General features: G+C 49.6%; 44 protein-coding genes, 1 tRNA gene and 1 pseudogene (2 of these 46 cut by a window edge). 18 read left to right on the forward strand and 28 right to left on the reverse strand.

All coding sequences use genetic code 11. The annotated features are described in order from the left end of the window. Nucleotides 1-259, reverse strand: partial view of a PAS domain-containing protein gene (locus tag CFK45_RS12560; RefSeq protein WP_096086796.1) — the 5' end (the start) only. 1763 nt of this gene lie to the left of the window's left edge; the window shows 259 of its 2022 coding nt (coding positions 1-259); it begins with the start codon at nucleotides 257-259; its stop codon lies beyond the left edge, outside the window. 106 nt (nucleotides 260-365) lie between these two features. Between CFK45_RS12560 and CFK45_RS18485 the strand changes: the two genes are divergently transcribed. Further along, nucleotides 366-518, forward strand: coding sequence for a hypothetical protein (locus CFK45_RS18485; RefSeq protein WP_158224691.1), 153 nt, complete (start codon nucleotides 366-368; stop codon nucleotides 516-518). 197 nt (nucleotides 519-715) lie between these two features. Here the strand turns inward: CFK45_RS18485 and secF are convergent, their stop codons facing one another. The 10 genes from secF to CFK45_RS12610 form a co-directional block, all read right to left on the reverse strand. After that, a complete protein-coding gene (secF, locus tag CFK45_RS12565) occupies nucleotides 716-1639 on the reverse strand; it encodes a protein translocase subunit SecF (protein ID WP_096086797.1) in 924 nt (307 codons plus the stop codon). Nucleotides 1640-1653: 14 nt separating this feature from the next. Continuing rightward, nucleotides 1654-3519, reverse strand: a complete 1866-nt coding sequence (gene secD / locus CFK45_RS12570; protein WP_096086798.1) for a protein translocase subunit SecD — start codon at nucleotides 3517-3519, stop codon at nucleotides 1654-1656. A gap of 426 nt (nucleotides 3520-3945) precedes the next feature. Beyond that, nucleotides 3946-5079, reverse strand: a complete 1134-nt coding sequence (gene tgt / locus CFK45_RS12575; protein ID WP_096086799.1) for a tRNA guanosine(34) transglycosylase Tgt — start codon at nucleotides 5077-5079, stop codon at nucleotides 3946-3948. Further along, nucleotides 5079-6143: a tRNA preQ1(34) S-adenosylmethionine ribosyltransferase-isomerase QueA gene (gene queA / locus CFK45_RS12580; protein WP_096086800.1), complete on the reverse strand. Its 1065-nt coding sequence runs from the start codon at nucleotides 6141-6143 to the stop codon at nucleotides 5079-5081. The genes tgt and queA overlap by 1 nt, the downstream gene beginning before the upstream one ends. A 153-nt stretch (nucleotides 6144-6296) precedes the next feature. Then, entirely contained in the window at nucleotides 6297-6845 is a 549-nt protein-coding gene (locus CFK45_RS12585) for a GNAT family N-acetyltransferase (protein WP_096086801.1), read from the reverse strand. A 218-nt stretch (nucleotides 6846-7063) separates the two neighbouring features. Beyond that, a complete protein-coding gene (locus tag CFK45_RS12590; protein WP_143247577.1) occupies nucleotides 7064-7627 on the reverse strand; it encodes a hypothetical protein in 564 nt (187 codons plus the stop codon). A 261-nt stretch (nucleotides 7628-7888) separates the two neighbouring features. Beyond that, entirely contained in the window at nucleotides 7889-8350 is a 462-nt protein-coding gene (locus tag CFK45_RS12595) for a GNAT family N-acetyltransferase (RefSeq protein WP_096086803.1), read from the reverse strand. A gap of 177 nt (nucleotides 8351-8527) precedes the next feature. Further along, nucleotides 8528-8911 carry a nuclear transport factor 2 family protein gene (locus CFK45_RS12600; RefSeq protein ID WP_096086804.1) on the reverse strand — a complete coding sequence of 128 codons (384 nt, stop codon included), beginning with the start codon at nucleotides 8909-8911 and terminating at the stop codon, nucleotides 8528-8530. Between the two features lie 143 nt (nucleotides 8912-9054). Beyond that, nucleotides 9055-10338: a beta-ketoacyl-ACP synthase II gene (gene fabF, locus CFK45_RS12605; protein ID WP_096086805.1), complete on the reverse strand. Its 1284-nt coding sequence runs from the start codon at nucleotides 10336-10338 to the stop codon at nucleotides 9055-9057. Between the two features lie 176 nt (nucleotides 10339-10514). Further along, nucleotides 10515-10922, reverse strand: coding sequence for a GFA family protein (locus tag CFK45_RS12610; RefSeq protein WP_204378473.1), 408 nt, complete (start codon nucleotides 10920-10922; stop codon nucleotides 10515-10517). Between the two features lie 247 nt (nucleotides 10923-11169). Between CFK45_RS12610 and CFK45_RS12615 the strand changes: the two genes are divergently transcribed. Further along, nucleotides 11170-11745 carry a TetR/AcrR family transcriptional regulator gene (locus tag CFK45_RS12615; protein WP_096086806.1) on the forward strand — a complete coding sequence of 192 codons (576 nt, stop codon included), beginning with the start codon at nucleotides 11170-11172 and terminating at the stop codon, nucleotides 11743-11745. Between the two features lie 81 nt (nucleotides 11746-11826). On the opposite strand, the pseudogene CFK45_RS18910 reads toward CFK45_RS12615, so the two are convergent. Both CFK45_RS18910 and CFK45_RS12630 read right to left on the reverse strand, forming a co-directional pair. Continuing rightward, nucleotides 11827-11961 (reverse strand): annotated as a pseudogene (locus tag CFK45_RS18910) (isochorismatase family protein); the annotation flags it as partial. Between the two features lie 357 nt (nucleotides 11962-12318). Then, nucleotides 12319-12405: transfer RNA gene (locus tag CFK45_RS12630), tRNA-Leu, on the reverse strand. 421 nt (nucleotides 12406-12826) lie between these two features. Between CFK45_RS12630 and CFK45_RS12635 the strand changes: the two genes are divergently transcribed. The 3 genes from CFK45_RS12635 (at nucleotide 12827) to CFK45_RS12645 (ending at nucleotide 15026) form a co-directional block, all read left to right on the forward strand. Further along, entirely contained in the window at nucleotides 12827-13759 is a 933-nt protein-coding gene (locus CFK45_RS12635; RefSeq protein ID WP_143247578.1) for an amino acid ABC transporter substrate-binding protein, read from the forward strand. Between the two features lie 226 nt (nucleotides 13760-13985). After that, complete coding sequence (locus CFK45_RS12640; protein ID WP_143247579.1) at nucleotides 13986-14378, forward strand: hypothetical protein; 393 nt, start codon at nucleotides 13986-13988, stop codon at nucleotides 14376-14378. A gap of 240 nt (nucleotides 14379-14618) precedes the next feature. Beyond that, nucleotides 14619-15026, forward strand: a complete 408-nt coding sequence (locus tag CFK45_RS12645) for a hypothetical protein (protein WP_096086811.1) — start codon at nucleotides 14619-14621, stop codon at nucleotides 15024-15026. Nucleotides 15027-15072: 46 nt separating this feature from the next. Here the strand turns inward: CFK45_RS12645 and CFK45_RS12650 are convergent, their stop codons facing one another. Then, entirely contained in the window at nucleotides 15073-15933 is an 861-nt protein-coding gene (locus CFK45_RS12650) for a substrate-binding periplasmic protein (RefSeq protein ID WP_096086812.1), read from the reverse strand. 301 nt (nucleotides 15934-16234) lie between these two features. Then, complete coding sequence (locus CFK45_RS12655) at nucleotides 16235-17068, reverse strand: substrate-binding periplasmic protein (RefSeq protein WP_096086813.1); 834 nt, start codon at nucleotides 17066-17068, stop codon at nucleotides 16235-16237. 428 nt (nucleotides 17069-17496) lie between these two features. Here CFK45_RS12655 and CFK45_RS12660 point away from each other — a divergent pair, with 428 nt between their 5' ends. Continuing rightward, nucleotides 17497-18618 (forward strand): CAP domain-containing protein, encoded by a 1122-nt coding sequence (locus tag CFK45_RS12660; protein WP_096086814.1) that lies wholly within the window; start codon nucleotides 17497-17499, stop codon nucleotides 18616-18618. A 58-nt stretch (nucleotides 18619-18676) separates the two neighbouring features. On the opposite strand, the gene CFK45_RS12665 is transcribed toward CFK45_RS12660, so the two are convergent. From CFK45_RS12665 to CFK45_RS12675, 3 genes are all read right to left on the reverse strand, one after another. Then, on the reverse strand, nucleotides 18677-20359 hold the full coding sequence (locus CFK45_RS12665) for an alkaline phosphatase D family protein (RefSeq protein WP_096086815.1): 1683 nt from the start codon (nucleotides 20357-20359) through the stop codon (nucleotides 18677-18679). A 190-nt stretch (nucleotides 20360-20549) separates the two neighbouring features. Continuing rightward, on the reverse strand, nucleotides 20550-21236 hold the full coding sequence (locus CFK45_RS12670; RefSeq protein ID WP_096086816.1) for a peroxiredoxin-like family protein: 687 nt from the start codon (nucleotides 21234-21236) through the stop codon (nucleotides 20550-20552). A gap of 123 nt (nucleotides 21237-21359) precedes the next feature. Next, entirely contained in the window at nucleotides 21360-22034 is a 675-nt protein-coding gene (locus tag CFK45_RS12675; protein WP_096086817.1) for a response regulator transcription factor, read from the reverse strand. 302 nt (nucleotides 22035-22336) lie between these two features. Between CFK45_RS12675 and CFK45_RS12680 the strand changes: the two genes are divergently transcribed. Together CFK45_RS12680 and CFK45_RS12685 are read left to right on the forward strand one after the other, a co-directional pair. Then, entirely contained in the window at nucleotides 22337-26071 is a 3735-nt protein-coding gene (locus CFK45_RS12680) for a binary toxin-like calcium binding domain-containing protein (RefSeq protein WP_096086818.1), read from the forward strand. 507 nt (nucleotides 26072-26578) lie between these two features. Beyond that, complete coding sequence (locus CFK45_RS12685; RefSeq protein WP_239923673.1) at nucleotides 26579-28522, forward strand: carbohydrate-binding module family 20 domain-containing protein; 1944 nt, start codon at nucleotides 26579-26581, stop codon at nucleotides 28520-28522. A gap of 355 nt (nucleotides 28523-28877) precedes the next feature. Here CFK45_RS12685 and CFK45_RS12690 read toward each other — a convergent pair whose 3' ends face one another. Further along, a complete protein-coding gene (locus CFK45_RS12690) occupies nucleotides 28878-29705 on the reverse strand; it encodes a DUF2797 domain-containing protein (protein ID WP_204378474.1) in 828 nt (275 codons plus the stop codon). Between the two features lie 493 nt (nucleotides 29706-30198). Between CFK45_RS12690 and CFK45_RS12695 the strand changes: the two genes are divergently transcribed. After that, nucleotides 30199-31320 carry a phosphotriesterase family protein gene (locus CFK45_RS12695; RefSeq protein ID WP_204378475.1) on the forward strand — a complete coding sequence of 374 codons (1122 nt, stop codon included), beginning with the start codon at nucleotides 30199-30201 and terminating at the stop codon, nucleotides 31318-31320. A gap of 43 nt (nucleotides 31321-31363) precedes the next feature. Here CFK45_RS12695 and CFK45_RS12700 read toward each other — a convergent pair whose 3' ends face one another. Then, nucleotides 31364-31804, reverse strand: a complete 441-nt coding sequence (locus CFK45_RS12700) for a phosphate-starvation-inducible PsiE family protein (RefSeq protein WP_096086820.1) — start codon at nucleotides 31802-31804, stop codon at nucleotides 31364-31366. Between the two features lie 521 nt (nucleotides 31805-32325). Between CFK45_RS12700 and CFK45_RS12705 the strand changes: the two genes are divergently transcribed. The 3 genes from CFK45_RS12705 to rrtA all read left to right on the forward strand — a co-directional run bounded on the left by CFK45_RS12705 (nucleotide 32326) and on the right by rrtA (nucleotide 40350). Next, a complete protein-coding gene (locus tag CFK45_RS12705; protein ID WP_143247580.1) occupies nucleotides 32326-37668 on the forward strand; it encodes a choice-of-anchor J domain-containing protein in 5343 nt (1780 codons plus the stop codon). 288 nt (nucleotides 37669-37956) lie between these two features. After that, entirely contained in the window at nucleotides 37957-39696 is a 1740-nt protein-coding gene (locus CFK45_RS12710; RefSeq protein WP_158224692.1) for an ethylbenzene dehydrogenase-related protein, read from the forward strand. Between the two features lie 6 nt (nucleotides 39697-39702). Next, complete coding sequence (rrtA, locus tag CFK45_RS12715) at nucleotides 39703-40350, forward strand: rhombosortase (protein WP_096086823.1); 648 nt, start codon at nucleotides 39703-39705, stop codon at nucleotides 40348-40350. Nucleotides 40351-40508: 158 nt separating this feature from the next. Here rrtA and CFK45_RS12720 read toward each other — a convergent pair whose 3' ends face one another. The 4 genes from CFK45_RS12720 to CFK45_RS12735 form a co-directional block, all read right to left on the reverse strand. Next, nucleotides 40509-40805 carry a type II toxin-antitoxin system RelE/ParE family toxin gene (locus CFK45_RS12720; protein WP_096086824.1) on the reverse strand — a complete coding sequence of 99 codons (297 nt, stop codon included), beginning with the start codon at nucleotides 40803-40805 and terminating at the stop codon, nucleotides 40509-40511. Further along, nucleotides 40786-41034, reverse strand: coding sequence for a CopG family ribbon-helix-helix protein (locus CFK45_RS12725; protein ID WP_096086825.1), 249 nt, complete (start codon nucleotides 41032-41034; stop codon nucleotides 40786-40788). Before CFK45_RS12725 ends, CFK45_RS12720 begins: the two co-directional genes overlap by 20 nt. Before the next feature lie 225 nt (nucleotides 41035-41259). Beyond that, nucleotides 41260-42900 carry a pre-peptidase C-terminal domain-containing protein gene (locus CFK45_RS12730; RefSeq protein ID WP_096086826.1) on the reverse strand — a complete coding sequence of 547 codons (1641 nt, stop codon included), beginning with the start codon at nucleotides 42898-42900 and terminating at the stop codon, nucleotides 41260-41262. 304 nt (nucleotides 42901-43204) lie between these two features. Continuing rightward, on the reverse strand, nucleotides 43205-45598 hold the full coding sequence (locus CFK45_RS12735) for a DNA polymerase II (RefSeq protein ID WP_096086827.1): 2394 nt from the start codon (nucleotides 45596-45598) through the stop codon (nucleotides 43205-43207). Nucleotides 45599-45892: 294 nt separating this feature from the next. Between CFK45_RS12735 and CFK45_RS12745 the strand changes: the two genes are divergently transcribed. From CFK45_RS12745 to CFK45_RS12755, 3 genes are all read left to right on the forward strand, one after another. Continuing rightward, nucleotides 45893-46237 (forward strand): hypothetical protein, encoded by a 345-nt coding sequence (locus tag CFK45_RS12745; RefSeq protein WP_096086829.1) that lies wholly within the window; start codon nucleotides 45893-45895, stop codon nucleotides 46235-46237. A 19-nt stretch (nucleotides 46238-46256) separates the two neighbouring features. Further along, the gene (locus CFK45_RS12750; RefSeq protein ID WP_096086830.1) at nucleotides 46257-47048 is read left to right on the forward strand and encodes a PhzF family phenazine biosynthesis protein; all 792 of its coding nucleotides are present in this window, start codon (nucleotides 46257-46259) and stop codon (nucleotides 47046-47048) included. 65 nt (nucleotides 47049-47113) lie between these two features. Continuing rightward, nucleotides 47114-47701: a GNAT family N-acetyltransferase gene (locus CFK45_RS12755; RefSeq protein WP_204378476.1), complete on the forward strand. Its 588-nt coding sequence runs from the start codon at nucleotides 47114-47116 to the stop codon at nucleotides 47699-47701. A gap of 100 nt (nucleotides 47702-47801) precedes the next feature. Here the strand turns inward: CFK45_RS12755 and CFK45_RS12760 are convergent, their stop codons facing one another. After that, complete coding sequence (locus CFK45_RS12760) at nucleotides 47802-48869, reverse strand: trypsin-like serine protease (RefSeq protein WP_096086831.1); 1068 nt, start codon at nucleotides 48867-48869, stop codon at nucleotides 47802-47804. A gap of 695 nt (nucleotides 48870-49564) precedes the next feature. Continuing rightward, nucleotides 49565-51856 carry an SMP-30/gluconolactonase/LRE family protein gene (locus CFK45_RS12765; RefSeq protein ID WP_158224693.1) on the reverse strand — a complete coding sequence of 764 codons (2292 nt, stop codon included), beginning with the start codon at nucleotides 51854-51856 and terminating at the stop codon, nucleotides 49565-49567. Between the two features lie 992 nt (nucleotides 51857-52848). Between CFK45_RS12765 and zigA the strand changes: the two genes are divergently transcribed. The 3 genes from zigA to CFK45_RS12780 all read left to right on the forward strand — a co-directional run bounded on the left by zigA (nucleotide 52849) and on the right by CFK45_RS12780 (nucleotide 55461). Continuing rightward, on the forward strand, nucleotides 52849-54060 hold the full coding sequence (gene zigA, locus CFK45_RS12770; RefSeq protein WP_096086833.1) for a zinc metallochaperone GTPase ZigA: 1212 nt from the start codon (nucleotides 52849-52851) through the stop codon (nucleotides 54058-54060). 29 nt (nucleotides 54061-54089) lie between these two features. Then, on the forward strand, nucleotides 54090-54935 hold the full coding sequence (locus CFK45_RS12775) for a sugar phosphate isomerase/epimerase family protein (RefSeq protein ID WP_096086834.1): 846 nt from the start codon (nucleotides 54090-54092) through the stop codon (nucleotides 54933-54935). A 100-nt stretch (nucleotides 54936-55035) separates the two neighbouring features. Continuing rightward, nucleotides 55036-55461, forward strand: coding sequence for a TraR/DksA C4-type zinc finger protein (locus CFK45_RS12780; RefSeq protein WP_096086905.1), 426 nt, complete (start codon nucleotides 55036-55038; stop codon nucleotides 55459-55461). Nucleotides 55462-55513: 52 nt separating this feature from the next. Here the strand turns inward: CFK45_RS12780 and CFK45_RS12785 are convergent, their stop codons facing one another. Both CFK45_RS12785 and CFK45_RS12790 read right to left on the reverse strand, forming a co-directional pair. After that, nucleotides 55514-56359: an SDR family oxidoreductase gene (locus tag CFK45_RS12785; RefSeq protein ID WP_096086835.1), complete on the reverse strand. Its 846-nt coding sequence runs from the start codon at nucleotides 56357-56359 to the stop codon at nucleotides 55514-55516. A 212-nt stretch (nucleotides 56360-56571) separates the two neighbouring features. Continuing rightward, nucleotides 56572-57671 carry the end of a xanthine dehydrogenase family protein molybdopterin-binding subunit gene (locus tag CFK45_RS12790; protein WP_096086836.1) on the reverse strand. It continues 1147 nt past the right edge of the window, so only the last 1100 of its 2247 coding nucleotides appear in the window; its start codon lies off the right edge, out of view; the stop codon is at nucleotides 56572-56574.

Raw genomic sequence — 57671 nt, forward strand, 5'->3', positions numbered from 1 at the left:
TATCTTCGACATGGACAAAATCCATAAAAGTATTGGCGTCGGAGATAAGGCGCATATCTTTTTCTGAATAGCCAAGATAAGTCCAAAAACCGCCATCCCAGAACAGCGATTTGTTCTCGACGTCCCAGTCGAGAAAACCATAGGCGTGAGAGCCCTTAAAAATACGATCGTAACGCTCAACATCTTTGAGCAGGCGGCGGTAATTGCGCACCGACAATTGCGAGCGCCGGCGGCGGCGCATACGAGCAAGCAAACCCATTGTTGTTGTTCTTGGCCAGTTTTTATCGAAGCAAGCACAATATCTGATTACCTCCTGGCTTGGAAGCGCTATACTGAACTCATCGCCCAGCGCAAGAGACCTAAGCATGCCTATCCAACAACTAGCAGCGTGGATACACTCCGGGATGGCCGAGTTGAGCAATATTATGGATGCTCTTTTTAACACCAAACAAGCCGCCGAAGCGCGCGTATATATCCCGGTAGAAGAGTATCGCCCCCGCCGCCGCGAGCACCGTTAAGCCGCTGCCATAGCGCTTTATGAACGCAGCCAGGCAAACATAAACCCAGCGGCGCTCGCGCCCACAAAAAAGCCCCCGCAGCACAAAGCTTTGGGGGCTTTTTTATAAGCTTATCGAACACTCGCCTGTGTTTTCCCGTATTACCTTAATTTGTGCAGCCGCCCACTGCAAACGTGGCGGCGGCGCAAACTAAGCAATTACGGCAGCTCTTCTAACTCTTCGCCTTCTTTCTCAACCTGAGGTGGCAACAGGTCTTCGCGGCTAATCTTCATCGCCAGCAACACGTTGGCCGCCACATAGATAGATGAATACGTACCGATGACCACACCGACGATCAAAGCCAGGGCAAAGTTGTGAATCATCTCGCCGCCAACAAAAAACAGGGCCAGCAATACCAGCAGCGTTGTCAGAGAGGTAATCAAGGTGCGCTCAAGTGTTTGGGTCAGGCTCAAGTCGATGACTTCGCGCGGCGTTTTATTGCGCACAATTCGGAAGTTCTCACGAATGCGGTCGGCAACAACGATGGTATCGTTGAGTGAATAACCAATTACCGCCAGGACCGCCGCCAACACGGTCAAGTCAAAGTCGAGCTGAAAGATCGAAAACACGCCGAGCACAATAATCACATCGTGAATCAAAGCCGCCACAGCGCCAACTGAGAACTTAAACTGGAAGCGCAGCGCAACATAGGCCATCACCACCGCCAGCGAGAACAGCAGGCCAAGGCCGCCATCGTTGGTTAGCTCTTCGCCGATCTGCGGGCCGACATAGGAAATACGCAGCAGCTCCACAGGCTCGGTGCTGTTGGCGATAAACGCCTCAGCCACTTCACCGCCTTTTTGTGGGTCATCGGTCTGGAAACGAATTTGCACATCGCGGTCAGAACCAAAATAAATCACCGACGCACCGGGATAACCCTGCTCGGCAATTTCCGAGCGGATCTGATTTAAATCCGCGGTTTTTTCATACTTTAATTCAACCAGGGCCCCGCCGGTAAAATCGAGGCCTAAGCTCATACCGTTGACAAAAAAGCTGCCAATCGAGGCGAGAATCAATACAACCGAAAACGCCGCCGCCAGGTAGCGCTGCTTCATAAAGCCAATAATTTTTGCTTCACTCATCTTAGTGCCCTACCTTAAATCCAGAGTTTCTTCAGCTGACGGCCACCAAAACTGAGGTTGACCAGTGCGCGTGTGCCCATGATTGCAGTAAACATGGAAGTCATAATGCCGACACTCAAGGTCACCGCAAAACCTTTAACCGGGCCGGAGCCGATGGCATAAAGAATAACGGCAACAATTAATGTGGTCAGGTTGGCATCGAGAATGGTGACAAAGGCGCGGTCGTAACCCGATTTGATGGCGCTTTGTATCGGCATGCCGTTTTTAAGCTCCTCGCGTATACGCGAGAAAATAAGCACATTAGCATCCACCGCCATACCGACCGTCAGTACAATACCCGCGATGCCGGGCAAAGTTAGCGTTGCGCCGAGCATCGACATCACCGCAACAATTAAAATCAAGTTGCCGGCCAGTGCAACGTTGGCAAAAATACCAAAAACTTTGTAATAGACCAGCATAAAAATAAGTACCAAAGCCAGGCCGATCTGTACCGACTTCACACCCAAAGCAATGTTCTCGGCACCGAGCGATGGGCCAATTGTGCGCTCTTCAACATAAGTCATCGGCGCGGCAAGCGCACCTGCGCGCAGCAGCAAAGCCAACTCCGAGGCTTCCTGCGGGCTGTCGAGGCCGGTAATCACAAAGTTTTTGCCAAGCGCGGCCTGAATGGTTGCCAGAGAAATCACCTCTTTTTCAGCGACCATGTCGACTTTGGTGATGTCATTGCCCTCGGCATCTTTAATAATGCGCGTAACCGGCTTGTATTCAATAAACAATACCCCCATGCGCCGGCCGATATTGCTGCGCGTACCGCGACTCATTTGGGTTGCGCCATCGCCGTCGAGGGTAATGCTCACCTGCGGTGAGGACGTTTGCGGGTCGAAGGTCGCCGACGCGCTCATAACGTTTTTACCGTACACCAATACCTGGCGCTCTAACTCGGCGCCGCCAAAATAGGCTTGATCGCGCTCGTTGCGAAACGGAAACTTCTCTTTCTGACTTAAGCGCGCACCCTTGCCCGCCTCGAGGCGGAATTCGAGGTTGGCTGTTTTACCGAGGATTTTTTTCGCATCCGAGGCATCTTGAATACCGGGCAATTGCACAACAATACGGTTGCGCCCCTGGCGCTGCACCAAAGGCTCGGCCACACCAATTTCATTGACGCGATTGCGCAGTGTCGTTAAGTTCTGATTGACCGCGTAATCTTCTTTTTCGCGGATAAACTGCTCACTGAGTGTCGCTTTAATACCAAAAACGCCATTCTCATCAAAGCGCTCAAGCAAGACCTCAGTCATCTCTTTGCGCATCAAACTGTAAACCGTCTCGCGCAGATCTTCATTTTTTGCCGTCACACGCATGCCGTCAGCACCGGCGCGCACCGTGACCCCGCGCAGATTATTCTTGCGAATCTCGCGCTTTAACTGCTGCTCAAGGCTGTCGATGGTATCTTTTAATACCTTCGGCGTATCAACCTCCATCAAAAAGTGCACACCGCCGGCCAAATCGAGGCCGAGGCTCATCGGCGTAGCACCCATATTCTGCAACCACTCAGGCGTTGTCGCAGCCAAATTCACCGCCACCACATAGTTCTCACCCAGTGCCGCTTCGACCTCGCGACGCGCGCGCATTTGATCGTCCTGATTTTTCAGGCGCACCAGTATGTTTTTTTCACTCAGCTCTTCACCAAAGTGTTCGATACCAAGCTCATCGAGGCGCTTGGATACCGTATCAAGCGTCGCTTGGGTGGGTGCAAAACTTGCTGAAGAACCAGAAACCTGGATGGCCGGGTCCGGGGCGTAAATGTTCGGCAGGGAATACACCACACCGAGGCTGACGATAAGCAGTATCAGCAGATACTTCCATATTGGAAATTTGTTCATTTTTTAATCCAGCACTGGGGCTTGTTTTAATTTCGCTCAGTCTGCGCCAGTGGCGCGCACAACGAGGTCGGCGATTATAGCGGCTTTTGCCGTCTTGTTTATATGAAGCTGCACAACAATGGCGAAGGCTTTGATCGAAATGGGGATGATCTGGAAGTAATCAAGGGCCTGCAACCTTTGCCCTTGCTAGATTTGGAGAAAGTATTAAGGCGCTTTAGGTGAATGGAGGGCGGGCATTTGGAAGGGTCTTGGCAGGCACTTGGTGAAGCCTATCTAGACCGTCGGCAGCAGGGAGCTGCCGCCGAGCCCCCACGGATGGGTTCACGGCGTGCCTAGATAGGTTTTGCCAAGCGCCGACTGGCACAATCAAAAGCAGCAGTCTAAAAGCAACAATCTAAAAATCACCGTCACACTATTCGCAAGCGCTTAAACCTCAGGCACACTCAACATAAAGCTCGGCCGCTCTTTGCCCTGGCGAGCGTAAAACTCCTTGATATACTCACTCAAACGCTGCTCAGCAATCGCATCGCGCAGCTCTTGCATAATGATCTGGTAGTGGCGCAAATTGTGAATCGTATTCAGTTGAGCACCGAGAATCTCGCCGCACTTATCCAGATGATGCAAATACGAACGGCTGAAGTTCTGACAGGTATAACAATCGCAGTGCTTATCGAGAGGGTTGGTATCGTGGCGATGCTTGGCGTTGCGGATTTTAATCACACCCTCAATCGTGAATAAATGACCGTTGCGCGCATTGCGAGTTGGCATCACACAATCAAACATATCGATACCGCGCGCAACCGACTCAACCAAATCCTCAGGCTTGCCAACGCCCATCAAATAGCGCGGCCTGTCAGCGGGCATCTCTGGCCCCAAGTGATTCAACACACGAATCATATCCTCCTTGGGCTCGCCGACACTCAAACCGCCAATGGCATAACCATCAAAACCGATATCGACCAGGCCGTTTAAACTTTCGCTGCGCAACTGCTCGTACATACCGCCTTGCACAATGCCAAACAAAGCATTGGCATTATCGCCGTGCGCATCTTTCGAACGCTTGGCCCAGCGCAGGCTGAGCTCCATCGACTTGCGCGCCACATCCGGCTCGGCCGGGTACGGCGTGCACTCATCAAAAATCATCACAATATCCGAGCCGAGCTCGCGCTGCACTTGCATCGCAATTTCAGGGTTTAGCTCAACCATCGAACCATCAATCGGCGATTGAAACTTAACCCCCTGCTCCGAAATCTTGCGAATATCACCGAGGCTAAAAACCTGAAAACCACCACTGTCGGTTAAGATAGGCCCCTGCCACTGCATAAAATCGTGCAGATCACCGTGCTCCTGAATCACCTGCGTACCGGGCCTAAGCATTAGGTGAAAGGTGTTGCCAAGGACAATCTCGGCGCCGATATCTTTAACATCTTTAGGCAGCATGCCTTTGACCGTACCGTAAGTGCCAACCGGCATAAACGTTGGTGTTTGCACGGTTCCGCGGGCAAATTCCAATTGCCCCCGGCGGGCGCGACCGTCTGTACTGTGTAATTCAAATTTCATTAGTTTTCCGTCGCGATAACTTTTTCAGCATTGGGGTTGCGGGTAATAAACATGGCATCGCCGTAGCTGAAAAAACGATAGGACTCAGCAATCGCCTCTTCATAAGCTTGCATCGTGTGGCGATAACCGGCAAACGCTGACACCAGCATTAGCAAGGTTGATTCTGGCAGGTGGAAATTAGTGATCAAGCAGTCGACCACTTTGTATTCGTAACTTGGGTAAATAAAGATATTGGTATCGCCCTGGTACGCGGCAATATCACCATCGTTTACCGACGCCGCCGTTTCAAGGCAGCGCACGCTGGTGGTACCGACCGCAATCACACGCTTGCCGGCGGCCTTGGTGGCCTTGATTTGCTCGGCGACGTCAGCGCTTAACTGCATCATCTCACTGTGCATATGGTGCTCTTTAACATCGTCCACACGCACCGGCTGAAAGGTACCGGCACCAACGTGTAAGGTCACAAAAGCCTGCTGCACGCCTTTTTTCTTAAGCGCCTCAAGCAGGCTTTCATCAAAGTGCAGGCCCGCGGTTGGCGCTGCAACCGCACCGCGTTTTTTGCTGTAAACCGTTTGATAGCGCTCCTTGTCGGCATCGTCATCGGGCCGGTCTATATAAGGAGGCAGCGGCATGTGGCCGATTTTTTCGACACACTCAAGTACATCTTCGCCCTTCGGAAAACGCAGCTCAAATAGCGCATCCTGGCGGCCGGTCACTTCGATCTCGGGGCCGTTGTCGAGCAGCAGAGTGCTGCCAGCCTTGGGCGCCTTGCTTGCGCGCACGTGAGCCAGAAGCTCTGAGCTATTTAAAACTCGCTCAATCAGGATTTCCACCCGTCCACCACTGGCTTTTTGCCCATAAAGGCGCGCCGGAATCACGCGGGTATCGTTAAAAATAAGCAGATCGCCCTCGTTCACCAATGCCAGCAGATCGCTGAAACCGCCGTGGCAAATGGCGCCACTGGGGCCATCGAGCTGCATCAAGCGGCTGCCGGTGCGCTCGGGCATCGGTTGTTTGGCAATTAAGTGTTCGGGGAGCTCGTAATAAAAGTCCTGACGGCGCATAGCTTTACCACAGAATTAGGGGCGGCAAGGGTAAAACAAAGCCGCCGTTTTTTCCACCAGAGCCGCGCTGAAAGCCGCAGCCAGAGCCTTTGCAAGCTTTCAGCAACGCCAGGCCAAACAGCGATTCGCCAGACCAAAGCTCGATCGGTATTTTTACAAAGTCTTGTGCATAACAAAGTTGCGAAGTCGCTGACCGCGAAGATCAAGGCTCTGCTCTTTATACAGTTCAAAACCCATATGCTCATAAAACGGGCGAGCGCTGATGCTCACTTCTGAGTGCAATCGCGCTATACCGCGTGTGCGGCCAAGCGCAAAGATATGCTGCATCAGAGCGCGGCCAACTCCGCAGCCTTGATGCTGGTGGTGACAGAAAAAATGATCGATCAAACCGCTCGGCTGCAGATCGCTGTAGCCGACAATTTTGCTAAACCTATCAGCACCTTCCGAAACCGTGTGAGTGGCGTGGCTCGAAGAAAACTTGCCGCCAAGCTTTGCATCGTTCAGCGCAAGCCTGATTTCGGCAACAAACGGAGAAATTGCCTGCATCTTTTTTTGCCACAGCTCAAGCGGATAATTATCGGGCGCCCACGCCGCCACCTGCTCCGCTGTATAATCGCGGATATTGACCCGGCGAATCGTGTTAAAAAAAAGTGCCCACAGAGCTGCGGCATCGTTCGGCTGATAATTGCGAATAGATATCATCGCGGCCCTTCTTCTAATAAACAGAAAAAAACAAAAATAGCGCCAGAATTTAACTCTAACCCAGGCTCAACAAACACTGTGCAAATAGCATAACAACAACTAAATAACCGGGTGTCTACTTTTCGTGGGTAACTTGGCAAGTTTACGTCGTTTAGACAATAAAAAAGGCCGCGACAGCGACCTTAAATTAAGCAACAACAAAATATGTCGCGCTGAGCTTAGAAGTCTATGCGAACACCCAAGCTTAGGCCGCTGGACTCCGAGCCAAGCACAATATCAGCAAGTGCATAAAAAGCATCTTGCAGATGATAAGCCACACCACCGTTCAAGCTTGTGTTGCCACTAAACGCCGTCTGGTGGGCGAGCTCGACTTTAGCTTCAAGCTTAGGAACAACAAAACCACGCACACCACCTGCCAACACTAAACCCGAATCACCCTGACCCACATCGACCGAGGTATTGGCGTAGCTCAAACTTGCATAAGCATCATAACTTTCGTTGAGCTGAACTTTGTAGCCAGCTCCGGCGCTAAACGTTGTCGAACCACAGCCATCGCCACTGACATCCGCCAGCGACGCGACAGCAAAAATATCGTGTTCAAACTCGTAACTACCCTTAAGCGCTAAACCTGTCTGAGTACAGTCATATTGATCGATATTTTCACTGACAAATTGCACCGTAACATAGTCGTAGTTTACTAATGACGAAGATGGCACTTTGGGTTTAGCAAAGGCGATAGGCGCAGCCAATAAACCTGCGCAAATAAAAGTCATTGCTTTCATATAAGACAACTCCAAAAACGACTTCCCCCCGCCAATTAAAACGCAAGGGGAGAAAACACATAAGAAAGGAAAGCTAGGGCCTGTTAACACTAATAACAAAGTACGTAAAACAACGAATAAAGAATTAGAATTGGCGCACGTAACGCAGCAGGCAAAGCAAGGCCATTATGACAAACACAAATAGATAAGTAGTGACGTGTGTCTCTATACCATCAGTGCAGGCAGAGAAATCGTATTCGGCAACAGCCGCCTCGCCAATCGCTAAGCAACGGCAAGATAATAGGTTGTAAAGTGGCGCCCTAAAAGTTCGGTTTTTTCTACTTTTTTAGCTATTTTCGCCAGCGCTTTATATTCACGCCGGCTATCGAGCAAGTGGAATAAAACCTCCCGATGCCCCAGTTCAGCGGCCCAGGTCATAAGTGTTTTAAAAATAGGCAAGCCTGCGCCCCAGAAACGCTTTGATACCACAATGGCCAGCTCAAAACCCTGTTCATCGGGCTGAATGCCACACCAACCGGCAAGCTCACCATCAATGACTAGCACCCTAAGCCTACAGCCTGGCAGCTTATCTTTTTTACTTTTCTCATTTATCCACTGTTTAGCGCTAGCGGCATCAAAACGCGGGTGTTCTATCAAGTGGGTGCGCAACGACTCTTCGTTTAAAACATCTGTGAACGCCGCTGCATCAACGCAGTTAAAGTTTAAATATTCAATATTCGACATTAAAGACTCTGCAGGCTTGGCACTTCGACCACAGCTAAGTTGATAGTCTATTTATTAAAACACAACTATATTGTGCGCCGCTTGAAAATGCGTTGAACTGCACTAAAACGTCGATGCTTGGCCACATAGGGTTTAGCTTGAAAGAGCAGCATGCCGCCGTCTTGTACGGCGGCTTTTTTAATACATAGTGTTACCGTTTTTGGACTCACTCGGCACTTCTTGTATTGAGTCCCAATGCTCGACAATTTTCCCCTGCTGGTCGAAACGAAAAAAGTCCATGGTGACATACTGATCATTGCCGGGCCAAACCTGGTGAGTGTGCAAGGCAACAAGATCATTCTCAGCCACCACTCTTACAAATTTAATTGACTTATCAGGGTAATCCCTCGCCATTTCATTAAAGTAATCTATAAAAGCTTGCTTGCCATTACCAACAAGTGGGTTGTGCTGAGTATAATCCGCGCCAACATACAGCTCCACCGCTCGGCTGGGATCACCTTCATAGGCCATCCTATAAAACGCAACCGCATTCGCCTTATTGTCTTCTAAGTTCTGGGTCATCTATTTCTCCGTATCTGCCTAAAGACTAACGAGTAAAAGCCTAGCAAATAATTATTGCTACAACCGCTACTTGTTGTGCTAAAGAAATTTTAGCGCTTTAGCTTAAAGCGTATAATGCTTCCCGAAGCCGATTCAAAATGCGCTTATTTTGAATCATAGTCGTCGACCTTACTAACAATTAACGCGGCATTAACCCCACCAAAACCAAAACCGTTGCACAGGGCGTGCTGCACACTTTGTGTACGCGAGTGATTTGGCACAAAATCCAGATCTTGAAAGTTGTTATCAACATTCGTTAAATTGAGTGTCGGCGGCACAACATCGTTAATAATCGCCATCGCTGAGATAATACTCTCAATGCCACCGGCAGCGCCCAGTAAGTGGCCCGTTGACGACTTGGTTGATGATATTGCAATGTTTGGTAAATCTTCAGCAAATACGCCGCGCAGCGCTGCCACTTCTGCAGCGTCACCTACTTGTGTCGAAGTCGCATGAGCGTTGATGTAGTTAATCTCCCGGGGTTTGATTGCAGCGGTTTTTAACGCGCGCGTAATGGCGGCAGCAGCGCCTTGGCCGTCCTCGTGGCCCGCAGTAATATGATAGGCATCTGAACTTGTGCCATAACCACTTAATAGCGCTAGCGGTGTCGCGCCCCGCGCTTTTGCGTGCGCCAGAGTCTCAATCACCATAAGCCCAGAGCCCTCACCCATAACAAAACCATTGCGCGTTTGATCAAAGGGCCGTGAAGCCTTAGCCGGCTCATCGCTTTCACTCGACAAGGCCTTTAGCGCATGAAAGCTCGCCAATGAAAATGGATCAACGCAGGCCTCCGCCCCCCCAACTAATGCAACATTTGCTTCACCGCTTCGCAGCAAGCGCATACCGTCACCGATGGCTTGCAGACTCGCCGCGCAGGCCGTTACCGGGCAAGCCAACGGCCCTTTAAAACCATATTTAATTGAAACGTTGCCGGCGGCCAGGTTGGCTAAGAATGCCGGCGCGGTAAACGGCGACAAACGTTTATATCCGCGGCTGTCCATTGTTCGAAGCGCCTGCGTAATCGTTGATAAGCCACCAATACCGGTGGCAATAATCGTTGCCGTTGCCTGCTTGTCGTCTTCGCTTTTGGGCAACCAGTTTGCTTGCTGCAGCGCTTCTTTCGCCGCTGCCAATGCATAAATACTAAACAGATCGAGCTTCTTGCGCTCTTTTTTTTCTACAACCTGGTTTACATCAAAACCTGCAAGCGCATCCTGTTCGATATCCGGTACTAGCCCGGCTATTTTTATTGGGATATCAGCCGTATCAAAGCGATCAATAAGGCCTATGCCTGATTGCGCTGCAAGCAGTCGCTGCCAAACCGGCTTAACACCACAGCCGAGCGGGCTTACAAGCCCCATGCCAGTGATAACAATCGGTGAATCCATAGTAGCTCCAGATAAATGTACGTACGCAAAATCAATCCAGAGACCCTAACACCCGCCATAATATGATCAAGATCATATTATGGCGGGTGTGCGAACAAGTGAAAAAATAAAATAATTGTCGCGTATTTATTTATTTTTGGCGTCAAAAATGAAACGCTCTTGCTGAGTTTCTCCCCCTACTTACCTAAAGGCGGAAAAGCCTCAAAGCTTGCGATACCCTCATACGGCTCACACCAGGGCGCTTTCGATTCAGTATTACAGTGCGCCACCGGGTAGTGACTAAGGGCTGTATCGAGCGTATTCACAACAATGGATAGATACTTGTTTTTATCCGGGCCATAGTTCATCAGCCTTGTGCCACAACAGGCACAAAATGCGCGGTAACCTCCCAGGCTATTTTTGTGTTCCCGAAGTAGCTTTTTATGATCAACAAGCGTTAAGGTGTTCGCATCAGCCAGAGCCAGGGTGACATAGTCTGCGCCATGTGCTTTCCTGCAAAAACGGCAATGACAGTTAAATATCTTATCGGCGTACAAACGAACTTGATACGTCAGCTCACCACATAAACAGCTTCCACTTACCACAAGCCCCCCCTACAAAAGATACCGACAAATTAGTTCCATTGATAACAGCAACTGGCGTCAAAGACGCTCAGAGCACAGATATTTCACTTTTACTACAGCTAAAGATTCTAACAGCAGGTTCCCAACTGGCTCAGATAGCGAATATACGTCAGTGCGCCCAAGCCCAGCTATAGAAGATAGAGCTTCATCATAAGGTAAATATTTAATATGATAAAGATCATATAAATATTCGCTGCGGTGCTATGTTATGCCCTATTCAAAGGCTCACAAAAACAAAACCCGGGAAAAGATCCTTGAAAGGTCCTTCAGACTATTTGTAATAAAAGGCTTTGATGGGGTAACCATCGACGACTTGATGAATAATTGCGGGCTCACCCGAGGTGGTTTTTATGCTCACTTTGCGAGTAAAGCAGAGCTTTATCGCGAAGCCTTAAAATTTGCCGCCAACAATACCAAACTTGCCAACCCCAAACCCGACGAGTTAAGCAACAAAGAGTGGTTACAATTATTGTTAAACCGGTACTTAAGCATCGAGCATGTAAAAGGCAAGCATTCCTGCCCGCTCGCTTTTTTAGCCACCGATATCAACATAAAAAACAAAGAAGCCAATAAGGCTTACGCCAATACTTACGACAATATGAATACCGCGATTATGCAGTACGCACAGAGCTACACCGACTGTGACGAACAAGATATTTTATCTGTCACCGCCATGATGATTGGCGCCGTCGCCATAGCCCGAACACTGCCAAATAAAGATTCGATTGAACGTTTATTAGCTTCGTGCCGACGTGAGGCAGGTATAAAGCTAGGGGGAATATAACAAATTTATTTTGTTAGTGAGCGTGCACTGTCAATAAGCCAGCTAACCATTGTTGGTAGCATTGATACAATTTTACCCTCACTACAGCACCAAGTTATTTGCGTTAACAGTCGCGGTGACGGTGTAGCCGAGAGAAAGAGCACACCTAACTGTGCTATCTACACAAAACCCACTTTGCATGCCACATATAATTAGCTCCTGAATAGCCAGGCTATCTAGGTATTTTTTTGATCGGTGTTTTTAAACGAGTCTGAAGCCTGCTTTCGTACGTAAATATCTGAGCCTTTATTATTCAGCTCAACTGGTACCTGCCAAGCTTCACTCTGATAGCGTAAAACGCCAAGCTGCGTTTCATGCTGAACATAAATGACTGGAACACCACTTTCCCTAACCTGAGATGCAACTAGATTAAAAGCTAGTCGAGGTTCAAACATGTATAAATAGATAGCTGGGTAGTACGATTCAGCTAAGAGAGGACAACACCGGTAAATATTCGTGTTACCTGTGTGCTACCTTTTTTATTTTTAGGCCCCAAACAAAAAAGGCCTGCATCGCTGCAGGCCTTTTTAATATTGGTACCAGAGGCCGGACTCGAACCGGCACGCTTTTAAGGGCGGGGGATTTTGAATCCCCTGTGTCTACCAATTTCACCACTCTGGCATGTCGTCAAAACCTGAAGCTTAGTGGCCTCAAGGTTTATCGGAAAGGCGCGAATTATATCAGCGAAAGATTCGCGGTCAAGCACCAAAATATGCTCACTTGTGCCAGGCGAAGGTGTTTGCGGACCAAAGCTCCCTGGAATAGCTCCTGACGGGCTAGAAATTGGCCCCGAGAACAGGCCCCAGCAGGCAACGGCAGCTCGAGCACTGGCCAGAACCCAGATGTCACCAGCTATTCAAGCTTTTAGCAGTTGCTGGATCTAAAGACCGAAAAACTGCCGGCCTCGCCTACAGATACTCGCTCAAGCAAGCAGCCTTCTGCCAAATAACTAAGCGGTGCCCAAATTGGGGCCCGCTGGGCTTGTCTATACTGATCAGGTGCACCGATCTGTCTTTTAGCCTGCCCCAAAGGAGCTCTAGCTGTGGCCCCAGGCACGCCTTACCGATTGCTGATATTCAGCCTTTACTGCCTGCTTTTGTATTCCCAGAGCAACACAAGCCTCGCCGCTGCTGACAAGCCGTCAGAGCGCAGGCAGGTGCGGGTTGGCATTGTTCAAAATATCAACAACCCGGAGCTTGCGGTTTTTTCAGAAATTCTGGCCTCGCCAAAAGCCGATTTAAGCCAGTGGTGGTATCGCTTTCCGTCAGCGGCAGCCGTGCAGCAGGCGCTGACGGTGCAGCTGCTGGCCTACGGTGAACTCGACGCCGACATTGTTTATGTTCGCTACCCCACGCACAAGCGCTTAATTGAGCAGCTGATACAAGGCAAGGTTCATATCGCCGCTGAAACACTTTGGGCATCGCAGTTAAGGCCGCACCGGGGCAAGCTGGCCTTATCTGAACCACTGCTGCGCATTGGCGAATATGAGAAAGGTTTTTACACGCACCCAGACAAACTCGAACACCTTAAAAACCTTCCGGTCAGCGAGCTTAAAAAGCTGAGTGTTGCCATAGGCGAGAACTGGGACGTCGATGAAAAGGCGCTAAAACACGCCGGCTTTCACAATATAAAACAAGCCATTGATGCCAATGCACTGTTTAAGATTATTCACGCCGGCCGCGCCGATCTAACCATATTGGAATTCTCCGGCCACCCGGGTTTAATGATTTACGCCAAAGATATGAGCGATCACTCCGACATTAGCCTCGCCCCGATTCCCGGCCTTAAAATCTTACTGCCGGATGAGCGCATATTTGCCGTATCCGTCTTGGCACCGGGCGGAGACGAAGTACTGCGCGCACTTAATCTAGGCCTTCAAATTATGCGCGAGAAAAATTTAATTCTGCCACTGATGCGCCGCACCGGCATGCTCAGTGAAAAAACTGCCGGCTGGAAACGCATTAACGACCTGTAAAAACACCGTTGGCTTTCAGCATCCTCTAAGGCTCTGTACCTTCCTATCCTGCCCCCTGTCCTGCTTCCTATCCTGCCCCCTGCCTGCCCTATCCTGTTGCGCAGGCGCAGCCACAAGCTCAAACAAAGCCTTAAGCCCCAGCTCCTGTAAACCCTAGCCAAGCGCAGCACCTGGCTTGTCTATACTGATGCTATCGTTTCTTCGCCATATAAAAGGAGCACAAATTGTGGCCTCAGGCACAGCTTGCCGAGTATTGATCCGCAGCCTTTTCTGCCTGAGCTTGCTGTATTTCAGCAGCGCAAGCCCGGCCACAGCTGAAACAAGCCCAGCGCCCCCGAAACCAACGCCGGTGCGCATAGGCATCGTGCTGAACAGCGACAAGCCCGAGCTTGCGGTATTTAAAGAGGTACTAGCCTCGCCCAAAACAGACTTAAGCAAGTGGTGGTACCGCTTTCCATCTGCATCGGCGGTGCAGCGCGCGCTTACTGCACAGCTTCTGGCCTACGGCGGGCTCAATGCGGATATTCGCTATGTGCGCTACCCCACCCACAAGCGCTTAATTGAACAGCTGACTCAAGGCAAGATACATATTGCAGCAGAAACCCTGTGGGGCTCATAGGTAAGCGCACACCAAACCACACTGGCGCTGTCTGAAGCACTGTTTCGCCTGGGTGAATACGAAAAAGGTTTTTACGCCCGGCCAGAAAAAATAAAGCAACTGCAACAACTTTCAATCGACGAGCTTAAACAGCTCAGCATCGCTATTGGCGCAAACTGGCCGGTCGATGAAAAAGCCCTGCACGAAGCCGGTTTTTTTAATATCAAACAGGCCGTCGATGCCGATACCTTATTTACAATTATGCACGCGGGCCGGGCCGATTTAAGTATTTTAGAGTTTTCCGGCCATCCCGGTTTAAGGCGCTACGCCACAAACAAAAACGATGGTTCAGATATTGTGCTTGCGCCAATTCCGGGGCTGAAGATAGCCCTGCCCGACGAGCGTGTTTTTGCGGTATCTAAGCATGCGCCAAACAGCGCTGAGGTACTTAAGGCCCTTAACCTTGGCCTAAAAACCATGCGCGAGAAAAATTTAATTCGGCCACTGATGCGCCGCACCGGCATGCTCAGCGATACCACCGCCGACTGGCACTTAGTTAACGCCAGCACATCGACAAAAAAACCAGTAAAAAGCTCATCAACTTCACCATCAGCGCCTTTATCAGGCACAAGTACAAGCACTGATAAAAACGCCAGTATCAAGTACTAGCACCCCGGCTGATCAGGCGTCGTGTTTAAGAGCTACTATTTAAGAGCTATGGTTTAGTATCAGCGGCCAGCTCCTGGCTTGAGCAGGCACTGCTGTGTAACTCTTTGGCACCGGAGTACAGCCTAAGCTCAGCTTCGCGCGCAAGCTGCTGTAAAAAACCTTTATCAATTAATTTTTTAATGGCTGTATCCACTTTTGTCACAAGCTCAGCAGATTTGCTTTTATGGATGTAGTGATATAGCGCCTGAGTATCCAGAGGTTCCGCTGTTTTTGAAAATGTATCTTCAAGCCCCATCAGTGATATTGCGTGCAGGCCATTGCTTGCATTAGTTAAGGCCACATCGGCTCGCCCGGCTTGCAAATACAGAAACAACTGCTCGGTACTATCTACGTCTTTAACGTGCGCAAAATCTTTGCTAACAAAGTCTGTGTGAGTAACACCGCGCACTTTCACCACTTTGAGTTTTTTAATCTCTTCAAGGCTTAGATTTTCATAAGCCTTGTCTTTTAAAAAAAAGGCAGTGGTATCGACATAATAATACGGGGTAGGCACACGCACGGTATTCGGTGCGTAATCGCCATAGTCGTAAATACGCATAACCTCACCGTCAACGCTGCCGCTATTTGCCGATGACAGCGCGCGCTTGGCCGGGTAGTCAACAATACTTATTTCGTGGCCGAGCTCTCGATAGATACACGGCAACATATAGCGGCCAACCTGCTGTGCAAACAGGCCGTCGGTCGCGGCAAATTTAAAACTACTGGCAACAGCAACGTGGCCAAACAATGAAAAAGCGGTGATACAGGCAACAGAAATAATCGAGCGGCGACAAATCAAACAAGCGTTCGCCCATACTTTGATCTTTCTTACAACAAACACCAGAATCACTGACAATTTAAGCATCATCAGCAAAAAGTCCCTAAAACCCTACGTCAAACAACAATCGAACTACTATCGAGCTACTATCGAACTACGTCAATACCGAAAATGCTCGGGGAAAGCCGTCAAAACAGCCCCCCAAGCGCCATCGAACTGCAGTAAACAATATCCATCAACGGCCTAAAATAGAAAATACAGAAATCAGCAAAGAAAAAGCTGCATCGTTCCACAAAAAGCAAAAATAACACCGGAATTTTGTCTCAGCAATCAGCGGGCGATTAGCGGTAGCATTTGGCGATCTGTAACCGCGTTAGTTTAAGCCCGAGGGCTACCTGTTATCCAGCGCTACTGATTGGGCTGAACAGGTCGCAGCAGCACCCGGCGAAGTGCCCATATAAAGCAGGGCTTCGGCCTCGCGAGCACGCGCTTGTAACTCACCACTAGCAATTTGGCTCTGTATTGCACGATCCAGTGCAGGCACAAGCTCTGCGCGGCTTTTGTGCACGTAGTGATATAGCGGCTGTACATCCAGAGGCTCCGCGATTCTGGAAAAAGCATCATCTAAGCCCAAACGCTTTATTGTGTGCACACCATTACTGGTATTTGTCAGAGCAATGTCGGCGCGCCCGGCCAGTAAATATAAAAACATCTGTTCGGAACTGCTTAAATCACGAACGTTTTTAAAGCCGTCGGTGATAAATTTTGTATGTTTAACGCCCCGAACTTTTACCACCCGCAGCGCCTTTATCTGTTCAAGCGAAAGCTGAGAGAAGTCTTTGTCGCGCGTAAAAAACGCGCTGGTTTCCAGTTGATAAAAGGGCGTCGGCACACGCAGCGTATTCGGAGCATCCATCGCGTAGTTATATATACGCATCACTTCGCCATCGACATTGCCCGAATTAGCAAAAGCCTGTGCACGCTTGGCCGGGTAATCAACAATCACAATATCGTGGCCAAGCTGTCGATAGATACACGGCAACAGATAAGCCCCTACCTGTTGCTCAAACAAACCGTCAATGGCGGCAAAGCGGTAGCGATCGGCAATACTTGTTTGAACGGCGATAAGCTGAATCACGACAAGCTGAGCCAAGATCAGTTTGACCAAGCTTCGCGGCCCAATGCCCAACACTGGCAACCTTGCAGCAACTAGCCTGCGCAACATAAGCACCTACAAAGCGCCCTATATTCAGCTACAAAGCGCCAGGTATGTCTACGGCTTCTAGCCAAAGCTTTGCGCCTTGGGAAACAAAACATCATCAGTCAGCACACCGTTATCGATCGCTAAAAAATAAGCCCAACGTAAGTACAGCCAACAAATGTCAGCCAGCTAAACGGGCCACATAAGACGGGCTAGCAGAGAGCAAGAGAAAATGAAATAAACGCAGATAAGGCAGGATTTTGCGCGGAAAACTACAATAGCACTGGAATGCGCCAGCATCAATCTATCGCCAACCAATGCAGCCCTCAACAAGCAGGAATAGTGTGACTCAGCTTACATGCATAGTGCTCAGCGACGCACAGACACAGCCGTGCTTAAAGGTTATTGTTAGGGTCTGTTAACACTAATAAAACTCATTTAAGGCTTGCCCCATGTTAACGCACGCGTATTTGTTATCAGCTGCAAAAAAACGCTATTACGTGCCACGCCTTTTGCACGTAGCGGCCGCAGCCGGTTTAATTTTGACGCTGCAAGCGTGTGGCTCAGGCGGCTCGGACCCGGTTGCAAACACTAACAGCGAGAACAGCGCTAACAACAATAGTAGCGGCCCCAGAACAGGCTCTCTGACCGATGGCAATTCCGACAACAAAGCCCCAGAGCCACGTGACGAGCAGCTTGTTTTTCAAGGCGAGCGCCTGGCCAACCTTAGCGCCGACAGCGGTGAGCAGCTTAACTTTGTCATACTGATTCCAGAAGGCGCCGAAAACTTGGTAATCGAAACAAGTAAGGGTGTCGGCGAGCTTAGCCTGGTGCTCAGCTACAGCCAGTCGGGCGGCGGCTCGGCCATCCAGTGCTTGTCGAACAGTGAAGGCGTAAGCCAAATCTGCCAACTTACCGAACCCTTCGAAGGTGAATATCAAATTACCCTGCTGGCCGAAAGCGATTTTGCCGGGGTTGAATTGGCCGTCGACTACGATGAAAACGATGCGCTGGGCAACCCCACTCCCAATCGCAGCCCCGCGCCAAGCCCACTGCCGAGCACAGCAGCGAGCCCAAGCCCAGCACCGAGCCCAAGCCCAACACCGAGCCCTGGCAGCGACTCCGCTTCAAACAAAGACAACTGTCAAATCACTGAAACTGAGCAGCAGCTGCTCGATGCGCACAATCGAGCACGAGCCGACGATAGACAGTGTGGCGGGCAGTTTTTTCCCGCCGCCGGCGCCTTGCGCTGGAACTGCAGCTTAAACAAAGCCGCCTATCTACATTCGCAGGATATGGCAAACAATGACTACTTTGATCACATCAGCCTCTCAGGCGAAAGCCCCGCATCACGCGCTCAGAAACAGGGCTATCACTACAGTTATATCGGCGAAAATATCGCCGCCGGCCAACGCAGCATCGAACGTGCGATGGCCGGCTGGCTCGACAGCCCCGGCCACTGCGCCAATATAATGAATGCCAACTACACCGAGCTCGGCGCCAGCGTTTTCGAAAGCAGCAGCAGTGAATATGGCATCTACTGGACCGCTGTGTTTGGCCGCCCGCGCTCTTAGCGCTAAGAACGAAAGCCCCCACTTTAGTTACTAACGTGGGGGCCGTGGCGGTTACAAACTACTTGAGCCGGCGAATCCAGGTGCCATCGGCTTCGTACTTAAAGGCTCGGCTCAGTTTTTTTGCACTGCTTGCATACGTAGTTTTAACATCGTACACCCACCAAAAAATCTCATCGCGCTTAAACTGCATCCGTGTGTAGCCGTGCAAACCACTGCTGAAATCTTTGATATGGGGGTTGTTTGTCTGCACGCCGCCGTTGGCAAGCTGCTGGCTAGACAGCGGCACCTTAATGGCATTGCGCAGCAAGTCATCAATATTCGGTGAGGTTAACGACGGCGTCATAATCTCTACGCCCGAAAGATTGCTGTAATCCCAGTTATTAATATTGCCGTAGTCGAGCTTAATATATGACGTTAAGTACGTGTGCATATCACCGGTCAGCACAACCAGGCGGTTATCAATGCCGGCATCTTTTAAGCGCCTTAATATATCTTCGCGCTCGTATTGATAACCGTCCCAGGCGTCAAAGTTAGCGTAACTTAGCTGCGCGCCAAGAAAAGTCAGGGCAATTTGCCCAAGCATGGTTTGGTTACCCCAGACCTTCCAGTTTGCATTGGATGAGATCATGCCATCGAGCATCCACTCTTTTTGCTCTAAGCCGAGCATGCTCTGCTGATCAGACCAGTATTTATTACCTTTACAGCCAAGCGCATTGCCACCTTCGGCGCAGGCTTGCTGAGTTCGGTAGCTGCGGCTATCGGTCATAAATAAATCAAGCAAGTCACCGGCAGCCAAGCGGCGGTACATTTTTAAATAATCAAAGGGGTGCTCGGCGCTTTCATCTACCTGCACTCGCGCCGGAATATATTCTATCCACGCGCGCTGGGCATCGCGTCGAAGCTGGCGCAGCTTGTCAGCCGATTGCGAATGGCGGCTGTCATCCTCGGGCAAACCCAAGGTATCGTTGTCGTAATCCCAATAACAGTCGTTTGCTGTCTCGTGATCATCCCAGACAATCACAAAGGCGTGCTGCTCCATGGCCCGCTGTAAACTCGGATCTTCGCGGTACAAACGATAAATATGGCGATAATCTTCAAGGTTATCGGCTTTTTTCTGACCACTTGGCAGTTTAATTTTGCGAACGTGCTGAGCGTAGTTCGGATACTCGGCGTATTCGTAAATAAAATCACCAAGGTGCACAACAAAATCAAGCTCTTCTTCAGCCAAGCGATCAAACGCATTAAAATAGCCAGTGCTGTAATCCTGACAGGTCAACACCGCAATGTTGAGCTCTTCCAGTCTTACCCCCTCTTTGGCCAAGGTCTTAAAACGGCCGGTGCGGCTCGTTTCGCCACGGTAATGAAAACGATAATAATAAGTTTTCGAGCTAGACAATAAACCGTCGAGATCTATGTTGACCGTGTAATCGCGCTGGCTGCCGAGCGCCTCGGCGCTGACTAAACCTGAGTATTCGATGTTGTTGAAATGTTTGTCACTTGCCACATCAAAACTAAGCGAGGCTTGTTCACGGTATTCAAGTTCGTTAATTCTGGTCCAGATAATCGCGCCACTGCTACTTGGGTCGCCGGAGGCAACAGACCAGGAAAATACATCTTGCCAATTTTCCGAGCCATTTTGCTCAGAGCTGCTGAAAATAGCGGCATTGACAGATTTTACGTTTAAAACAAATGGGGTTAATAAAGCAATGCCAGAGTGTTTTAATAGACGACGGCGATTCATAGATCTCCCTATAGTGAACAGGCAATAAAGAAGGCCCGTAAACTAATCGCCGTTGTTTTCAACTTGATAACAGTTATATGAAGATAGCCGCTGCGCTGGCTAATTGGCGCACAACACCGAGAAAAAAAACGCCGGCTAAAACCGGCGCGTTTGTCATATCATTAAAAAGCAATCAAAGCCGGCCTGAATTTTATAAAACCTCTTCAATCGCCGCAGCGACCACAGCATTACTCGCGCGAACTTTGTATTCAGGTGAAACAAAACTAAAACTAATATCGCCCTCGCGGTTGACAACAAACACAGCAGGCACCGGCAATAAGCCGTGGTCTTTTCCAGATGCTTGTTTAAGATCGATATCGTAAGACTTCAACATAGCATTGGTTGAGGCCGATACCTTATAAGCCAAACCAAGCGCCTTGGCGGCCTGCATATCACTGTCAGAGTACAGTTGGTACACACTGCCATAGTCTTGATCTGTTTCTTTTAAGCTCTCTGGGCTATCTGGGCTAAGCGCGATGATTTTCAGGCCTTTTTTGCTGTATGTTGGCAGGATCTTGCGTAAATCCTGAAAGTGGTTATTGCAATACGGACACCATCCACCGCGGTAAACAATAATCAAGCTCGGGCTACTGTCGACAAGTTCGCTCAAGCTAACTTTTTTACCATCGAGCCCCACTAAAATCGCGTCGGGCAAGGCTTGGCCAACAAAAACAGGCCGAACCTGCTCTGGGCTATCGGCAATATAGGCGTTTTTTGTGTCGCTTGTGTCGGCTGCGCCGGCATAGCTGGTTATCGAAAAAAGAGCGATAAACAACAAGCCGATCACAGACTTAAAAAAAAGAGCGACAATCGCCACAGAGGGATATCTAAACGTCATTGGTTTTCCTAAATACAATCAATTAAACAATAATGAATAAAACTGCTAATAAAGCAGATACTAGGTATTGTCTGCTAAGAACCGGCATTTATTACAAATTAACTTAAGTTTTATGCAAAAGGCTTAACAGCTGTGTTGATCAAGCAGTGAGGGCGTGTCCTTTATATCAATATCCCGTAAGAAACCGCTGCGACAGGCCTGCAGAATCAAGGCGCCTACACGCTTCACTTTCAGTTTTTTCATCAGGTTTTTTCGATGAGACTTAATCGTTTCAACCGATAGGCTCAAGTCAGACGCTATTTCCCGCGCCGAATGTCCAAGCGCAATATGCTTAAGCACCTGCATCTCTCTTGCACTTAACAGCATTGCCCCACCATAGGCATGGTTATTAAGGCCCGCAGACACAAAACGCCGGTTTTGTCTAAGGGCCTCAATGCACGGCAAAATATCGTCAATGGCCGTGTACTTGCCAACAAGGCCATCTAGCTGCTGAATAGCCTGCACACTTAAACAGCCGGGGAAACACTGGCCGCAAAGCGCAATAAATTTAACCCGCCGAAAAACACAGTTGGGCCCCTGCCCCGGGCTTAAGTTCAATCTTTCTACCGCCGCCGCATAAATATTAAAGTCGACAATGATGGTAGCCGGCCCGGCCAATGAATGATTTTTTTGTATCCAAGACTCCAGTTCAAACCAAGAGTCAACACTTGCTAAGACTTGACAGCGCTCACACTGCGATAACAACGAGCGCAGGCCAAAGCGAACCAATGAGTGTTCATCGGCAATAAGTATATTCACACAGCTACCTATGTTCTGAAACCCATGTTCTGAAACCTATGTCCTGAAACCCATGTCCTGAAACCTATGTTCTGATAAATACGCGTTTGACCAACAGCAAAACGCCTGGCGCAACATCACAACTCAGGCAAACGCACATCTTGCCTTGCAAGTGAGGCGAAGTCAGCGCAGCGCCAATAACTTAATAAAAGTTTCATTTGTTTTCCCTCTTCAGGGTGATTGTCGTTCAAGGCTGCCCTCTCTAGGCTGCGACGCTCACTGCAACAGCAATTAAAAACAACAAACAAACTGGGAGACAAACAATGAAATCTTATTTCAGGGCACGGCGGGCCTTGCCGTTAGTACTAAGCAGTGCACTTGCTGCAGCTTCACCGGGCGCAGTCGCCAACAGCGAACTTAGCAAGGTGCCGCCGCTATCGACGTTTGCAGCTGTTGTCGCCGATGCCGATATGGACGGTATCGCCGATGGCGACGAAAGTTTAGTCATGGCCTTAGGGCAGCCAAACAGTCGTTTGGCCAACTCAGCAAAAGCTCGTAGTTATATAGCAGCGAACAAGTTTGAGAGCACAGTAAAGCGCGTTAGCGCCGCTCAGGACTCGGACGGCGACGGCATCTCAGATTTTCTCGAAACCTATGGTTATACCGTGCAGGATAACCAGATAGTTGGTTTAAGACGGCAGCTTTCCGATGCTGACTGGCAAGCGTTTAAGTCGCGCGATGCGGTCGATGGTTATGCCGTTTTCCAGTTTGCAGCCAAAGCATTTGAAGACAACCTGCTAATTCGCAAGCACCCATTCGATCAAAGCCAGTGGCTGATTAAACTAGCCGAAAGCCATCAAGCCTTGCGCGCCCAGTTTCTTGCCGAAGGCATTGCTGAAAATAGCCGCCTGATTGTTGGAACAACGCATGAACAAGGGTCCATTGCCAGCATACTTTTTGAGCTGGTAAACGATTACGCCATTTACCAGGAGCGCGACAGCAATGGCAATACACTACCGGTATTTTATAGCCACCCACTGCTAGCGAGCAGCGATCGCGACCCCTATACCGACCGTCAGGAAGTTCTCGGTCTGATTCAGGCCGACGTGCTCGAGCGCCCTTATAACCACCCGCTTGTTGCCGCGTTGCCAAGTATTCGCGCAAACCTGCTTGGCTACCGTTTTACCCTACAAAATGAAACGCGTATTACCCACGGCGAAATGGACACCGAACAAACGGTCACGAAACAAACCGAATCCTACGCTCACAGCCACGGTTTTGCTGTGACCGTTGGCGCCGAGAAGAGCCTCGGCACAGAAACGGGCACCACCGTTAAATTCGAAGTAAGCACGAATCACCAGTGGACCTACGGCAGCTCGGTCACCGAAGAGCTGCGTGTTGCCCACTCCACCTACTCTCACAACACCGATGTCTCCACCGCAGCTTGTTTTTCAAAACTACAACTTAAATTAGCCTTAGAAAATGTCGGATCGGCAAGCATTTCAGATATTTCGCCCAAATTTAATATTTATATCGGCGATACGCTGTGGAATACCGTTAGCATAACAAGCGACGAGACCTTGCTGCCGGGCATGCAATCGGATGAATTTACGATACTCGGCCAGGCCGGCGATGAATCTTGCTTAAGCCTTGAAGAAACCAACTACTTACAACAAGGTGGTTTACTCGGTATTAACACCTCTGTGAACAATGGCCGTTTTAGTTATTTTGATAACGATGCCGGTATATTGGTAGAAAATGGCAGCTGGGATTCCTACGCCCCGTTTATTCCCGATCAACTTGCCAGAATAGACCTAAGCATCACCGACGATGCGGGCGTTCACCACGAGAAAAGTTTTCACTCGGTGGTCCATAGCGAACACTACCCCAATATTGGCTTAAGCAGCCTCGACGTGCTCAATAAAGCCTATCAACAGCTTGACTGTAACGACAGCAATCTAAACGATGCGCTTTATTGTTTTGGCTCGGGCAACAATATACTCAGCCTAAACGACACATCCATCGTTACCTTTTCGTTCTCGAATCGCCAGGGCCAGCTGCTCGACACCGTTGCCAGCCAAAACGCCTACGACAATATGCCCGGCGCCTTGCAGGCGCTACCCCCTCTGGAAAAACAACTGGTTGCGCGCAGCATCGTTTCAATCATTGATCGCGCCAATGAAAAGCCGGATATCGCACATATTGAGGCGATTAATATTCTTAGCGCCCCGACGACCAATACAGCACAAAACAACCCAACACAAAACAACGTTCTTATTAGAAGCACTGTGCGCGATTATTTTGGTGTTGCAAAAGTAGAATTTTGCCTTAACGCCGATAAAACAAGCTGTCAGGCCATGCAAAGTAGCATTAGCGCCGCCGAATATCCGCAAAGTGCCATCTATGAGCTGCGCTTAAGTGATTACGAGCTGAGCGGCAGCGAAGTGATCCGCGCGAGTAATATCGTCGGCAACAGCAGTGAACTGAGCCCGGAAACCTTCTACCTTACCGTCAACCAGGGGCTGGAGCAGAGCTTAGTTAAAAAAGCCAATACCCTGGCCGAGCACTCGCGCAATATTCAACGGCTTTCCAACTTGCGTAAAAATGACGCCAAACTCTATCAGCACATTGTCGATGGCGCCAAGCTTATGCTCTCGCCAGAGCAGGCCCGCGAAAAATTAAATCGCCTGTCAGACGCACTTGCCGCCGCCCGCCAAAGCTGTGGTTTAGATGTGTCCAGCCAATTAAGCGGTGAACAACTAAAACAAAAAAACCACGAGTGTTACCTGCAGCTTACGCAGCTTGAACAACTGATTGCCAGCACCGCCGTAGGCGTTTTTAACTACAACAAACTGCCAATATCGCGTTTAAAACGCAGCGATCACGGCTGGAGCTCGGATGACTCCAGCGGCAACCTTAAAAGCTGTAAATTAGCCGGCAATAGTTTTGTTGTAGGCATTGGTGTAGGCAAGAAAAAAAATCGCCCCAAGGGCACAGCCATTGAATTTAAGTACCGAAGTGTCGATCAGTACGGCAAACTCAGCGCGGTAAAAAATAAAGACTGTGGTTATGACACCGGCATAGAAAGGCGCTTTGCAGCACCGTGGACCAGTAAAGATATCGATGCCAAGCGCGTTAACGTAGTGCTTGACGTTGGCCTTTCCGCAAACAAAGGCAACTACGACAAACTCTGCGTTAAATATCGCATGTATGACTTTGACAAAGGCGAGTTTATCGGCAAGGCCATTACCAACTGCAACGGTCACAACACCGATGATGCATCGACAGAGAAACGCACCGGCGATCTCAACAGCGATTACGACACCCGCATGCTGCGCAGCTTTGCCGCGTATTCACGCAACAATGACGTCAAAATTGTTAAAGGTGAGCATATTAGTTTTTCACGGCCCTATGATCACAAACTGCCGAACAATCTTATTGCCGGCCAGGAGTACAAAATCATCAATGTCGCCTCCAAACAAGCACTTACCCTAAGCGGCAACGAAATCAATAGCCGCAGCATCACTCTTGCAAACGACTCAGGCCTAGACAGCCAAATCTGGAAAGTTGAGGCCGTTAACGACAGAGAATTTCGGCTTATACCAAGTCAATACGACGCATTTACCATCAAACAAAACAACCGCATTATTGCAGTAAAAAAAGACGAACAAGATGAAATGAGCGTAGACTACCAACAACACTGGAAACTATCGTGGCTCAAACCCGGCATCTACGCCATGCTCGACGCACAGGAAAATAAAGCTTTAACTGCACAGGTACTTAACTTCAGTAATTACAACGCCAGAACAAATCAACAGTGGCAGTTTATCCCCGTCGGCCCTATTGATTTAGGCACAGCCAAACAACAAACCCTGTGCGCCGAAGAAAATCAAACCTGTTATTTTACCGGCAAACAGCGTGTGGCCTACGGCGATAAACAAAACAATAAATTTAACTATAAAAATGCAACAAATTCGATCGCTTGCAACAAGCAAACTTTTGGCGACCCGAGCAAAGGCAAAGCTAAAGCGTGTTTTCTAACAGGCGCTATTCAATAACATAGCTTTTACGTTAATAAACTTACCGGGCACCCTTAGCGGTGCCCTTTTCTTGAGTCACATATATTCGTCAAACACGACAGCTACCAAAAACACAAGCTCTTTACACATAAATGCCCCAAACGCACTAGCGGCCATTGCATAGCTATGTGTAATCGATGAATACGTATTCAACTTGTCTACACATATTAGCCATGTAAGCTTTGCATCGCTGCGCAGCACACACCAGAGTGAAAATAATAATGTGATACGCGTTCTACAACATTTATTTTCACGCCTGTTTCATTCAATGAACAAGGCGAGCCTGTCGGCGCTTAGCGATAGGCTTAGCTGTGCTTCGCACTGGGAGTCACTATGGATAGCAATGACGTTCAAACAAAGCAGCATCTATCATATACCTTTCATAAATTACGATTAAAACACCTTAAACCTGACAGACACTCTATACCTGACAGGCACTTGAAATTTTACAGGCATTCTAAGTTAAACAAGCAGCTGCATTTTCTAGTGCTTATATTTTCCTGCTTGTTTTTTTCCAACAAGCTTTATGCCGGCGCCTTTGTTCACCTTTTTGAATGGCAGTGGGATGACATTGCCAGTGAATGTGAAAACCACCTTGCTCCAGCCGGTTACACCGCCGTACAAGTTTCTCCGCCGCAACAATCCATCGATGGCCCGCAGTGGTGGACACGCTATCAGCCTGTCAGTTATCACATTCAAGGGCGCTCCGGCGGGCGCTCAGCTTTTGCAGCCATGGTTGAGCGCTGTAATGCCGCGGGTGTCGACATCTACGTTGATGCGGTGATTAACCATATGGCAGCCTGGGATCGATCATTTCCCGTTGTGCCCTATCGCAGTGAGCATTTTCACAACTGTGTTGAAGATATTGACTACAGCGACGCCTGGTCGGTGCAAAACTGCGATCTGGTTGGCCTCAATGATTTAGCCACAGAAAATGACTACGTGCGGGATAAAATTGCCACTTATTTAAATGATCTGTTAGCGCTCGGTGTTGCCGGTTTTCGTATTGATGCCGCCAAACATATGCCAGCGGACGATATCGCCGACATAGTCAGCCGTTTACACGGCCAGCCCTATATTTATCAGGAGGTCATAGGTGGCGGCGGTGAACCGATCACACCTGAAATGTACAGCCATATTGGCGCGGTAACAGAATTTAACTTTACCCGCACGATCGGCCACTTTTTTAAAGGCCGTGGCGAGCTCAAAGAGCTGAGAAATATTGGTTTATGGGACGGCTGGTTAAACAGTAATACGGCGGTCACCTTTGTCGCCAACCACGATAATCAGCGCCAGGATAGCAACAACACCATTACTCACAAAGACGGCAACGATATTAATATTCTCGCTCACGTATTTGCCCTTGCCTGGCCCTACGGTTATCCCAAAGTGATGTCCAGCTACGACTGGAGTGATCACGACCAGGGCCCACCGAGCCACGGCGCCAGCAGCTGTAGCGGCGGCTGGCTTTGCGAACACCGCGAATTGGCCATTGCCAATATGGCCGGCTTTCGCAAACACACAGATGGCAGCCCCGTCGAAAACTGGTGGAGCAAGCCAGATAACGGCAACCAAGTTGCCTTTGCTCGCAGCCAGCTGGGTTATGTGGTGATCAACGGCGATCGCAGCCAAAGTTTAAATGAGTATTTGTATACGGGCTTGCCTGCAGGCCAGTACTGCAACTTAGCGCTTGCGCGCTATAGCGACAAGCACTGCCAGGGCCCAAGCATAGAAGTAGAGCAAAACGGCTACGCGCAATTTAATGTCGCCGCCAGGCAGTCAGCCATTTTATCAAGTGCGGCCATGCTTAGCGCAGATAATAACAATGATTGCCGCTACCCGAGCATGTACCTGCGCGGCAGCTTTAACAATTGGGCTAGCCAGGCGATGAGCTGTGTCGACGGCGTATGGCATATAAAACTAAAACTAAGTGCAATGGATGAATTTAAGTTTGACGCATTTGCCGACTGGTCTACAAACTGGGGAGACAACGATAAACCGGGCAAACACAAAAAGCGTCGCGCCGAAGCCAATGGTAAAAACATTCAGGTTTATAAAGCCGGCGACTATCAGATCAGCTTTAACGATGAAACATTAAAATATCGCTTTCGCAAAAATAAAGCGCAGATGAGTGACAACAGGAAAATACACTTCACCTGCGCTAACGCCTTTACCGAAAAAGGGCAAGCCCTTTACATTAGCGGAGACATTGAGCAACTCGGCAACTGGGATATTGACCAAGCCGTGAAGCTAACAGCTTCTGACCACCCGAATTGGAGCAAAAAAATTAAGCTGCCCAAAGACCGCGAGATACAGTGGAAGTGCTTGAAAATATCAAAAAACGCCGGTGAGAAACTAGTTGAATGGCAGGCCGGCGAAAACAATATTCTAGATAGCCAAACAACGCGTTTTGCCCACAGTTACTTTTAATCTGCAAAAATATTGGTGCAATGCAGGGCTTGCGCTGTTTAGCTGCTTTTAAAGTTTTAAGCCTTAATGCCCATTTAAAGTCATTAAACCCATTAAAACCCCGGCCAGCACAGGCCGGGGACCTTACCCTAAACTGTAGCTAAAACAGCTGCGCCTAACACCAGTGGCGCGCAATACCAGCGGCTAATTAGCGGCGATACAGCCCTGTAAACACGTATTGAAAAAGCTGCAAGTGCCGGACTCGCACGGGCTACAGGGCTAGCCTTCCCTGAACCTTCTTGCACTGACTATTCTTGCACTGACTATTCTTGCACTGAATAGTCTAGCCCTAAATATTTAAGTAGCACCCCAGGATTTAGGCAACAACACTAAGTTCATACGCGCTGTACTTGCGGATATTAATCACACCGTTTTCAAAGATTAGATACTGGCCTTTAATGCCGATCAGAACGTCATCGATTTCAGCTACTTTATCTAGGTTATACGATTTAATTTTTTTAGGAAATTCCGTCACCGGGTAGTGAATGGTCTGCACGGGGCAGTCTACGCGCTCTATCGCCTGCTCGCCGTGTTTGTCAATAATATCAGCCAACGCCGCTTCAACCTCAGCAATCAGTTCGGCCGCACGCTCCTTTAAATCAATACTGTCGTGGTTGCCTTTCAGCATTGCCTGCCAGTGAGTTTTATCGGCAACAAATTTTGCCAGCGCCACTTCAACCAAACCGGATATATGGCGCGATGAGACCTTAAAAATTGGCAGCGCTTGTGTTGCCCCCTGATCGATCCAGCGTGTCGGTAGCTGAGTGTGCCGGGTGATGCCGACTTTCAAACCCGAGGTATTGGCCAGATACACATAGTGCGGCACAAAACAGTTTTGCTCAGCCCAGCTGGGCTCACGGCAAGTGCCCTGGGCAAAATGGCAGGTCTCGGGTTTCATCACACACATATCGCAGCTGGCGAGTTTCTGCATGCACACGTAACAGTGCCCCTGGGCATAACTCTTTTTTGTCGCCTTGCCACAATTTAAGCAATTGATTTTACCGGTGTAACAAAGCCGTATTCTTTGGCCAATTAAGCTGTTTAACTCAAGCAACTGGTCGCCAAGCGGCAGCTGGTAAATCGCCTCGTTTTCGGTGTTTAACGATGTAACGAGCTTACGTAGGTGGCCCTGCATGGTATTCATCCAACTCTTATCACTTTGCGTATTGTTTTTGCTGTTTGCTTTTTAACCTGACTTGCCGCACAGGCAGTACTGTCGAAGCAGCACGTAAAAGCACGCTTAAAAACAGAAAAAACACTTAAGGGCGCGCCCGGGCAAATAGCAGCAAACAGCAAAACTTACAAAAGCCGGGCAGTATAGCCTACTTAGGCCAGCGAGCCGACCACGCGCCTTAAGCGAGCAGAACGCTTTTAACACGATTAAGCCTGCCAGCTATATAGCATGCGCCGCGCAGCTACCGCGCAATGGCCTTGCGCCGCTTGTCGCACGCCGACAGAAAAACCCTGGAAAAACACTCACAGAATCGTTAGATTGAAAGCCAAAACCTTATGCATACACAATTAATAATAAGCAAACATTGAGCGGCCCGATGCAGCCAACCTTTATGCAACTAGCCTTCATACAACCAGTCTTGATGCGACTAGCTTTAATACAACTGGCCTTAATAGAACCAGCCTTGATCAGAGCAAGCTCGACCTTGCGAAGGTTGAAACTAGCGAGCTTAAGCCCACAGGCGAAAACTCAAAGGCGCCAGCGCAGCTTTCTTGCAGCGAGCTTGTTTTGGCTGCTGAGCCCTATTGTCGGCGCCCCGCTACTCGCTCAGACAAACATCCAAACCATTAGCGAGCGTGTCATTAGCCAACCGGGGCAAATTTGGCTCAGCCATGAGCACCTGCTGGTCGATTTTCGCGGCCCCAAGGGCCTGAGCTCTAACGAGGCAGAACTGGCAAACAAACCCTATAAAAGTCTGCAGCCGGTCGTTGCCAGCTTGCTGCCTTTTCTCTTGCCTCTTAGCGATTACAAGGTAAGTTTTTTTGTTGACGCCACCCCCAAGTATCTCGGCAGAAATGCAGCATTGTTACAAGAGATTCAGCGGAAAACTGGCCTTAACGTACTCACCAATACCGGCCTGTACGGGGTACAGAATAATCGTTTTATCCCCAAAGACCTGCACAATAAAAGTGCCCAAGCCCTGGCCGAGCTCTGGATAGATGAATTTAAAAATGGCATCGACGGCAGTTCAGTCAAACCCGGCTTTATCAAAATAGGTGTCGATGCACCCCTACCAAATAAAAACTTAAATACGCTGCAGCAAAAGCTGGTTGAAGCCGCGGCACTTTGTCACCAACAAACCGGGCTGAGCATAGTCTCGCACACGGGCCCTGCCAGCGCACTGTGGCCCCAGCTTGAAATACTCAAAAAGACTAAGGTCGAAGCCAAGGCTTTTATCTGGGCTCACGCCTATATGGAAAAGAACAACAACGAATATATAAAAGCCGCCAAACAAGGTGTTTGGATCAGCCTCGACGGCCTGGCCTGGGATCTTAACGGCCATATTGAAAAACTTCTGTTTGCCAAACAAGCCGGCATACTCAACCGTGTGCTGATTGCTCACGACGCCGGCTGGTACGACCCGCAAAAAGCCAAACTAAAACACCCGCAAAGCATTAAACCCTATACAAGCTTATTCACTAAGCTGATTCCCGCGCTTAAAAACGCAGGTTTTAGCCCGCGGGAAATTCAGTTGTTAGTAAGTGATAACCCCGCCAAGGCCTTTGCGCTAAAAACCTTAGATTAAGAGTTTTCACAAAAACCTTTAGCTAATAATGGCCTTTAGGCTGTTATACATTTTTCATTCTGTAACTCATTTTTATAAGATAATAGCAACCACCTAAAGCGACAATAATGACACCTAAACCAATTATTGCTAAGGGGTCGTACTTTTCTAAATCAAGTAAAATCACCTTACGAGAGACAGCTATAACCGCAACAAGCAACACCACCTCAGCATGAATAACATTATCTTTAAAATACATCTCCACAGTTTCAACCAACTCAAAACCAATAAGAATAATAAAGAAGAAACCGAAGATCTTGAATAACTCATCTATTTCAAGAAAAATCACATCGTCAGTGGGGTCAAATATATCCAAAAAAAGAAGAATGCCTAGTTCTACAATGGCGATAGCAACAATTATTGTCATGAGCACAAGAACAATAAACGACATCCATTTTTTTGATGCGTGGATTAAAGAGATCGCTTTATCAATATTTTTATCCAATGGTGATATTCTCCAATTGATGCTCCCCACAACAAGTAGACAGCTAACTTAAGCAGCGATAGCTGCTGACTGCTCAAAGGCGACAGAACTCTGCTCAGCGTTTAAAGAGAGTGCCTCTCTTGCGCTTATAAAATGTTTCGCTGTAACCAAATATACCTGAACGCGTTTCATCAATCGACTGATCGTTTTGGCGTCGATCAGCGCCACTTTCAATCTGCCGACCTAGATTCAGGGGCCTGCATTAGCGCTTAGCTTATTAGCCCCTGGCATATTCGGCGCCTGCATAAAACAGCCTAAAGATATTTACGGGCTACAGAGCATTAAAAAAACAAATCGCTCAAAATAAACACAAGCTTAACAAAACCTGTGAATACTCCAGTATTCAAGGCCTCGCGGCAAGTGTGTGAACGTCTGCATTAAAACAAAATAATTTCACAGCACTGTCACACTAACGTCATCTGCCCCTCTCAGAATCGCGTGATTTTTGCATTTAACAAATACGTTAACCGGGGAGAACAATTGTGTTTAAACGTATAACAAGCATCGCTTTGCTGTCTGCTATGGCAGCGCAGAGTTATGCAGCGAGCGATCTGGTACGCCTGGCGTGGACGGATGATCCGTCGACAACAGCTACCATAGGCTGGCGCCAGATATCCGGCAGTGATGCCCGTATTGAATACGGTCGCAGCGCCGATAAAAGCGATTGGACAAATCACGCTGTTGATAAAACAACCAGCATGCAACATCCGGATGACGACGTCAGCCTGGATACTGAGCTTGCCATGCTAAAAGGCCTGAGCCCAGACACAGCCTATTATTTTCAAATTTGCGATAGCGAAGGCTGCAGCGATACACGCTGGTTTAAAACCGCGCCGGATAGCGCCGAAAAGTTTAGTTTTGTCGCCGGTGGTGATTCGCGCACCAACTCTGAGCCGCGCCGCTTAGGCAACCAGCTGGTCGCTAAAATCCGCCCGTTGTTTGTGTTATTTAACGGCGACTTTACCGACGACGGCACACACGACCAGTGGCAGCGCTGGCTTGAGGATTGGCAGCTAAGTGAGAGCGAAGACGGCCGCATCTTCCCCATCGTCGCCACGCACGGCAACCACGAAAACGACGTTGTCGACATGCTCAGCCTCATCTTTGGCATTCCCGAAACGGCTTATTACAAGCTCAGCGTCGGCGGTGACATGATGGAAATCTTCACCTTAAACACCGAAACCGAACCGGGTGTCGGTTACGGCGCCTACAGCAAACAAGACGACAGCATCTGGAAAGCGCAAAACGAGCAATTTGCCGAAGACGCCAATGCGTCCGAAGCGACTTGGTTGATCGGCAACTACCACCGCCCAATGCGCCCGCACACCAGCGGTAAAACCGAGGGCCTCGGCCGCATCGACGCCTGGGCTAAGACCTTTAGCGACGCGGGTTTTGACTTAATTATCGAATCCGACACCCACCTGTCTAAATACACCTTCCCTGTGGTTTACAGCGATGAAGCCGGCAGCTACGAGAGCTTTAAGCGCGACGATGCCAATGGCACCATGCTGATCGGTGAAGGCAGTTGGGGCGCGCCGACCCGGCCAACCGACGACGACAAACCCTGGACCATGGACAGCGCCTCGTTCTGGCAGTTTAAGCTGGTGCACGCCTCCGAAGAACAGCTTGATATTCGCACTGTGCGCTTCGGCTCCGAAGCCGAGCAAGTCGCCGGCCTTATGCTCGACACCGACAGCATTAGCGCCCTGAGCGAGGCCGAGCAAGAGGCCAACGCCTTTGCCCTGCCCAAAGGCCTGCCACTGTGGCAGCCGCTTTCGGGTGAAGTGATCAGCCTGCCTGCCAGCGGTTTTGCCGGTGCCGATATCGACAACCTGCAATTGATCGGCTCAGGTTCAAGCTGGTCCTACCTCGATGACGGCAGCTCGCCTAAGCTCTGGAACAGCGCGGATTTTGACGCCTCGGCGTGGAAAATCGGCGCCGCGCAACTTGGCTACGGCGACGGCGATGAGAAAACCGTGCTCGCCTTTGGCGACGATGAAAACAATAAATTCACCACCACCTACTTCCGCCAGAGCTTTGAGCTCGACGATGCCAGCAAAGTTATTAAATTAACCGCGCGCCTGCTGCGCGACGACGGCGCGGTGCTCTATATCAACGGCCGCGAAGCGCTGCGCTCGAATATGCCAGCTGGCGAAATCAGCAGCGCGAGCTTTGCCGCCAACGGCATTGGCGGCGATGCCGAGTCGACGTACTACGAGTACTTTATCCAGCCAGAGCTGCTAAAAGATGGCGAGAACCTCGTCGCGGTTGAAGTTCACCAGGCTGACGCTTCGAGCTCCGACCTGAGCTTTGATTTAGACCTGACCGCGGTGGTTTCCAATGTAGACACGCCGGCAGCTGAATCGAGCACCACACTTGAAGCCAAGCCGCTTTCCATTTCAGAAATTGAACTGAGCTGGAACGACAGCGAAGACTTTAACGAAGTGGCCTACCAGCTCGAGCGCAAGAGCCCCGGTGGCGATTGGCAGATTCTGACCTGGCGCATCGACGCCAACACAGGCAGCTATATCGACAGCAAGCTCGCTGAAGGCCAGCGCTACAGCTATCGCATTCGCCCGTTTAACGCCTCGGGTTTTACCACCAGCAGTAACGAAGTTGAAAGTGCAACCCTGGCCAACGCCACGCCACTGGTGTATTTCCAGGACTTCAGCCTGGCTGAATTTGGCGACTTCACAAGCTTTAGCGCCAGCAGCAACGCCGACTGGGAAGTGCGTGACTACAACGACAACTTTTACGCTTACAACAACGGCTACGGCGCCGACGAAGCCAGCGACGACTGGTTGATCAGCCCCGCCCTGCCTATCGGCTATTACGACAACGCCTCGCTGCACTTCGACAGCGCCTTTAACTACGGCGGCCCGCTTTTGGAACTGAAGTACAGCGCTAACTACCGTGGCAGCGGCGATCCAGGCTCAGCCACCTGGATCAGCATCCCCGAGTGTAAAGATGCCAGCGACAAGTTCTGCTGGAACGAACCGTCGTCGGGCAACTACAGCTTTGAAGCCTCCGAAATCGATTTGTCCGGCATCGACGCCGAACACGTGCACTTTGCTTTCCACTACCTTTCAAACGGCAGCGCAGGTGGCGACGGCCGTATTTGGCAAGTCGACAACATCGGCCTTCGCGGCATCTACAAAGGCGCCGTTATTGAAGGCAGTGAACTGGCCAACGGTGTGCCAACTAGCTGGACCAACGCCAGTGTCAAAAGCGACGCCAACTGGGAGGGCGGCAACAAGCTCGACATTGCCGGTGTCTTTATCAACGGTTTTGGCGCCGACGGCGCAAGTGAAGACTGGCTGATTATGCCCGCCGTCGAGCTCGCTGACGACGACATGGCCAGCCTGAAATTTGACTACTACCAGAAATACAGCGGCCCAGCGCTCAAAATAATGGTTTCCAGTGACTACAAAGACGGCGCCGAACCCGAAAGTGCCAGCTGGAGCGAAATCGACGTGCACATGCCAGCCCTGCACGATGCCTGGCAAGCGGTCGGCCCTGTCAGCCTCGCGGGCTTGAGCGGCAAGCAGCACCTTGCTTTTGTATACAGCACAACGGGCACCGGGCCCGGCGACGGCGCCAGCATGGGCCTTGCTAATATCGAAATTTTGCGCAACCTCGACAACGTCGTTCAGGAAACTGAAATTGTTGAAGAGAACTTTGACGCGCTTGACTCGCTCGGCCAGTTCAGCGCGTTCTCCAAAGCCAGCGATGCCAATTGGGCGGTGGCGACGCTCGCCGACGAACGTGGCGCAGCGGCCAATGGCTACAACGCCGACGAGGCCAGCGATGACTGGCTGATCTCACCTGAGCTGCAGATTTTAAACTGGCACAACGGCCTGATTCGCTTTGATATCTACACCAAGTACGGCGGCCCGGCACTGGAAGTTAAGATCTCGAATAACTACTCCGGCAAAGGCGACCCGAGCGCGGAAGGCGTTAGCTGGACGACGCTGGACTTTGATATGTCCGCTGCCAGCGACGACGCCTGGAACAGCTACGAGCTAAGTGTTGCGCCGTTTACCGGCAAAGCCTACATCGCCTTCCACTACACCACGACAGGTACTGGCAGTGGCGAGGGCCGCATCCTCGGTGTCGACAATTTCCAATACATCAGCAGCTACGGTGAACTCGGCCTCGCGGCGAGCTTCTCTGCCGGCAAGAGCGATTACACCACGATTGAACAGGTTAGTTTCAGCGCCAGTGTCAGCGGTGGTGAACAGCCCTACAGCTACAGCTGGGACTTTGGCGATGGCAACAGCTCCAGCGAGGCCGCCCCGCTGCACAGCTACAACAGCGCCGGCACCTATTCAGTCAAACTGACAGTCAGCGACGCCGCCGGCAAGCAGTTTGAGTTTGAGCGCAAAGACCTGATCAAGGTTGTGCAATCTACCGAAGAAGTGGTGCCTGAACAGCTAGGTGATGTGCGTGTTGCAAGCTTTAACGCGTATTTGAACCGCGCAAGCGAAGGCCAAATCCTGGCCGATGCCCAAAGTGGCGACGACGAGCAAATCAAAAAAGTTGCCGAGATTATTCAGCGCGTGCGCCCGGATGTGCTGCTTATCAACGAGTTTGACTACGTCGCCGACGGCTCTGCCGTGCAGGCACTCAAGAGCAACTACTTAGAAGTTGCCCAGCAAGAAGGCCTCGAAGGCATTGTTTATGAGTATGTCTACCTAGCGGAGTCAAACACCGGCATCGTCTCGGAATTTGACTTCGACAACAACGGCAAAGCGGGCAGCGGCGGCGGCGATGCCTATGGTTTTGGTGAATTCCCGGGCCAGTACGCCATGGCCCTGCTGTCGCGCTACCCCATCGTCAGCGACGAGGTACGCAGCTTCCAGCACTTCCTCTGGAAAGATATGCCAAGCGCTGAGCTGCCCTTTGACCCAGAGACTATGCAAGAGTGGTATAGCGACGAAGAACTGGCCGTATTCCGCCTCTCGTCTAAGAGCCACTGGGATGTGCCGATTGATGTCAACGGCCAGATCCTACACGTGCTGGCTAGCCACCCGACGCCGCCCGTGTTTGACGGCGACGAAGATCGCAACGGCCTTCGCAACCACGACGAAATAGTCTTCTGGCGCGACTATGTCGATCCGAACAGCAGCGACTATATCTACGACGACAAGGGCACTAAAGGTGGTCTCGGTGCCGATAAGCGCTTTGTTATTATGGGCGACTTAAATGCATCAACAGACGAAGGCGACGCCAGTAAAGACCCGATCGCCAAGCTCTTTGCCAGTGACTACATCAACGGCAGTGTTGAGCCGACAAGCGCCGGCGGACAAGAAAACTCACCGGACAATGAGTTTGCGCCTATGCACACAGCCGACTGGGCGATGCGCGCCGACTACGTTATTCCATCGGTCTACGGCATTCAGGTCGAGCAGACAGCGGTTTATTGGCCGGCATCGTCCGACGTCAACTACGACCTGGTAGGCCCCGGTGTACAAAGCTCCGATCACCGCTTAGTCTGGCTCGATGCAACACTGAGCGGCACTGACGATGATTCGGATAAAGACGGTGATTCGGGTAATGACGATGACTCCGACAAAGACGGCGATTCGGGTAATGACGATGACTCCGATAAAGACGGCGATTCGGGCAATGACGATGACTCCGATAAAGACGGCGACTCGGGCAACGATGATGACTCCGATAAAGACGGTGACTCTGGCAACGACAGTGATTCAGATAAAGACGACGATGACGACAATGATTGGCTCGGCTCGTTTAACTACACCTTTATTCTGTTTGCAGCCCTGCTCGGCCTCGGCCGGCGCTTTATTGGTAAACTGAGCTAAAAACGAAACCTGGCGCAACGCGCCTAACGACAAGCCCCGGCTTTGTGTCGCACCACTATTCACTTAATCATATAACGAGATGGTAGGAGCGAAGCTGAAGCGGGTTTGATTGGGTCTCTGCCGCAAGGATGCGGCGGCGAAGCCCCCATGGACGGGTTTACGGCATCCCAAGAAAGCCCGCATCAGCTTCGTTCCGGCAAGCTTGTACTTAAGTGAACAACGTTGCGGCTTTGTGCCGGGGCTTTTTTATTTAATTCAACAGCATTTTTTTGTAAACAGAGACACCCCGTGACATCGCCCCGCCCGTTAGCTTTAATTATTTCTTTTATTCACTACAGCTTAATCATTGCGGTACTCGGCGCTTTGCTGACAGGCCTGCGCATCTTAACCGTGAAAGCACCCATTGGCGCACTGGGCATCTGGACCTATATTATTCCCCAGGGCAGTGTTTATCTCTGGCACGGCATCTTTGCAGGCTTGCTCTGCCTGACGTTTTTTGCGTATTTATACATATTACTTGCCTATAAACGCTATCGACTGTTTATCCCAACCAAAGCGGCGTCAAATGACACCCACGCACCGCAAAATAAATCAGCAAATAGCAACAAAGCACTGGCGTTTATTTTTTTGCAACTGAGTGTTTGGCTTGCACTGGCTTTGTTAAGCGGTGCCATTATCACAGGTAGCCTACAGTTCTTTTCTGTTTACGCTGGCAACTATGAAAAACTGAACAAGATTCACCAGTTATTTGCCTGGGCCCTGCTTGGCTTTTTTATTGTGCACGCACTTATTGCCCTAGTGGCTAAAGGCATACCGGCCGTATTTTCAATTTTCACACCCAAGCTTGGCGATCACAAATTAGTACTGGCAACGACGTCACTCGCTGTGGCCCTGGCACTTAGTTTTATTTATATTTTTATCCCCAAACAGCTACAGCAAGAACTTGTGATTCACGCGTTAAGCGATAAGCCAGATGGGCTCACAAGCGAGGGGGCAAGCGAATCCATACAGCTCGACGGCGAAGCTTCGGATAGCATCTGGAAACACATCCGCGCCGTACATGTGACGACGGTCGGCGGCAGCTCGCTGGAAAATGGCCAGGTGACCGTCAGCGTAAAAGCTGCGCACGATCACAAGCACGCCTATTTTTTATTTCGCTGGCCAGATGCCAGTCGCAGCTTAAAACACACGCCGCTTATCAAAACCGAAGAAGGCTGGCGCATTATGCAATCGGGCCTGTTAAACGCCGACGAAACCGGCTTTTATGAAGATAAATTTGCCGTGATGTTATCGCGCTCAGATGAAATAGCCGGCGCAGGCACCTTAAAGCTTGGCCACCGACCACTTAAACATCACCCGCGACCAATAGGTCAGCGCGGCCTGCACTACACCGACGATGGCAGCGTAACCGATGTCTGGCAGTGGAAGGCCGTGCGCACCGGCTTTAGTCTTGGCCAGGCCGACGACAACCACTTTGGCGCAGCGCTGCCATCGGACTCTGAATTTAAACGCTATACCGGCGGTTACCAGCGCGATGACGACTGCGAACACTTGGTTCGCTGGGAGGCCGGCGACTACCAGCTAAAACCCGAGTGCGGTGGATATATAAGCAACTGGAAACTGCTAAAAGAAGGCATTGTGCAGCCGCGCCGGTTGCCGAAAAACCTAAACGCCGTCAAACATATTGACAAGCTGGATCTAAGACACAACAGCAGTGACCGGGGCAAGTGGTGGATGGACTGGCAAGACAGCCAGGTCTACAGCGCTGACAGCGATACGCTGCCGCTCGGCTCGGTAATTCCGTCGGTGTTATCACTTGGGCCATTTAAACAAGGCCGCGGCGACGTCAGCGCCGCGGCAAGCTGGCGAGACGGCTACTGGAGCTTAGAAATAAAGCGCAGCCTCAGCAGCAATTCAAAATACGACCTGCCAATTGAAGACGGCATCTTTTTTTGGCTTGCGGTATTTAATCACAGCCAAACACGCCACAGCTATCACCTACACCCGCTAAAAATAAAAATGAACTAGGCCGCCGTGTTTCACTTAAATATAAGAGCGAAAAAAAACGGCGATAGCGCATTAAGCACTGCGGCCCAACTGAAACTAAACAAGCGGGATATTGCGCTAAGTGCAGGCTTATTTTTATTGCTACTGCTTATTGCACTTGTCGATGTAAAAGATCAGCTTGAACTAAGCATAAGCGCCATTAAAGCCGGCGAGCTTTGGCGGCTTTTCAGCGCCCATTTTGTTCACGCAAACTGGCAGCATTTGTTGATTAATATCGCCTCGCTGATCGCATTTTTTTGCCTGTTTCCCGAGCAACTCAAATATAAAAGGCTGAGCCTTGGCATTGTTGTCAATGCCTTGTTACTTAGCCTGGGCTTATTATTTGTATTGCCAGCCAATACCGCCTACCTTGGGTTTTCCGGCCTGCTCTACGCGCTGCTGGCAAGCGCAGCAATGTTAAACTTACGCCGCAACACATTTGCCCCGTGGGTACTGCTATTTTTATTGCTAAAAATAACCTGGGAACAAATTTTTGGCGCAACAAGCTCAAAAGCCCTGCTGCAAAACGGAACAAGCGCCATCCACGCCCACCTTTTGGGCGCCCTTAGCGGATTAGCCAGTGCCTTGGTTTATTTGGCTAAACAGAAATTTATTTCGGGTGTGAAAGATAGATAGGCTTGGCAAAGTTTCTACCACTACGACTCCATCGCCACCTCTTGCAAAGTGGCCAAATTATTCAACCACAACACATCTTGGTTTGCTGTGAAGAACGAGCTTGTTAGCTATGTGGCAAGCGGAGGAAGAACATCGATCTCCCCCGTAAACAAGCGCCCTTAATCCGCTGTCGGCCACTGCAGGGCTTCGTGTAGAACACGTAATATTTCAATGCAGCTCGCCGTCACATGCTCTCGATAGATCACGATAAACGGTAAACCGTAGATCACCAGTTCTCGTGTGTTTTTAACACGCCCTTGGCGTCCGGCACGCGGGTGTTCGGCTAGGATGAGGTGTGTGCTATCGATGATGTTCATCACTACATCGATAGCAACGGTGGGGCTATTATTTTCGGTGATATGGGCTTCGATCTTTTCCAGGTCGATGTCGGCAAGCTCAGTCCATTTGAGCTGCACGCTTGGCCTCCCACTTGGCCTTGATGTCTGCATGGTCGATCAAGCGACCTTCGTCAGCAGCTTTCACGCCCTTCTCCACTTCGTGGATAAACCATTCTTCACGAGCCACATATTGCTTGATGGCTTCCGCCATCAGCCATGCGCGGGGTCTGTCCATCGCTTCGGCCATCTGGCCAACACGAGTTAACGTTTCGTCATCCAGTCTCACTGAGGTAGCTTTTAATGGCATAGCGATTCTCCGAGGTTCTCATGGAACCTCAACTATAGTCGATTTAGCCTTCACTGTCTTGCTACTCTTCAGCGGCTAAGGTGACGAGCAAGGCCTCTTCGGTCGCCTCCAACGCTTCCTCAGCCCTTATGCGCTCTGACCTAGCGGTGCGTGTGGCGGTGTGAGTTTTTTAATTTATAGATAAGCACATGGGTCTAAAGCTTTGTCATGAGAGTTCCGGGAACTCTAATCCAAAACAACAATGCTACTCACACTTTCTATACTGGGCAGATTTGAATAGCTATCGCGCTTGCCAACAACCTCGATGCTTTTACCGATAAGCTCAGGTCTTAACTTAGGGCTCCACTTATCGCGCTGGGCGGATTCCAACTTCACAATAATGGTATCGGCAGTATTTTTATCGCGCATACGTAGGGCATAGATATCATTAAAGGCTTCAACAATAACGCCGACTGCAGTCAATGCGCTGCCCTTGGGCTGGGCCAGCGCCTCAGTCACACTTAACGCATCTGGGTTTGACGACGGCTGAGGCCCGGGCGTAGCGCTTGGGCTAGGCATAGCCGTTGGGCTCGAGCTCGGGTTCGGATTTGGACTCGGCGCAGGGTGAGCATTCGCAAATAGCGATATATCTAAAGATGTTTTAACCGGGCTGTGATCGGATACGCTGGTGTTTAAATACTGATTGCGAAGTGAAGCGCTTATCGCATGCCAGGCTGCGTTGAGCTCATCGGAAATCAGTATGTGATCAATATCGCTGTCTGGGTTGCTCGGCACATAGGGCTCATCCGTTACAGATCCAGCGGCGTGACTGTAGTCAGCTAACGCATCGCCATCTCTGTCCAGGTACATGCCCCAATCGGCAATTTCACCATTGGCGCCGCCGTGGCTGGCAACATTTAAATCACCGAGAACGATCATATTGGCGGTTCGATAATTTGCTGCGAGCTCATCGAGTAAAATTGCCATCGCATCGGCGCGGCGCTCGGCATTACTTTCGCCGGTACAGCATTTAAGATGCAGGTTAATTAAATTTAAAAGCTTTGAGTGGCCATCTACGGTAATACTTGCCGTCATCAAATACGGATAGCGCCCGGCAAAGGCCCTACTGCTTGTATCTGTCAAAATGGTTTGAAAGCTGGCCGCTATAATTGAACCCTTGTAGACATAAGCCAAACTCTGCGACGCCGACGGCTGACTGACTGCTCCGGCCCAAAGGCTCTGCGTATCAATGCTATTGAGCACTGCAAGTAATTCATTTAAAACAGCGCTGCCGCCAATTTCCTGGAGCGCATAAATATCGCCGCCGCCATCAATAATGTCATTTGCCGCAGCGCGGATTTGCTGCTCGCGCGTACCGTTGTAACCGGCCGTAGAAGGCCTGCCTAGCCACTCGATATTGTAAGTCACAATATCAATGCTGCTGCCATCTGTTGCCGGCGGCGTTGTCGGAAGCGGTGTAGGTATAGATGTAGGTTTAGGAGTCGGCGTCGCCGAGCCTGAACGATTAAAAGAAACAGATAACAAAGCGCCGTCAAAGGCCTTGTAGGCGCGCAGCATAATATGGTGCCTTCCGGCCGCAGGCTTTAATACGCTGCAGCGCTCGTTGTTGTCTGCTTGAAATGGGCGACAATCGTAAGTCGTGGTATTTGGCACAGCATTAAAGCGTGTATATAAGTCAACATCACCTGTACCGCCTGCGACACTGACCTCCAAATTACTGGCCGCTTCTGGCAGCTCAACAAAATAATACTGACGCGACGCGGTAGCGCCATCGACTGTCAATGTCTGACCATTGGATAACTCAGCGGCGTTGGCGCCGAGCGCTGAAAATACAGACACAAAGGCCAGGATTTTTATAAAATTCATTTTGTCCTCACAGATACAGCGGCAATTCAGTGAGTTGAATCACACGGGGGCTTGTTGATACAAACTTAGGAAACAAGCTTGAGAAAATAACCTTGGAAAAACAATCTTGGAAAAAGATTGCCAGAATTACGCGACCGCGCATTGTTACAGAGCTTTATTAAAAAAATATGATTATTTAGAGTCGAGCAAATGACACTTTTATTAACACGGTAGGAACAGTCTGAAACTTAAAAGCCTTAAAAACATCAACAACCTATCAACAAAAAAATATCAACAACAAAACACCAACAACAAAAAATATAGATCAAAAAAGAGCCAATTGAGCATTGGCCAACTCATCAAAACTTAAATTCACAAAAGGTAAAATAGCCTCAGCCACAGGCTTTAATTGCTTGTCGATATAGTGTTGGTAGTCAATCGACGCCTGGCGATGCTCTAGCGCCTGCGGGCCACTTACCGTTTGCACATAGTTAATCCAGCCCTTGTTTTGATAACGCGCCTTTTTACCCGCTTTAAGATTCAGCTCATCGGCGTGACGCGCCGCTTTGACTTGCGGCGGCGAACTTAATACATAGAGTTCAAGCTTGCGGCGCAGGCGTTTTCGGTAAATCAGTTTATCATCGTTTACACCAGCCAAGGTATCAACAATCGTTGTTCTTATATAATTTTTTACGTCTTGCCCAGAAAATACCCGCTGATAAAGTTCAGCTTGAAAATCTTTGGCCAATTGAGTCCAATCTGAACGCACCGTTTCAAGGCCCTTAAAGACCAATTGCTCACCGTGTTCCGTTTTTTTAACACCGGCATAACGCTTTTTAGAACCCTGGCTCGAGCCTCGTATGGTCGGCATCAAAAACTGGCTAAAATGTGTTTCAAACTCCAATTCCAGCGCACAAGGTAAATTAAAGCTCTGCTCAAGTTTGTTTTGCCAAAGCTCATTGATGCGCTGTTGCAGCATAAGGCCTACATCACACACGGCTTTGTGATCGTAGTCTCCGGCTAAATACACAAAGGTTGAATCGGTATCACCGTAGATCACTTCATAACCTTCGGCTTCGATCCAGGCTGCTGTTTGCTGCATAATCTCCTGGCCGCGCATAGTAATGGAACTAGCCAGGCGCGTGTCGTAAAACGGGCAGCCGCCCGAGCCGAGCACACCGTAAAAACTGTTCATTAAAATTTTAATGGCCTGCGAACGCGCGGCATCACCTGCGGCCTTAGCTTCGTCTCGCGCCTGCCACAAGGTATCAATAATATCGGGCAAAAAGTGTTTATCGCGGCTGAATTTAGCGCCTTTAAAACCTGGAACGGCGTCGGCCGGCGCTTGCAAACCCTCTACCAAACCGAGCGGATCAATTAAAAAGGTGCGAATAATGCTCGGATACAGGCTTTTAAAATCAAGCACTAAGACATTAGTGTAAAGGCCCGGCTTACTCTCCATAACATAACCGCCGGGGCTGGCAAGGCCGCCATCATCGGGGCGGCGCGGTGAAACATAACCGGCGCGATGTAACTTGGGTAAATAAACATTAATAAACGCCGCAACAGAACCACCCATGCGCTGCAGCTCAAGCCCCGTTAACTGTGAGCGCAAGCTTAAATAATTAAGTAAGTCGCAGTGCTCAAAAATATCCAGAACTAAGTTACAGTCCTGCAGATTATAATTGGCAAGTTTTATTTTATTGTATTTAAAATCGTGTTCAATCTCGGCAAGCCTGTCGTCAACGTTTTCGCTCAACTTGCCTTTGCCAAGCAACTGCTGGGCAACAAACTCTAAGCTGAAACTGTCAAAGTGGTAGGTTGCCGAGCGCAGGGCATCAATACCATCTATCACCACCCGGCCGCTAATCGTCACATAGGCTTGATTTGAGTCATCGCGGCGCTCGCGAACATGCATAAGCTCACCGTCGCGACCGAGTGCTAACTTAAGGCGATGAAGCTGCGCTCGCTTGTTGAGTAAACGCATATCAAAATTTAATACGTTCCACCCAACAATCACATCGGGGTCATAGTGCTGTAGTTTGTCGACAAAGGCATTTAACAGGGCCGCTTCATTATCGACATACGTTAACCAGGATGGCGACTGCAGGGTGTTTTCACCGCGCTCGGCCTCGCCGATCATCAGCACACAGCGCCAATCACGCGCTGCCAAACCAATGGAAAACAATTCTCCTGCTTCACTGCATTCAATATCGAGGCTTAAACAGCGAAAGCTCGCGCGATAATTCGACGGCAAACAACGTGCGTTGCTCAGCTCAACATACGATGAGCGTTGCTGCAGGCGGCCTTGGGCTTGCATACTGCCGTAAATAAAGCGCTCCATCAGGAAACGATCACTTAGGCGAATATCGGCTTCATACAAATGAAGCCCCCGGCCTTCAAGTAAGCTGCGGGCGCGATAACACAGCTTTGAACTGGTAAAATACACTGCACCGATGCGCTGCTGATCAAAACTTTTTAGGCTTAAGGCGCGCGTCTCAAATGTTAACCCCGCCTGTTTTAGCAGTTGTTCTGCCTGCAGCAGATCGCGCTGGGCGATAAAAAACACATCTTTTTGTACAGTGCTGATCACTTTACACGGGCCGGCTTCTGTCTTCAGCCAAAACTCAAGATACAGCTGACCCGCCCGCTCACGCAGGTGGCGGCTAAGTATCATGCCTTCAACGGCATGTATTGAGGTAGGGTTCGGTTCAGACATCAGGCAACACAAAAAACTGCGGCGATTATAGCGCTTTATGCGGCTTGACGTCAGCTAAGCGCTTAAACAACAGACACCACGGCAAGTGCCACAACAAACACCAAAACAAGCACCACAACTAATACCACAGCAAACACCGCAACAGCAGCAACGACGGCGGGCAGTAACACAAAGGCGCCTGCGAACAATAGTGTGAACAGGGCCTTAAACAAACTCTGCAAAGGCCAAGATAAAAAGCCCAAAGTGAGTTAGCATAGCCCGCCTCTTGTCATCAACATCAGGGAGTTGTCGTTGTTGAAATACTTAGTTGTACTGATCTTAGGCGCGTGCGCTTACTGGGCTTATCAAAACTATTCACTATCTGAAGCGGAACTGTCACTGTCGGAAAAACTGCGCCACGAAGGCTCGGTAAGTGCCAGTGAAGTGTTCAGCACCGCAAAAGAGCTTGTTGTAACTATTTGCAACGACAGCGAGCTTCAACAGGCCTGGGGTAATACCCCCGACAAATGCCTTCAGCAAGCACAGAACTTAGAATCAAGCTGCCGCCAGCAAGTCTTTGCCGATACAGAAAAAAACATAGATAGCATACCGGGCATCAAGGCCTTATTGGCACAGTACCATCGTTGCGTTTTACCTTAAAACTAAGAGGGATTAGCAAGTGAAGTTAGATATTGATATTGTCGATGCATTTACGGAAAAACAGTTTCAAGGCAACTCTGCCGCTGTTGTAATCGCTGAAAGCTGGTTAGATGAAAAACTCATGCAAGCCATCGCCACAGAAAACAATCTTTCTGAAACGGCTTTTTTGCTACAGCACAGCAGCACGCACTACGATATACGCTGGTTCTCGCCTATTACAGAAATTGATTTTTGTGGCCACGCCACACTCGCTTCGGCCTTTGTTATTTTTAACAGGCAGCCAGAGCTTACTAAACTGACGTTTTCAGCCAAAGCCGTTGGCCAAATGAGCATCGTCAAAAAAGACGATGGCCATATTGAAATGGACTTTCCAGCGAGAAAACCCCAATGCGTCGACAAGGTGCCAGCGGAATTACTAGAAGGTTTATCGATACAACCATCGAGCGTACTGTTAAACAAACAGGCGTATTTTGCCATCTACCAAAATGAAGCTGATGTTCTTGCCCTGACCTATAACAAGCAGTCGCTACAAAAACTTGCCCCGTTTGACGTAGTGGTAAGTGCCGCCGCTAGCGAATACGACTTTGTTTCCAGGTATTTCTGGCCAGCCAATGGCGGTGATGAAGACCCGGTCACAGGCTCCATCCACACAGGCTTGGCGCCGTACTGGGCTGAACAACTGGGTAAAACAGAGCTTCTGGCCTATCAGGCCTCTAAGCGAGGTGGGATTTTGAATTGCCGCCTGCAGGGCGATCGAGTATTTATTTCTGGCAAAGCGGTACTGTACTTACAGGGTTTTATCCATATCTAAATTTAGCGATGTAAACGTTGCATCCAACAACCTACTCAAACCCAACAACGCGGAACAAGCAAGCTGTGAGTTTAACGATAGAAAATATAGAGTATCGCCAAGCGACACGTGAAGATATTGACGATGTACTAGAGCTTCACTACCGCTACCAGGTCGATTCTATTCATGAAGACGACAAAAAAGACGGTTTTATTACTACAGCCTTTAACAGCGATCAGCTAGGTGAGCTTATTGAACAAGAACAAGGGCTATTTATTGCACGCCAAGACGCTAAGCTCGTCGCTTACGCGATGGCGGCCTCATGGGGTTTTTGGTCTAAGTGGCCGATGTTCCAGCACATGATTCGCGACTTAAATAAACTTGAGTACCGCACTTATAAACTAAGTGTTAAAAATTCCTATCAGTACGGCCCAGTCTGCGTCGATAAAAACGTTCGCGGCCAAGGTGTATTTGAGTCGATTTTTACTTATGCACGCAGAGCCATGCAAGGGCGATATCCGGTACTTGTTACCTTTGTAAATAAAATTAACCCGCGCTCATTTGCTGCGCACACCCGCAAAGCCGGGCTGGATGTGATTCAGGAATTTGAGTACAACAACAATTTTTACTACGAACTGGCCTGCTTAACGGCTGATTCAACAGAGCAAAAATAGCTAGCTTTTTATTTAAGCAATCAGTCCGGGCCCTGGGCCCGGACTGATTTTGTATCTACTGCATTTGGCATACAGATATATCAAGGCATGTTTTACAGGCTTAATTCGCCGAGCAACCTGCGCCCCAGTTTACAGCCAGAATATAATAGTCACCGTAGTTAACCCGGCCATCGCCATTGATATCGGCTTCTTTTGGTTGAATGGCTGAACCTGTGCGCCCGCGGTTTAATACATATAAATCGTAGTCGTCACCGTCGATGCAGCCGTCGCGATTTATATCGCCATAGATATCATCACTGCCCGAACCGCCATCACTGCCGTCGCCAATCGTTGTTTTAATCCAGCCGTTATCGCTTGCTTGCGCACTGACATCAGAAAATACCGTATAGGAAGTACAGCCTGGGCGGCCCCATGATACGACACCGGCAAGGCGCCAACCGTTGACAAAGCCCGAACGAGTGCGGCTCTGATATACCAGTGGGCCACCGCTATCACCGTAACAGCCGCCAATTGCGCCGTTCTCAAAACCCGCGCAGAGCATGTCGGCGCTGACACTGTTGACATCGCGAAGCGCGTTTGCACAGGCATTTTGACTGACAACTTGCAAACGCCCCTCTTGTAATATGGTGGTGCCTGGCGAGCTATTGGTCTCCCCCCAGCCACTGACATAAACAGGCTCATTGATTGCAGGCCGTGAATCCGCAAGCTCAATTGCTTGAACGGCGCTGTTAAACTCCAGATCCGAACTCAGCTCTAATAGGGCCATGTCGTGCTGCAGGGTGTAGTTATTCCACTGCGGGTGTTCAACAATACGCTTTACACGCACCGCCTGTACACGCGAGTCAGAATTTACTCGCGAACGATCGTGCGCGCCGGCATACACCGTCCATTCCGAGGCGGCCGTGCCATCGGTACAGTGCGCAGCGGTCAACACCCAACGCTTATCGATGATCGTACCACCACAGCGAACACCGCTGGTAATTAATACCTGCCACGGGTATTCACCGCGCAAGGCATCCTGACCACCAACAACAAATGGCACAACATTTTCAGGCTCTAGCGATTCGGCAAAGCTAACTGCAGAAAAAGCCAACGAAAACATTGCTGCAGTACCAGCCATTGCAGACAAACTAGAACAAGCTGAAACAAGATGCTTAACAAACTTCATTCAAACACTCCTTTTGGGGCCGGCGCTTAAAAACATAAACACTCAGCCGGTTTTCATTAATGTTTAATTGCTAAAACCACCAAACAACATGCAAACAATCACCTTGCAACAAACAGTTTCAATAGCAACTGCAGGCATATTGCGCCGGAAAAATGCTAACAAACACAAAGAGAAAATAAGCGCCAGAAAAAATCTGCGGCAATTGAAAACAAAAGCCCCTGAATAAACAAGCAAAAGCATTCAAAGCAAACAAACACGATAAAAACCAGAATTTATTCGAAGAACATTCAGCAGCTTAGAAACATCAACTACCAAAGCAAACAAATACGAAACAATTTACCCAAGCAGAAAAACAACTTAAAAAACACTTAGGTAACTATTTTGAAATGTTGTGTTAAAAGCTTTGAAATAAAAACAAGATCGTACTTCGGCTTTTGCGCCATCGATATACGGCCAAAAAATCAAAACACAAAGCCAAGAAGCAAGAGCCAGCACTAAAAACCACCAACAAACAACTGGCATATCTAGCGGATACGAGCGCTGCGCTTTAGAAGAATAAATTTGAAAAGGCTACTACAACTTAACAACCAGCATAAAAAAGCGCCACAATGTGGCGCTTCGAATAGTACGGCTGAACTATCTATATTTAACTATCTATATTTAACTAGGTATATTGAACTAGGTATAGCCACACCCTAATACGGTAACCCAGGTATTGTTACCGGCGCTGCAAATACTTTTGGTTTGTCGCCCAATGTCGTTGCAAACAATGTTTTGCCATCGGCGCCACCAAAGGCGAGGTTGGTTACCTGCGGTAAGTCTATCGATGTTTCAATCTGATCCGTTAGTGCGTTGATAATCACCACCTTGCCACTTGCAGTGACATAGAGGTTGCCCGCGCAGTCGATGCTTAGGCCATCGACAGACATCAGCGCATTGCCGGCAATTTTCTCTGCCGCGCCAAGCACAGTACCCTGCTCCGTCAGCGCGTATTTAAATAAACCGTTTCGACCACCCACGTAGATGTGACGCTCATCGAGTGAAAGTATAACGCCGTTTGGTTTTTCAACCTCGCTCGCAAAAGCGCTGACAACACCATCGCGGTTCACATGGTAAGCCCGCTCTGCCGATTGAGTCGGCGCCGGGTTTTGCCAATCAGGATCGGTGAAATACAAATCACCGCGAGTGGAAAAGACAAGATCATTGGGTGAATTAAAACGCAGATTGTTGTAGCTGGCGGCCAACACTTTTCCATCGTCAAGCCGGGTAATGCTGCCATCGGCATGGCGCGCCGCAACCACTCGCCCGGCTTCATCAAAGCTCAAGCCATTTGAGCCATAACCCTGCCTAAGCACCTCTAGCATACCGCCGCGCAATACAACTAAGTCGGAGGGGTTGGTCGAGTTGCCGTCGTTGTAGCCGATGTGCGACATCATCAATGCGCCGTCCGCCCAAATTGGGCCTTCGAGGATGGCAAAACCAGGCGTCAGCGGCTCCACTTCAAGCACCTGCTCAAAACGGATGGCACTCGCACTGAGTGTTTTCTCATACGTACTCGGGCAATACTTTAATGCCAGTGCGGGCGTTTCTTCCGGCACGTCCGGAGTCGGCGTTGGTTTGGGCGTAGAACCCTGATACGGATAACCATTGTCATTTGGCCCAAGCTTGGTCGATTCGTGCAGTAAGTCATTCACCCGGTAATTATCACCACAGCCAATACGGCTTGTGCTGGTCGCCACACCGTCGTACCAGAAGCTAATATTCGGCGGCGAATTTAAATTGTTAAAGCTGGTATAACCAAAGGCAAAATAGTCAAATAGGTAGGGCCCCCAGGGCTTATCAGCGTGCATTGAATAGGCACCGCCTGGCGCCTTGTCGGCATTGGTCCAGGTTCGCTCGTTGGTAACGTGCAACTGCTCTACATTTTGATTATCCCAGAACACCTGCACTTCGTTGTCATCACCATTAAAGTGCACCTCCAAACAGTACCAAAGTTCAGGCTGCATGCGCGCACCAAACTCTTCCATGCAAACACTGTCGTCACTGCCATAGCTGCCGGAAGTCATTTCCAAATCGTCGTCTAGATGCGCATGCATGCCGCTGCCGTCGCGATTTATTTCAAGCTGGCAGCGGTGATCTCCAACACGCAAGTGCTGGCCGCCATCCTCGCCCCTTAGCAACACGCCGTGGGCTCTGGCAAAACCCTGGCTGTCACCACCAAACGAAACACCTGCCCGGTCGCCACTGCTGCGCACAAAAACCCGCGCCCAGAAATCGTTTGCCGGTGGCAATACTTTAAAGAAACCGCCATCACTATAGTTCTGCGTATCAACTCTGACCGAGCTTGTACTGTTGTAACCAATACTGGTATCGATCGAATAATTACTGGCGTTTTGCACAATTTCAGCGGGCAGGCCATTCTCAAAATCAAAACACTGCGCTGCGCCATCCAACTCACAGATGCCCTTGGGGCTAGGTTCTGGCGTTGGCTCCAGGCTTGGTTCTGGCGTTGGCTCCGGGCTCGGGCTCGGCTCTGGCGTAGGTTCCGGGCTTGGGCTTGCTTCAGGAGTCGGGCTTGGCTCCGGCGTCGGTTCGGAGCTTGGGCTTGGCTGAGGGCTTGGCTCAGGGCTCGGCTCCGGAGTTGGCTCTGGGCTCGGGCTTGCTTCAGGCGTCGGGCTAGGCGCCGGTGTCGGTTCTGCACTTGGGCTTGATTCGGGCGTCGGTTCTGGTGAGGGTTCGGGCGTAGGCTCTTGTGTAGGTTGAGGGCTGGGCATCAAGGTCGGGCTCAGCGTAGGTGTGGCCGCCGGGCTGGGGAAGATAACCGGCGGTGGCGAGGCAGGCCCCATGCTTTGAGTGGGCATGGGTGTGGGCATGGGTGTCGGCATAAGTGTCGGCATCTGCGACGGCAATGGGCTCGGACTTTGCGGCTGCTGAGGACTCGGCGTTTGCACAGGAAGCGGCGTTGTTGTCGGCGCCGAACTAGGCATAACACTCGGCTGCGCACCGGGGCTTGGCAACGTAGAGCTTGTTGGCTGAGCGCCTGGAGTGGGCTGCGTCTGAGACCCTGGCGCCGAGGAAGATGCCTGACCACCACAAGCAGCTAACGAGAAAACAAATGCTGAATAACTAACAGCCTGAATAAAACTTACTCGCACAAGTATTGGCCCTAATTCAAAATAAAGAGCCCGAGAATATTCGAACTTCTAGCGAGCTGAGGTGATAGCTGTCTCATTCTTAGGCTCGTGCAAAGAGGCCAGACTAAAGTGCGCAAGTTTTTTGCATACAACGCTGCAGCCCCTACTCCATAGACATTAAATCTAACCCATAAAAACAGTTAAAAAGCATTAGCCAGCTAAATAATAAAAACTAAACAATAAAAACCAAACAACAAAAAAAGCAATAAAAACAAAACGACAAATAAGATCAGAGGCACAAATATTTTTGGCTATTAAGCCGACTTAATAAAAACCATTAAGAGCGTAAAAACTGAGGGCCCCAAATTCAAAGCCAAAACCCAGCGCCCCAAAATAGCCTTAGGGAATCTGAGCAAAATGAAAACAAACAAGCTAAGACCTGCCTGGCCCCGAGACTAATTAAAAAACCAGTAACAAATGTAAAAGCCGCATTAATTTCCATGCAAGGCCATCTAAGGTTCACATGCCAACTCAAAGCAAGCGCTGTTATCAATTATTTTAAGTTGGCGGTTATCGCTGTTTTAAGTAGGCAGATATCACCGCTCAGCCCCCACTGCTCAACCCCCCACCGCTCACCCCCCAGCTTTAGCCAGCGATAGCGCCAAGTAAGTCGCCATCAGCCAGACTTGCGCCTGACATTTAGCTATGCCGTAAGGTCCAAGCCTTAACGCACCAAGCTTCCGTACCTGCCTTGCCTAGCGCTCCTTGCCTAGCACGCCTTGCCGACAAAAATGATACGTTATATCATAACGACATCGTATTCATTCCCAGTAGCGAGCACGGCTATGAAAGATCAAGCCCACAAACTCCCCGTCACCGTACTTTCGGGCTTCTTAGGCGCCGGCAAAACGACGGTGCTCAGCCATATTTTGAACAATCGCGACGGCAAAAAAGTCGCCGTCATTGTCAACGATATGAGTGAAATCAATATCGACTCAGCCATCGTACAAAACGATGTTTCGCTTAATCGCGCTGAAGAAAAGCTTGTTGAAATGAGTAACGGCTGTATTTGCTGCACACTCCGAGAAGACTTACTCGAAGAAATAAATAAGCTTGCCAAAGAGGGCCGCTTTGATTATCTGGTTATCGAGTCCACCGGGATATCAGAGCCACTGCCCGTCGCCGAAACCTTTACCTTTGCCGACGAAAACGGTGTTTCTCTGTCAGATATCGCCGAGCTCGATACCATGGTCACCGTGGTTGACGCGGTCAACTTTTTAAAAGACTACGACGAAGCAAAATACCTGCAAGATACTGGCGAATCGCTCGGGGATGAAGACGAGCGCAGCGTTGCAGACTTACTTGTTGATCAAGTTGAATTTGCCGACGTCATTTTAATTAGCAAAAGCGACCTTTGCAGCGCTGCCGACATAGAGCGCTTAACGGCAATACTCAAAACACTCAATACCCACGCCAAAATCCTGCCTATTGCTCATGGTCAAGTTGATACAAAACAGGTGCTGCATACGGGCCTGTTTGATTTTGATCGCGCCCAACAGGCGCCCGGCTGGCTTAAAGAAATGCGCGGTGAGCACGTGCCTGAAACCGAAGAATACGGCATTGGCAGTTTTAGCTATGTCGCCCGGCGCCCCTTCCATCCAGAAAAGTTCCACCATTTTTTACACAACACCGAGCACTACGGCAAACTTATTCGATCCAAAGGTTATTTTTGGCTCGCCTCTCGACCGGAATTTGCCGGCCAATGGAGCCAGGCCGGCGGCATTGCCCGCTATGGTTTTGGCGGTATGTTCTGGAAAGCCGTACCTAAAGAAAACTGGCCCGAAGATAAAGACTACCTGGATTCCATTCAAAAGCAGTGGGTTGAGCCTTTTGGCGATATGCGCCAGGAGCTGGTATTTATCGGTCAGAATTTAGATAAACAAGCGATGTGCGCTGCGCTTGATCTATGCCTGCTCGACGAAGAAGAGTTATTACAGGGCAAGGCGTATTGGACATCGTTAAATGATCCGTTTCCACGCTGGGAACACAGCGCATAAATCACGCTAGTTTTATTAGGTCTAACACCATGAAGATCCAGTTTTTTTGCCCGCAATGGGGCAGTGAATCTTTGGCCTACGAAGATTTTTTTAACAAAGCCCAGCAAGCCGGCTACGACGGCGTGGAAATGGGCATCCCCGTAGATTCGATAAAGAAAAAACACATAGCCAACTGCTGCATTAAAACAAATATGCAACTTATTGCCCAGCAGGGCGAGGCCGGCCTCGAGAGTGATTTCGCCAAACACAAAGATTTATTTTTATCTTACCTAAACAACGCCATGGACCTAAAGCCGTTGTTTATCAATAGCCAAACCGGCAAAGATTTTTTCACCGAGGCGCAGAATCTGGAGCTTATCGACGCAGCTGCATCGTTAAGCAAAGATCGAGGCGTACAAATATCTCACGAATTGCATCGCGGGCGCTTTACCTATTCACCAACATCAATCCAGGCCTATTTGTACAAGCGCCCGGACTTAAACTACACCGCAGATTTTTCCCACTGGCTGACGGTTTCTGAATCCAGGCTCGATGCACCTCAGCAGCAACAGGTGCTCAACGCTGTGATTCCGCGCTGCGTGCATATTCACGCGCGCATTGGTTTTGAACAGGGCCCTCAAGTGAATGACCCCTCCGCGCCAGAGTGGCGTGAACTTGTTGATATCTATATCGCCTGGTGGCAAAAAATCATCGATACCCAAGTAGACAACGGTGCCGAGCAAATCAGCATTACCCCTGAATTTGGCCCCGGCCCCTATATGCCAAAGCTGCCCCACTCCCAGGCGCCAGTTAGCGATCAGTGGCAGGCCAACGTTTATATGATGAACTTGCTAAAAAACACACTGCGCTGCACACCTTTATCAAAAGCAAGCTAAGGCTAGATCAAAGGCCGCTTAAATGCTTGTCAAAGGCAAGCACAACGACAACTGCAACAACAGCAACAACAGCGCAGACTCGCCCCAACAAGGAACAAACATGGATAAAAAAGGTGCCGGATTGTTAAGCGAACAGCAGTTACTTGAAGCCCCCGAAGAAGACTATATGAATAGCGAACAACTCGCTTTTTTTAAGCATCTACTTCAGCAACTGCACCAGTCTACCGGCCTTCGAATTCAGCAAGCAAAGACACAAATGTCCGCCCCTATCAACTCGAGCGACCCCAATGACAGGGCAACAAATGAAGAACAATCAAGCATTGCGCTTCGCATAGTTGAACGAGAACAAAAATTACTGCCAAAAATACAGCAAGCGCTTGAACGCATCCGCCTGGGCAGCTACGGCTATTGCTTGGAATCAGAAGAGCCCATCGGTATTCGACGACTATTAGCCAGGCCAACCGCCGAATTTTGCGCCGAAGTAAAAGAGCTTAAAGAAAAAAAAGAACATCACTATCGAAGCTAAATGACTACAAGCGCAAGCTTTAGGCACATCCAAATGCCATATAAAGTACGGCCTACACCTTTAGCGACAAAAAATAACTATCCCAGCTCTGGTGCTCACGCCCAGCGGCTAATTGATAGTGGCTCGGGTTATCGGCCTTGCCCATGGCGATGCCCTGGTAAATACCGGCAATCACGGTTCCTAAGAATTTACCGAGTTCATTGATTCTATCCTGGCGGTATTTTTCAAAACTTACCGCATGATAAGCCAAATCAACATTAAAACGTTTACTCAAATAAGTGGCAAGCTCAGCCTGGCTCAAGCTTTGACCATGTAGGTTGTATATTTGACCGTTGTGCTTGTCTTCACTAAGCATTTTTGCGTAGGCGTAAGCGAGCTCGGGGCGGTTTGTGTAGCCGCATTTTTTATCGCCGGCACAATTGTAAATGCCGCCGGCTTTAACATAGCTGTCGAGATAATCAATATCCGGCTCAATATAAATACCGTTGCGGCCAATCACCCACTGTAAACCACTGGCTTTAATATCGGCTTCCGTTTGCCTATTGCTCTGAATCACCGGTGAAAAAGCCGTGCCAGCTTCTGCTCCTTGCACACTGGTATAGACAATTTTTTTAACGCCGGCATCTTTCGCCGCATCGATAACATTGCGGTGCTGGCCTATGCGCTTTTTTGGCTCACCCATGCCCGAAACCAATAGCACCGTATCAATACCCTGCAAAGACTGCTTTAAGGCTTGTTTATCATTGTAATCACCGGGCCGAACTTCAACACCGAGGCTCTGTACTTTTGCCGGCGTTCTCGCCAGTGCGATAAGGTCTTCACGGCTTTTAAGTTCACGTACAGCCTTAACAATGGCAGAGCCTAACTTCCCACTTGCTGCGGTCACTGCAATCTTCATTTTAAGCCTCTTTTTGTAGAGCCTGTTAACAATAATAAGTGTATACAATGGCCTTTTAGAGGGCCCGTGAGGGCGGGCTAAAATCGGCAAGGCATCGCTTATTAACTGAAGCCTAAAAAAAATAAACCCGCAGTTGTTTGTTGCGAAAACACTGCGGGCCTATTGATAGTGAGAACAAAAAAACACTCAAGTTTAATTAGTAGCTGTTCATATTAAACGATACCGTGCTTGACTAAAGGCAGGCGCCGGTAGCGCTTGCCGGTTGCAGCAAAAATAGCATTGCAAAGTGCAGGTGCTACCGGTGGTACACCGGGCTCACCGACACCACCTGCGGCAGGATCGTCAAAGTCCAAAATACTGACTTCAATCTCAGGGCTTTGATCCATGCGCAGCAGCGGATAGTTGTCAAAATTATCCTGCTCAACCACACCATTTTTTGCGGTAATCTCGCCGTAAAATGCCAGGCTCAATGAAAAAATAACCGAGCCTTCCATCTGCGAGTGCACCCGCTCTTTGTTTACCGCCGTGCCTGCATCAATCACCATCCACACCTTGTCGACACGGATCTTGCCGTCGACTTCGCTCACTTTCACGCAGCAGGCGGTATTGCTGACAAAACTTCGGTGCACACTGAGCCCCATGCCCTGCCCTTTGGGCAGCTTTTTACCCCAGTCGGCCATGTCTGCAACTTTATTTAAAGTCGCTTTTAAACGCTTGGTATTGTAGGGGTACTTTTCCAGGCTTTCGCCGTAGTTAAAAAAGTCTGTGCCCTCTTTGGCAAAGTCAATATTCCTGTCTGCACCAATAAAATCCAACCAGGCTTGTTTGCTATCGATCTTTAATTCGTGTGCGGCCTCATCAACAAATGAGCCGATCGCAAAACCGGTGCCGATATTGCCGACCGAGCGCATCCAGCCGTAGCGCACATGCGCATCGCCGGGGCCGCTGGTGCATTCAACATTGGCAACATCAAAAGGCATATCTTTCATACCCAGATTTGCTTCAAACTTAATGCCGCTGGCACCGGCTTCAAAAATTGAGCGAATGCCGGGGCCACTGAGTTGGTGCTGCCAGGCCGTCATGCTCTTATCATTAAAGCCCGCGCTAATACGCTGTAGATTACAGGCTTGATAATAACCGTGTTTGATATCGTCTTCGCGTGTCCAGATAACCTTGACCGGTTTGCCAACTTGTTTACTTAAATACGCAGCCTCTACCACAAAGTCCTGCTTACTTTTGCGGCCAAAACCGCCGCCGAGCAAAGTGACATGGGCTTTAACTTTAGCTTTATCAACACCGAGTTGGCTGGCAA

This window comes from Agaribacterium haliotis, assembly GCF_002312815.1.
In the GTDB taxonomy this organism is placed as follows: domain Bacteria; phylum Pseudomonadota; class Gammaproteobacteria; order Pseudomonadales; family Cellvibrionaceae; genus Agaribacterium; species Agaribacterium haliotis.

What these genes read in the sequence shown, in the direction of transcription:
- CFK45_RS18485 (WP_158224691.1), top strand. Translation starts at nt 366, where the DNA reads ATGCCTATCCAACAACTAGCAGCGTGGATACACTCCGGGATGGCCGAG.
- secF (WP_096086797.1), bottom strand. Translation starts at nt 1,639, where the DNA reads ATGAGTGAAGCAAAAATTATTGGCTTTATGAAGCAGCGCTACCTGGCG.
- secD (WP_096086798.1), bottom strand. Translation starts at nt 3,519, where the DNA reads ATGAACAAATTTCCAATATGGAAGTATCTGCTGATACTGCTTATCGTC.
- tgt (WP_096086799.1), bottom strand. Translation starts at nt 5,079, where the DNA reads ATGAAATTTGAATTACACAGTACAGACGGTCGCGCCCGCCGGGGGCAA.
- queA (WP_096086800.1), bottom strand. Translation starts at nt 6,143, where the DNA reads ATGCGCCGTCAGGACTTTTATTACGAGCTCCCCGAACACTTAATTGCC.
- CFK45_RS12585 (WP_096086801.1), bottom strand. Translation starts at nt 6,845, where the DNA reads ATGATATCTATTCGCAATTATCAGCCGAACGATGCCGCAGCTCTGTGG.
- CFK45_RS12590 (WP_143247577.1), bottom strand. Translation starts at nt 7,627, where the DNA reads ATGAAAGCAATGACTTTTATTTGCGCAGGTTTATTGGCTGCGCCTATC.
- CFK45_RS12595 (WP_096086803.1), bottom strand. Translation starts at nt 8,350, where the DNA reads ATGTCGAATATTGAATATTTAAACTTTAACTGCGTTGATGCAGCGGCG.
- CFK45_RS12600 (WP_096086804.1), bottom strand. Translation starts at nt 8,911, where the DNA reads ATGACCCAGAACTTAGAAGACAATAAGGCGAATGCGGTTGCGTTTTAT.
- fabF (WP_096086805.1), bottom strand. Translation starts at nt 10,338, where the DNA reads ATGGATTCACCGATTGTTATCACTGGCATGGGGCTTGTAAGCCCGCTC.
- CFK45_RS12615 (WP_096086806.1), top strand. Translation starts at nt 11,170, where the DNA reads ATGCCCTATTCAAAGGCTCACAAAAACAAAACCCGGGAAAAGATCCTT.
- CFK45_RS12645 (WP_096086811.1), top strand. Translation starts at nt 14,619, where the DNA reads ATGCACGCGGGCCGGGCCGATTTAAGTATTTTAGAGTTTTCCGGCCAT.
- CFK45_RS12650 (WP_096086812.1), bottom strand. Translation starts at nt 15,933, where the DNA reads ATGATGCTTAAATTGTCAGTGATTCTGGTGTTTGTTGTAAGAAAGATC.
- CFK45_RS12655 (WP_096086813.1), bottom strand. Translation starts at nt 17,068, where the DNA reads ATGTTGCGCAGGCTAGTTGCTGCAAGGTTGCCAGTGTTGGGCATTGGG.
- CFK45_RS12660 (WP_096086814.1), top strand. Translation starts at nt 17,497, where the DNA reads ATGTTAACGCACGCGTATTTGTTATCAGCTGCAAAAAAACGCTATTAC.
- CFK45_RS12665 (WP_096086815.1), bottom strand. Translation starts at nt 20,359, where the DNA reads ATGAATCGCCGTCGTCTATTAAAACACTCTGGCATTGCTTTATTAACC.
- CFK45_RS12670 (WP_096086816.1), bottom strand. Translation starts at nt 21,236, where the DNA reads ATGACGTTTAGATATCCCTCTGTGGCGATTGTCGCTCTTTTTTTTAAG.
- CFK45_RS12680 (WP_096086818.1), top strand. Translation starts at nt 22,337, where the DNA reads ATGAAATCTTATTTCAGGGCACGGCGGGCCTTGCCGTTAGTACTAAGC.
- CFK45_RS12690 (WP_204378474.1), bottom strand. Translation starts at nt 29,705, where the DNA reads ATGAATACCATGCAGGGCCACCTACGTAAGCTCGTTACATCGTTAAAC.
- CFK45_RS12725 (WP_096086825.1), bottom strand. Translation starts at nt 41,034, where the DNA reads ATGCCATTAAAAGCTACCTCAGTGAGACTGGATGACGAAACGTTAACT.
- CFK45_RS12730 (WP_096086826.1), bottom strand. Translation starts at nt 42,900, where the DNA reads ATGAATTTTATAAAAATCCTGGCCTTTGTGTCTGTATTTTCAGCGCTC.
- CFK45_RS12735 (WP_096086827.1), bottom strand. Translation starts at nt 45,598, where the DNA reads ATGTCTGAACCGAACCCTACCTCAATACATGCCGTTGAAGGCATGATA.
- CFK45_RS12760 (WP_096086831.1), bottom strand. Translation starts at nt 48,869, where the DNA reads ATGAAGTTTGTTAAGCATCTTGTTTCAGCTTGTTCTAGTTTGTCTGCA.
- CFK45_RS12765 (WP_158224693.1), bottom strand. Translation starts at nt 51,856, where the DNA reads ATGCCTAGTTCGGCGCCGACAACAACGCCGCTTCCTGTGCAAACGCCG.
- zigA (WP_096086833.1), top strand. Translation starts at nt 52,849, where the DNA reads ATGAAAGATCAAGCCCACAAACTCCCCGTCACCGTACTTTCGGGCTTC.
- CFK45_RS12775 (WP_096086834.1), top strand. Translation starts at nt 54,090, where the DNA reads ATGAAGATCCAGTTTTTTTGCCCGCAATGGGGCAGTGAATCTTTGGCC.
- CFK45_RS12780 (WP_096086905.1), top strand. Translation starts at nt 55,036, where the DNA reads ATGGATAAAAAAGGTGCCGGATTGTTAAGCGAACAGCAGTTACTTGAA.
- CFK45_RS12785 (WP_096086835.1), bottom strand. Translation starts at nt 56,359, where the DNA reads ATGAAGATTGCAGTGACCGCAGCAAGTGGGAAGTTAGGCTCTGCCATT.